This window comes from Streptomyces sp. SID10853, assembly GCF_010548145.1.
In the GTDB taxonomy this organism is placed as follows: Bacteria; Actinomycetota; Actinomycetes; order Streptomycetales; family Streptomycetaceae; genus Streptomyces.
On the sequence record NZ_JAAGLN010000008.1, the window covers coordinates 1 to 57,671 of the forward strand.

Genomic DNA, 57,671 nt, shown 5'->3' on the forward strand with positions numbered 1-57,671 from the left:
CCGGCCGGTGCATCAGGATTTCGCCGCCCCGGGCGCGGACCGCGTCGGCCACGGCGGGCGGCAGGCTGCCGATGCCGCCGTCGAGCCCCATGAAGACCGGGCCGGACGCGGGGGTGGCACGCTCCTGGAGCGAGCGCACGGCGGCACCGAGCGTGGGGTTGCTGCGGGCGGCCTCGTAGAGGGCGGGGACCGCGGCGCGCATCGAGGTGCGGTAGACGTCTCCCGCGTAGACCCCGCCGAGCAGCGGCTCGACGAGCCGGTCGACGACCTCGCGGCCCATCCGGCCGGCCACGTACTCGCCCAGTGCGATGTCCTCGCCGATCTCGGCGGGCGGCAGTTCGGCGTCCAGGCCGATCCGGCGCAGCCCCTCGTCGGAGAGCACGCCGCCGAGCCCGTCGGGGCCCGCCGGTACGCCCATGACATGGCCGGTGGGCATGGGGGTCAGCGTGCCCCTGTTCCAGAGGGCGGCGCCGCTGGTGGCGGGCGGCTGGAGCGCGTCCGCCAGACCGGCCTCGCGTGCGAGGGCCACGGCTTCGGGGCGCCGGGCGAGCATCGACTCGGCGCCGAGGTCGACCCGTACGCCCTCGATCTCGCCCGTGTGCAGCTTTCCGCCGACCCGGCCGGCGCCCTCCAGGACCGTCACCCGGGCCCCGGTGCCGGCCAGCCGGTGTGCTGCCGCGAGACCCGAGATCCCGCCTCCGATGACGACGACATGGGCCGCACGCGTGTCCGCATTCATGCCCCCACTCTCTCAAACCCGTTCCGGGGGCCGGACGTGACGGTTCGGAATCAGTGGCGTGGGGCGGTGTTCCGCCTCCCGCGCACGTACCGTCCAGGAGGAGTCCGGAGCGGGAAGTCCCGCCCCGGAGCGGCGACAGTCCCGGAGGGAAGCGCAATGGCAGCGGAGCGACTGGTGGTCATCGGCGGGGACGCGGCGGGCATGTCCGCCGCGTCCAGGGCCCGCAGGCTCAAGGGCCCGGATGAGCTGGAGATCACCGCCTTCGAGCGCGGCCGCTTCACCTCGTTCTCCGCGTGCGGCATCCCCTACTGGGTGGGCGGCGAGGTCGGTGAGCGCGACGACCTCGTGGCACGCACCCCCGAGGACCACCGTGCGCGCTCGATCGATCTGCGGATGCGGACCGAGGTGACGGAGATCGACGTCGGCGGGCAGCGGGTGCACGCCCGCGACCTGGAGTCGGGCGCGGCCGGCTGGACCCCGTACGACAAGCTCGTCATCGCGACGGGGGCGCGCCCGGTGCGCCCTCCGCTGCCCGGTATCGAAGCGCCGGGCGTGCACGGCGTACAGACACTGGGCGACGGCCAGGCCCTGATCGACGCGCTGCGCGCGGCGTCCGGCAGCCGGGCCGTCATCGTCGGGGCCGGGTACATCGGCGTCGAGATGGCGGAGGCGCTCCTGCACCGCGGGTACGAGGTGACGGTCCTGACCCGCGCCGCCCAGCCGATGTCCACACTCGACCCGGACATGGGCAGGCTGGTCCACGACGCGATGGACGGCATGGGCATCACCACGGTGACCGGCGCCGAGGTCACCGCGATCCGTACCGACGAGCGGGGCCGGGCCCGCGCGGTCGCCACCGGGGACACCGAATACCCGGCGGACATCGTGGTCCTGGGGATCGGTGTGGAGCCGCAGACCGACCTGGCGGCCGCCGCCGGGCTGCCGCTGGGCGAGTACGGCGGGCTGCTGACGGATCCGTCGATGCGGGTGCGCGGCCACGAGAACATCTGGGCGGGCGGCGACTGCGTCGAGGTGCTCGACCTGGTCTCCGGCCGCACCCGGCACATCGCGCTCGGCACGCACGCGAACAAGCACGGCCAGATCATCGGCGCCAACGCGGGCGGTGACTACGGCACCTTTCCCGGTGTCGTGGGCACCGCGGTGAGCAAGGTGTGCGATCTGGAGATCGCCAGGACCGGGCTGCGCGAGAAGGACGCGGACGCGGCCGGGCTGCGGTACGTCACGGCGACCATCGAGTCGACGAACAGCGCGGGCTACTACCCGGGCGCGGCCCTGATGACGGTGAAGATGCTCGCCGAGCTGCGGACCGGGCGGCTGCTCGGCACCCAGATCGTGGGGCGGCAGGGCGCGGCGAAGCGGGTGGACATCGCGGCCGTCGCGCTGACCGCGGGGATGACGGTGGAGCAGATGGTCGCGCTCGACCTGGGGTACGCGCCGCCGTTCTCACCGGTGTGGGACCCGGTGCTGGTCGCGGCGCGGAAGGCGGTCACCGAGGTGCGCGGGGCGGGCGCGTAGGGCCCGGCGGTCACGCTCGGGCGCAGGCCCTTGGCCCGGCGATCACGTTCCCGGTGCGGTGGACGGTACGTGCCGCCCGCCGCACCGGGAGCGTACGGAGCTTCAGCGGGCCGTACGGGTGTGGACGTGCTCCACCAGCCGGGTCAGCGCGTCGGGGTCGGTCGTCGGCAGGACGCCGTGACCGAGGTTGAAGACATGCCCTTCGAGCCCCTCGGCCGCGGCCAGCACCTCGTCCGCCTTGGCCGCGACGGCCTGCGGGGTGGAGAAGAGGACAGCCGGGTCGAGGTTGCCCTGGAGCGCCTTGCCGGGGCCGACCCGGCGGGCGGCCTCGTCCAGCGGCACCCGCCAGTCGACGCCGACGACATCCGCGCCGGCCTCGCCCATCAGCCCGAGCAGCTCGCCGGTGCCGACACCGAAGTGGATGCGCGGCACACCGTACGGAGCCACCGCGTCGAAGACCTTCGCCGAAGCGGGCAGCACCGAGCGCCGGTAGTCGGCCGGGGCGAGCGCCCCCACCCAGGAGTCGAAGAGCTGGACGGCGCTCGCGCCCGCCTCGATCTGGATACGGAGGAAGGCGGAGGTGATGTCGGCGAGCCGGTCGAGCAGGTCGGCCCAGAGCTCCGGGTCGCCGTACATCATCGCCTTGGTGTTCTCGTGGTTGCGGGACGGGCCGCCCTCCACGAGGTAGCTGGCGAGCGTGAAGGGCGCACCGGCGAAGCCGATGAGCGGTGTCCCGCCCAGCTCGGCCGTGAGCATGCCCATCGCCTCGGTGACGTACCAGACGTCGGCGGGCTCCAGGTCGCGCAGCTGCGCGAGGTCGGCGCGGGTGCGGACCGGCCGGGCGATCACCGGGCCCACCCCGGGCTTGATGTCGAGGTCGATCCCGATGGCCTTGAGCGGTACGACGATGTCGCTGAAGTAGACCGCGGCGTCCACCTTGTGGCGGCGGACCGGCTGGAGGGTGATCTCGGTGACCATGTCGGGCCGCGCGCACGAGTCGAGCATGGCCGTCCCCTCCCGCACCTTCAGGTACTCGGGGAGTGAGCGCCCGGCCTGCCGCATGAACCAGACAGGGGTGTAGGGCACCGGCTCACGCCTGCACGCCTTGAGGAAGACCGAGTCGGCCGGGGGGTTCTGGGCGCCCATGGGGCGGTCGTTGGCACTCACGCCGAGAAGTTTCGCATGAGCGGGGGAAGCGGTTGCCCCCGGCAGGGTGTCCTTCCCCCCGCAACTGCCTCGTTCCGCCTAGTCTTCCCGGCATGGCTGCGGCTCAAGGACGATTTTCAGATGGCGCTGACGAAATGAACAGCACGGAGACGGACACCGTCCCGCCCGCCTTCAGGCAGGCGGTCGACGCCCTGCAGTCGGCGCGCCTGCGTCCGGAGATGGAGATCGACCCGACCAAGCCGCCGCGCAAGCTCGCGCCGTACGCGTACGCGCTGGAGGCCGCGGTCGTCGAGAACGACAACGACCTGGCCGACGGCAGGCTCGTCCTGCTGCACGACCCGGCCGGGCACGACGCCTGGCAGGGCTCCTTCCGGCTGGTGACCCTCGTCCGGGCGGAGCTGGAACCCGAGATGGCCGCCGACCCGCTGCTGCCCGAGGTCTGCTGGTCGTGGCTGACCGGGGCGCTGCAGGGGCGAGGACTGTCGTACGGGGAGGCCAGCGGCACCGTCACCCGCGCCGGGTCGCACTATTTCGGCGGTCTCGCGGAGCGCAAGCCGGCCACCCAGATCGAGATCCGGGCGTCCTGGACCCCGCGCGAGGGCCTGGGCGGGGTGCCGGACGCCGGGGCGCATCTGGCCGCCTGGTGCGATCTGCTGTGCCAGATCGCCGGACTGCCGCCGGTCGGGCCCCCGGACGCCGGAGTGGTCTCGCTGCCGCAGCGGCGCGGACCGCGCACGCACTGACCCGCACCCGCACGTCCTGACACCCACCCACACACGCCCGCACCCTGGCGTACGCGCTGACACGCACTGATACATGCACCGGCACACACGGGCACAGGCGGACGGGTGGTCGCGCGGTGGCGCACGGACCGTCGCTCCGGCAACCACTCCCCCGCGTACGCCCGCGCACTACCCGAGGCCCCGGTCCGCGCGCCGCGTGACGCGCCGATCGACGCAACCCCCGCACGAACAGCGACTTCGCGGACGCGGGCATCTTTCGAATGATCGGTCAGGCATCCGATTTGCCCGAATTGTTACTCACTAATTCGTGATCATTCTCTAAAGGCAAGCGGGTTTGCTGCCGAAGAAGTCTGTGACCCTTCAAGCACGGTTCGCCCCCGGCTCTTCCCCCGGCCGGCACTCGTTCCGCACCTTCCCAGGAGGCCTGGTGTCCGTTCTCCTTGAGCAGCCCGCAAGCCTGGTCGCCTACCGCCCGAACAAGCCGACGGCCATGGTCGTCGTGGCCGACCCACGCGTCCGCTCCACCGTCACCCGCCATCTGTGGGCCCTTGGAGTACGTGACGTCATCGAGGCATCGTCCATCGCGGAGGCCCGTCCCCGCGTCGGCAAACCACGTGACATCTGCGTGGCCGACGTCCACCTGCCCGACGGTTCCGGGCTGACCCTGCTGTCCGAGACCCGGGCCGCAGGCTGGCCCAACGGTCTGGCACTGTCCGCCGCCGACGACATCGGCGCCGTGCGCAACGCCCTCGCGGGCGGCGTCAAGGGCTATGTCGTCACCGGCACCCGCAACAACATCGGCCATCCCACCCGGCCCGGTGCCGCCCCCATCGGCGCCGCCCGGATGCAGCGCCGCCCCCCGGGTACCCCGAGCCACCCGGGCGGCTACCGCGAGCTCTCCGGCCGTGAGGTCGAGGTGCTGCGCCTGGTCGCCGAAGGCCAGTCCAACAAGGCCATCGGCGTCTCCATGGGGCTCTCGGCCCTCACCGTCAAGAGCCACCTCGCCCGCATCGCGCGCAAGCTCGGCACGGGCGACAGGGCCGGGATGGTCGCGGTGGCACTCCGTACCGGAATCATCCACTGACCCGGTCCGCCCGGCAGGGCGGCCCGTGACACGGCACTGACTGGTTTCAGCCCCCTCGGCACCCGTCGACGCAGCGTTACGTCGGCGGGTGCTGTGTGTTCACCGATACCCTTGACGGGTGACCGACGCTCAAGAGACCGCAGCAGAGACAGCACTGCGAACCACCGGGGGCGCTCCCCCGGCCGACGTCGAACAGGCGCCGATCCCCTTGCTGGAGCCCCGCGAGGGCATTCCGCCGGTGGTTGCCACCGATGAGGCACTGGCCGATGTCGTCGCGGCGTTCGCCGCGGGGACCGGGCCTGTCGCCGTCGACGCCGAGCGCGCGTCCGGCTACCGGTACGGCCAGCGCGCCTATCTGGTGCAGCTGCGCCGCGAGGGCGCGGGCAGCGCGCTCGTCGACCCGGTCGGCTGCCCCGACCTCTCCGCCCTCGGCGCGGCCATCGCCGACGCCGAGTGGGTGCTGCACGCCGCCACGCAGGACCTCCCCTGCCTGCGGGAAATAGGCATGATTCCCAGCCGGATCTTCGACACCGAGCTGGCCGGGCGCCTGGCGGGCTTCCCGCGGGTCGGCCTCGGCGCGATGGTCGAGAGCGTGCTCGGCTTCACACTGGAGAAGGGCCACTCGGCGGTCGACTGGTCGACCCGGCCGCTGCCCGAGCCCTGGCTGCGCTATGCCGCGCTCGACGTGGAGCTGCTGGTGGACCTCCGGGACGCCCTGGAGGAGGAGCTGGACCGGCAGGGGAAGCTGGGCTGGGCGATGGAGGAGTTCGACGCCATCGCGTCGGCGCCGCCCGCCCCGCCGCGCAAGGACCCCTGGCGCCGCACGTCGGGGATGCACAAGGTCCGCAGGCGCCGTCAGATGGCGGTCGTACGGGAGCTGTGGACCACCCGGGACGCGGTGGCGCAGCGGCGCGACGTCTCCCCCGGGAAGGTCCTCGGCGACGGTGCCATCGTCGAGGCGGCCCTCGGCCTCCCGGTGAATCTCCAGGAGCTCACCGCGCTGCCCGGTTTCGGCCACCGTATGGGCAAGCGCCAGCTGGAACAGTGGCAGGCCGCCGTCGACCGGGCCAAGGCGCTCCCGGACGCCGCGCTTCCGCAGCCGGGCCGGCAGGTGGCGGGACCGCCGCCGCCGCGCGCCTGGGCCGACAAGGACCCGGCGGCCGCGGCCCGGCTCTCCGCGGCGCGGGCGGCCGTGTCGGCCCTCGCCGATGAACTGAACATGCCGCAGGAGAATCTGATGACCCCGGACACGGTGCGCCGGGTGTGCTGGGAGCCGCCGCGCGAGCGGACGGTGGAGAAGGTCTCGGCGGTCCTCGCCGGGCTCGGCGCGCGGAACTGGCAGATCGAGCAGGTCGCCCCACTGCTGACCGCCGCGGTCCAGGACCCGCCCGCCCAGAGCTGACGCCCCGGGTCTGCGGCGAGGCCGCCGCGGACCCGGACATCACCACCCCCTGCGTCCGGTACGTCCGGCAGCCGGTGGACCACGCGCACGCCGAAGGGCCGGACATCGGCGGACACGACCCGTGCCCGCGGGGCTTCGACTGCCCAACTCCGGACAAGTAGAGCGGACTGCCCGATCTCTCCGGCTCGGAGAAGACCGGGTAACCGCTATTTCTGGCCGAATTCCAGAACACCCAGGTCCTGGACCTGGCCGTCGGCGACGCCGGGGGCTCCTTCACTGCTCCGTCCGGCGTGTGACCTTCGACGCTCCCGCCCCAAGGACTGGGCAGCATGGTTACCCGTGGGTAGCATGGCCTTGTGCAGCGCGCCCCGGCGTGCCCGCAGCAGCAGTGCCATCCCGCACCCTGGAGGAGAGCCATCGTGCCTCGTACCATCCGGGACGTCGTCTTCGTCGACGGCGTCCGCACCCCGTTCGGCAAAGCGGGCCCGAAGGGCATCTACCACGAGACCCGCGCCGACGATCTCGTCGTGAAGGCGATCCGGGAGCTGCTGCGCCGCAACCCGGATCTCGACCCCGCGAAGATCGACGAGGTGGCCATCGCGGCCACCACGCAGATCGGCGACCAGGGGCTGACCCTCGGGCGCACCGCGGGCATCCTGGCCGGGCTGCCGCAGTCCGTGCCCGGCTTCTCCGTCGACCGCATGTGCGCGGGCGCCATGACCGCCGTGACCGCGACCGCAGGATCGATCGCCTTCGGCGCGTACGACATCGTCCTCGCGGGCGGCGTCGAGCACATGGGACGCCACCCGATGGGCGAGGGCGTCGACCCGAACCCGCGGTTCGTCTCCGAGAAGCTGGTCGACGAGTCCGCCCTCTTCATGGGCATGACCGCGGAGAACCTGCACGACCGCTACCCGACCATCACCAAGCAGCGCACCGACGAGTACGCGGTGCGCTCGCAGGAGAAGGCCGCCAAGGCGTACGCCAACGGCAAGATCCAGCAGGACCTGGTGCCCGTGTCGGTGCGCCGTACCAACCCCGAGGCCGGCGAGACCGGCTGGGGCCTGGCCACCGCCGACGAGCCGATGCGTCCGGGCACCAGCCTGGAGTCGCTCGCCGGTCTCAAGACGCCGTTCCGTGCGCACGGCCGGGTCACCGCCGGCAACGCCGCGGGGCTCAACGACGGCGCCACCGCCTCGCTGCTCGCGTCCGAGGAGACCGCGCGCGAGCTCGGGCTGCCGGTCAGGATGCGTCTGGTGTCGTACGCGTACGCGGGTGTCGAGCCCGAGGTCATGGGGTACGGCCCGATCCCGTCGACCGAGAAGGCCCTCGCCAAGGCCGGCCTCTCCATCGACGACATCGGCCTCTTCGAGATCAATGAGGCGTTCGCCGTCCAGGTGCTCGCCTTCCTGGAGCACTACGGCATCGCCGACGACGACGCGCGGGTCAACCAGTACGGCGGCGCCATCGCCTTCGGTCACCCCCTCGCCTCGTCCGGTGTGCGGCTGATGACGCAGCTGGCGCGGCAGTTCGAGGAGCAGCCCGAGGTCCGCTACGGCCTGACCACCATGTGTGTCGGCTTCGGTATGGGCGCATCGGTCATCTGGGAGAACCCCCACTTCGACACCACCGCCGGAGGCACCAAGTGAGCACCACCACCTCCGATCTCCTGAAGGGCGCGGCCGAGCTGTTCCCCGGCGAGGTCGTCACCCAGGCACACGTACGCCACCTCGAACTGCCGGGCGGCGCGGGCAGGTTCGCGCTCATCACGCTCGACAACGGCCTGGACCACACCAAGCCGACCACCTTCGGCCCGCAGTCGCTGGCGAACCTCGACGCCGCCATCGACCAGGTCGAGAAAGAGGCCGCCGACGGTGCGATCGTCGGTATCGGCATCACGGGCAAGCCGTTCATCTTCGCGGTCGGCGCCGACCTCAAGGGTGTCGAGCTGCTGAAGAACCACTCGGACGCGCTCGCCATCGGCAAGGGCGGCCACGACGTCTTCAAGCGGCTGTCCACGCTGGCCGTCCCCACCTTCGCGTACTACAACGGCGCGGCGATGGGCGGTGGCGTCGAGGTCGGTCTGCACTGCGCCTACCGCACGGTGACCAAGTCGCTGCCCGCCTTCTCGCTCCCCGAGGTCTTCCTCGGTCTGGTACCCGGCTGGGGCGGCTGTGCGCTGCTGCCCAATCTGATCGGCGCGGACCGCGCGGTCTCGGTCATCATCGAGAACTCGCTGAACCAGAACCGGCAGTTGAAGGGCAAGCAGGTCCACGAGCTGGGGATCGCCGACGCGATCTTCGAGGGCGCCGACTTCCTGGAGCAGTCGCTGATCTGGACCTCCGCGGTCCTGCGCGGCGAGATCGAGGTCGTACGCCCGGAGATCGACCGCGGCGACGCCTGGGACCAGGCCGTCGAGCGCGGCAGGGCCATCGCCGACTCCAAGGTGCACGGCGCGGCCCCGGCCGCCTACCGCGCCCTTGACATCATCGCCGCCGCCAAGGACGGCGACCTGGACCGGGGCTTCGCCTCGGAGGACCAGGCCCTCGCCGACCTGATCATGGGCGGCGAACTGCGCAGCGGCATCTACGCGTTCAACCTGGTCCAGAAGCGCGCCAAGCGCCCGGCCGGCGCCCCGGACAAGAACCTGGCTCGCCCGGTCACCAAGGTCGGCGTCGTCGGCGCCGGCCTGATGGCCTCGCAGCTGGCGCTGCTCTTCCTGCGCCGCCTCGAAGTGCCGGTGGTGCTCACCGACATCGACCAGGAGCGTGTCGACAAGGGTGTGGGCTATGTGCACGCCGAGATCGACAAGCTGCTGCTGAAGTCCCGTATCAACCAGGACAAGGCCAACCGCCTCAAGGCCCTGGTGAGCGGTGTGCTCGACAAGGCCGAGGGCTTCGCGGACGCCGACTTCATCATCGAGGCGGTCTTCGAGGAGATCGGCGTCAAGCAGCAGGTGTTCGCGGAGGTCGAGGCGGTCGCCCCGGCGCACGCGATCCTCGCCACCAACACCTCCTCGCTCTCGGTCTCCGAGATGGCGTCGAAGCTGAAGCACCCCGAGCGGGTCGTCGGCTTCCACTTCTTCAACCCGGTCGCGATCCTGCCGCTCCTGGAGATCGTCCGCGGCGAGCAGACCGACGACGCCTCGCTGGCCACCGCGTTCGGTGTGGCGCGGAAGCTGAAGAAGACCGCGGTCCTGGTGAAGGACGCCCCGGCGTTCGTCGTCAACCGCATCCTCACCCGCTTCATGGGCGAGATCCAGAACGTCATCGACGAGGGCACCCCGGTCGAGGTCGCCGAGAGGGCCGTCGAGCCGCTCGGCCTTCCGATGTCGCCGCTGGTGCTGCTCGAACTGGTCGGCCCCGCCATCGGTCTGCACGTCTCGGAGACCCTGCACCGCGCCTTCCCCGAGCGCTTCACCGTCTCGGAGAACCTGGCCGCCGTCGTCAAGGCGGGCAAGCGCGGCTTCTACGTCTACGAGTCGGGCAAGCCCGAGCTGGACCCGGAGGTCGCCGCACTCCTCAAGCAGGGCACGTCGGTGCTCTCCGAGGAGCAGACCCGCGACCGTGTCCTGGACGCGGTGGCGCAGGAGATCGGTCTGATGCTGGAGGAGGGTGTCGTGGCCGAGGCCCAGGACATCGACCTCTGCCTGATCACCGGCGCCGGCTGGCCCTTCCACCTGGGCGGCATCACGCCGTACCTGGACCGTGAGGGCGTGTCGACGCGGGTGAACGGCAAGCCGTTCCTCGCCCGCGGTGTCGCGAGCATCCCTGCCTGACCCGGGCCGCTCCGGACCACCGGAGCCCCTCGCGCGTGTGCCCGTCCCGGTGATCCCGGGGCGGGCACTCGCCGTTGAGGAGGGGGAATGGTGGTGGGACACGATGGTCTTTCCCCGGGTTCGTGGGAGTGGGGAGCCGACGGCCTGCCGGAGGGCGGCCAGGCCGGTGGGTATCTCGCCGCGGGGCGGCCCGTAGCACGGCATGGTGGTCGGTCGGTCAGAGTTCGCTCCCGACCAGTGAGGTCCGACGTGCTCACACCAGGCGGCCGCCCGTCACTCGGGTGGCGGCCTGCTTGAGCCTGCTGAGCAACGGGACGATCTCGACATGGGCCACTCCGGGGAGGCTGCCCAACTGCTCAGTGACATAGCTGAAGAGTTCGGTGCTGTCGCGGCAGGTCACCGCGGCCACGATGTTCGCGGCGCCCGTGACCGCGGCGACCCAACTGGTCTGTCGATCAGCGGAGAGCGTTTCGCAGACCGCGACGATCCGGTCCGGTGAGACATGGAGGAGCAGCGTGGCCGAGGTGTGGTAGCCGAACGCTTCCAGCATCACGTCCACGTCCACTGTGACCGCGCCACTGTCCAGTAGCGCCTGGAGACGGCCTCTGACGCGCGAGAGCGGCCAGTCGAGGGTGCGGGCCAGTGCTGACGCGGTGGCTCTGCCGTCCTTGCTCAGTTCCTCCAACAGCGGGCGGTCTCCGGGGAGGACCGGACTGTACGTCGCCTTCCGTCGGCGTGGATCGCAGCCCTGAAGAAGATCTCGTTTCGCGTCCTCCCCCAGCGGTTCCTCGAAGCCCGACCATTCGGCAGGGCCGCCGGAGTACGAGTGCAGCACCAGGTGGGTGGTGAACGAGAGCACTTCTGATGTATGCGAGATCCGGGGCAGCACTCCCGTGCCTCCCGCAGTATCGGCGGGCAGGCTCGTGGTGCACATCAGCTCCGCGCCGCCGGAGTGCAGAGCGACCCAAAAGACATCGTTGCGTGCGGCCAGCGCATTGCCGAGGCGTGCGGCGGCAGCGGGGCGGCACTGCAACCGCAGCAGCCAGAGCGGATGTCTGGCGGAGGCGGCCGCCTCGCTGACCAGGACGCGGAGCACACCTGCCTCGCGCATGGTGCGGTAGCGGCGGGTCACGGTCTGCTCCGATACCCCCACCACCTCGGCGATTCGTCTCATCGGGGCTCGCCCGTCGAGCATGAGGCATTGGAGGATCTGCTGATCTACAACATCCATCACAGAAGTTTCGTTCATCTGGGCGGATCACATGGGAGTTATTGGCAAGTTCCAGTCGCCTTCCTGGAGCTTTCTCCGTTGCGTGGCGAACACTCGGTGCATGAGCGTTTTGAACCACCAGATCGTCCGGTCCCGCGACGCAGGGGCCTCCGCCCGTTTTCTGGCCGACATGATGGGCTTCGGGCTTCCGGTGCAGCTGGGCCACTTCGTGATGGTGCGCGTGAGCCCTGACGTCACCTTCGATTTCATGAGCACCGACCGCGACATCACGGCGCAGCACTACGCCTTCCTGGTCAGCGAGGCGGAGTTCGATGTGATCTTCGCCCGGGTTCAGGAGCGGGGCCTGGAGTACTGGGCTGACCCCCGGCATCAGGACGCGGGGCACATCAACCGCCTCGACGACGGCCGCGGCGTCTACTTCAACGACCCCAGCGGTCATGAGCTGGAGATCGTCACACGCCCCTACGGCAGTGGCGGGCTCGATGCCGAGCACGTCAACCCGCTGTTGGTCGAGGAGATCACGGTGAACGGGAAGTTGCCGGATCTGTCAGCACCGAGCCGTTGACCGACCCTCCCCTCGTCCAGGTCCCGATCGCCGGCACCCGGCCGAACCGTGCGGGCAGGCCCACGGCTCGGTGGGTCGTCGAACAGGCCGCCGGGAGCGGCGTCCTCGGCATCGAGGCCGTCGGCCTGCCGAGACCGACCTGGGTCACAGACCGCGCGGCAGCCTGCATCGCGGCCTGAACCGAGCGCCGGATCACCCCGCCAGTCTCCGAAAGAGAGCCATCATGCCGAAATTCCACGAGTTGGACGCCCGCGTTGCCCTCGCTGACCAGCTCAACGAGGAGGGCGGACCGGTCATCCTCGTCAACGTCCTGTCCGTCGCCCCCGAAGATGTCGACCAGCTGCTGCTGGCCTGGTCCACCGACGCGGCCGCTCTGAAGAACCAACCGGGCTTCATCTTCACCCAGTTGTACCGCGGTATCGCAGGCAGCAGCACGTTCCTCAATCACGCCGTCTGGGAGTCGACGGACCACTACCGTGCGGCCCGGCTCGACGACAGCGTGCGCGCGGCCGCTCGCGAGCTCTACCCGGCCAGCCTCGTCGCCACCCCGCACCTGTTCCGAGCGCAGGCCGTGCCGGGGATTTGCGTCGCCTGACGCATTGGCGCGCACCGCACGGCAAGGGCAGTAAACGCCGCACAACAGCCCCTGCAGTCCTCAGCCCGCGTCTGCGTCGGGCACGCCAACGCCGGCCCACGGCAGTGGGCCCCGATGCGCCGGTGCACCGGACGCCGCGACGCCTTCGCCCGGACCGGCGAGCGATCAGCGGACTGATCTCCGACCGGGCCGTGGAACGGCCCACCCGCGAGCACAGCACCGGACCGATGGTGCGGGGTCAGCGCAGCGGCAGGCTTTCGAGGGTGAAGACCGGGCTGGTCAGCGGATCGCCGTAAAGGAAGGTGTCCATCTGGGAGTTGGTCACCAGCAGCTGGTCCTGGCGCACGGCGACGCCGGTGGTGGTGTCGGCCCCGGGGAAGGTGCGGGCGGAGAGGACGTCGGCCCGGGTGGCGTCGCCGGACAGCCGCACGACGTCGACCTCGTTGTTCACGGAACGGGCGACGTACAAGGTGTTCCCTTGCCGTGTTATCCCGTCGGCGCCGGCCAGGGCTGGTGCGGCGATCTTGTGGATCTCGCCGGTGGCGAGGGTGAGCCGGTAGAGCGCGCCGCTGTACCAGTAGCCGATGATCAACGACTTGCCGTCGGGGGTGGTGACGATGCCGTTGCCGTTGGACTGGCCGGCCACGTAGTCCGGCAGGCGGTAGGCCACCTCCAGGGCCCGATGGGCGCCGGTGGCGGGGGCGTTCACCTCGGCGGCCGGGATCCGGTAGACGACGGCGCGGAAGGAGTCGGTGATGTAGACGTCCCCGTCGGGGGTGACAGTCGCGTCGTTGACGAGGGTCGGCTCGCCCGTGTCGGCGACGGTGTAGGAGGAGACGAGTTTCCCGGTGTTCGTGTAGACGAAGAAACGCCCGGTGAAGGCACCGGCGACCAGCAGGCGGTTGCCGGTCGTCTTGATCCCGGTGGCCTGGGTACGGCCGTCCTGGCCGCCCGGCAGAAAGGGGTTGAGCGTCTTCGCCCCGGGGCGCCCACGATAGACGGTGCCGTCGGCGATGCTGGCGGTGTAGACGTAGTGGCGGTCGGCCGCGACGCTCTCCGGGAAGGCCCGGCTGCCGTTGACCGTGATCGTGCGGCCGTCGCCCTCACGGTTATGGGCGGGCGGGGTATGGGCGGGAGCGGCGACGGCGGGAAGCGTGGGAGCCGCCAGGGTGGCGGACGTCGCGATGAGGGCGAGGAGCGCGCGCCGCCAAGCGGAGTGCGCGGTGGTGCGGGTGGACATCGTGCAGGACCTTTCCCTGGGGAACCGGAGGGACGTGGACAAGTGGGGAAAGGGGACGTGCGCCGGCTCGGCGGGCAGGCCGGCGCCGGCGACAACCATCGACATGGAGGCCCCCCTTCCTGCCGCGGACCTCCCGCGGCACGAACCCCAGGATGACCTGGTCACTCTCCTTTGGTAAGGGACCACTTCCAGGTAAGGTGACCACCCGGACGAAAGCATCGAGGTGAGCACAGTGGCGACCGCTGAGGATGTGATCGAGCCCATACCGTCATGGGACCCGTACGCGCGCGGCTGCCCCTCGCGTGACGTGCTCGACCAGATCGGCAGCAAGTGGGCGGTTCTCGTACTGGGCGAACTCGGCAAGCACGGAGCGTGCCGGTCCACCCAACTGCGGCACCGGCTGGCGGGAGTGAGCGAGAAGATGCTCACCCGGACGCTGCGCACCCTCGAACGCGACGGACTGGTCCTGCGGACGGTGTACCCGGAGGTCCCGGCCCGCGTGGAGTACGAGTTGACCCCGCTCGGCCAGACGCTGCGCGATCCCCTGAGGGCGCTCACGGAGTGGTCGGTACGGCACATCGAGGAAGTCCTCGCCGCCCGTGAGGAGTACGACGGCCGCACCACGAGACGCTAGTACTGCAACGGTCTGTGTCGTTCCGAACGGAAACGGTGCGGACGGTGCCGCTGGCACATGGGCTGACGTCGTCACCGACCGGATACGGGTGCTGGGCCCAGCGGCCTCGTGGGATACGTACGAGTGTCTGCCAAGGGGCAGTTGCCCGACCGGCAGAGCCGGGACCCCGGAGGAAAGCAGCCGTCGCCGAGCTGAAGCAGTAGAGGGAGGGAAGTTACCCGGTGACCACCGGGTGGCTGTCACCGCCTGCGGCCCAGAACGTGTCGTGCCGATGGGGCTGCCGTTCCTCGCAGGTCTCCTTCGGTGGCCGAGCGAGCACCACCCTGGCCTTGTGCCGGAGGCCGTAGACCTCCACCACCGCTTGCCCGTCAACGGGTGCGGCCTGTAGAGGATCCGGACCGGTTCCCGCTGGTTCAGCAGCGGCCCGGAGCGCGGCGCAAGCGGCGGCGGCGGTACGGCGCTGCTCGGTGCCGCGGCCCCGGCGGGCGCGGCCGCAACGAGCAGCGCCGCGGCGGATCCCCCTTGGCGCACACCAGCACGACAGACACACACAGGACGCACACATTTGCCTATATGCTCTGGTGCCAATCGAAACCGGCGGCAACGACGTCCCCCCTTTTTCGCGCCGTCGCACCCGACCGATCGCCAGTCCCCCCATGCCAGACGCGGTCGTCACTCCGCCACAACCGCCGATTCCCGGGATCAGAGGACAACCACGGCATGACTGAGGCCACCACCACCCCGCCCCACTCACGCAAGGCCCCCCGGCAGCGCCGTCGTGGGCTCCGCATCGCTCTGCTCGTACTCCTGGTGCTGGTCCTCGCCGCGGGCGGGACCGCATGGTGGCTGTACAGCAGCCTGAACGGCAACATCAAGGGCGTCGACATCAACAAGTCGCTCGGCAAGGACCGTCCGGAGAAGCTGCCCACCACCGGGCAGAACCTGCTGGTCCTGGGGTCCGACTCACGGGCCGGGGAGAACGGGAGGATCGCGGGCGGCAACGTCAGCGGGGCCCGCTCCGACACCGCGCTGGTGATCCATGTGCCCGAGGGGCGCAGCAGGGCGACCGCGGTCAGTATCCCGCGGGACACCCTGGTGACCCGGCCCGAGTGCGCCAAGCCGGACGGCTCGTCGATGCCCGCCGCGCACCGGGTGATGTTCAACTCGGTCTACTCGCAGGTCGGTCCGGCCTGTGTGGTGAAGACCGTGGAGCAGATGTCCCATGTACGGATCGACCACTACATGGAGATCGACTTCGCCGGTTTCAAGGGACTCGTGGACGCGATGGGCGGGGTGACCGTCGACGTCCCGCAGGACATCCACGACGGAGCGGGCGGCCTCAGCCTCAAGGCGGGTCCGCAGAAGCTGAACGGCACCCAGTCCCTGGAGTTCGTACGGACCAGGCACGGCATAGGGGACGGCAGCGACCTGGGCAGGATCGGGCTCCAGCAGCAGTTCCTGCTCGACCTGTTGAGCGAGGTGCAGAAGCAGGACATGCTGAGCAGCCCCTCCAAGACGTACAAGATCGCCAACTCCGCGACCAAGTCCCTGACCACCGACTCGGATCTGGCCTCGCTCACCTCGCTCGCCGAGTTCGCCCGCAGCATGAAGGGCGTCAACCCGGACACCATGGAGACGATCATGCTCCCGGTGGCGTACGACAAGACCGACCCCAACCGCGTGGTGGCGGCCGAGCCGCAGGCCACCCAGTTGTGGAAGGCGATCCGCACGGACACCGAGGTCCCCGATGCGGCGAAGAAGTCCCCGGCACACGGCGGTTGACCGTCGCGGCCCGGCCTCCGGGGCTGCTGCCGCCCAGAACCGGGGCGGCCGCTCAGAACCCGGGGCGGCTGTTCAGAGCCCAGGGCGGCTCAGAGCCCGGGGCCGCTCAGAGCCCGGGACGGCCGCTCACGCCCAGCCCGGGGCGGCCGCTCACGCCCGGGTCCACGCCGCGAGCGCGAGACCCGGTTCCGCCTTCTGGCGTGCCACCCGCAGCGTGCCGTCAACAGCGATGGCGCCGAGCACCACCCGGCCCTCGGCGTCCACGGCGAGCGCCGGCGCGCCCAGGGACGGCTCGCCGGTCTCCGTCCACCACAGACCGTCCGCCTCGCCCTCGGTGGGGCACGCGGCGATGGCGGGGCGGCCGTTGCTCGCGCGGTAGGCGAGGACCGTGCAGTCGAAACCCTCTATGGGGGTACGCAGCACCGCCACCGGCCCCCCGTCGGGCGCCCCGCCGAGCTCCAGGGCCGGGCCTCCCGTGCGGTGCGCGGTCACCCCGGCGCCGTCCGAGGCGCAGCCGTAGTACGTGGCGCGGCCGTCCGCGGTGCACAGGCCGGTGACGGATCCGGCGGCGGCCGTGGCGGCGAAGGGCTCCGCTTCGGCGAAGTCGCCGCCGGGCTCCTCCTGGCACCAGCGTGACAGCTGCTTCCCGGCCGGGGCGAGCAGCTCGACCCGGCTGCCGACGGCGACCGCGGCGGGCATCGCTTCCGGGACGTGACTGCCCTTCAGGTCCTTCCACCCCTCCCACTTGCCGGACTTGCCCTGTCTGCGGAGGCTGACTCCCCCGCCCGCGTTGCGTACGAAGACATGGACGCGCCCGTCGTCGGCGACCACGGCCGCCGGGGCCCCGATCGCGCGGGCGCGGTTCTCGTCCTTGTGCGGGTTGCCGAGGGAGTGCCAGGGGCCGAACGGCCGGCCCGTCTGGTACTGCGTCGCGTGCATCAGCTCGACGCCACGGGCGGTGGTACGCCTGGTGACCAGATGGACGTAGCGGTCCTGGCCCTGGGCGAGGGTGGCGTGGGTGAGGCCGGGGGCCTCGATGAACTGCGGATCCGTCCAGTCGGGCCCGCCGGGCCGCTGTTCGGTCCAGCGGAGCAGACCGCCCTCCGCCGGGGCGTAGGCACTGAGGCTGCCGTCGTTGCCCCGCAGCAGCCAGCAGCTCGTGGCCGGACCTGCGGCCTGTGCGGAATGCGACGACATGGCTGGCTGCCAGCCTTCCCTCAGCCGGTCGAACGGTACCGCTGAGAATAACATTCCGGCTGGTGAGAGCGGTGGGTGCCCGAGCCGGCCGCAGCCCGGGCACCGGGCACGGCTACTTCGGCTCCGGCTCGGCCATCCGGCTGTGCTTGCGCCCGTACCAGACATACACCACACCGCCGATGACCATCCAGATCCCGAACCTGATCCAGGTCTCGGCCGGCAGGTTGAGCATCAGCCACAGCGAGGCGAGCGCCGAGACGACGGGCACCAGCGGGACCAGCGGGGTCCGGAAGGCGCGCGGCAGGTCGGGGCGCTTCTTGCGCAGGATGATGACGCCGACGGCGACCAGGATGAAGGCGAACAGCGTCCCGATGTTGACCAGTTCGGCGAGTTCGCTGATCGAGGTGAAGCCCGCCACCAGGGCCACGATCAGGCCGAGCAGGATCGTGGAGCGGTAGGGCGTACCGAACTTGGGGTGCACCCGTGAGAAGACCTGGGGCAGCAGCCCGTCACGGCTCATGGCGAAGAAGACCCGGCTCTGGCCGAGCAGCAGGATCATACAGACGGAGGTGAGGCCGACGGCCGCGCCGAAGCTGATCACGCCCGCCCAGAAGGGGTGGCCCACCGACTTGAAGGCGTCGGCGAGCGGGGCGTCCGTGGAGAGCTGGGTGTACTTCTGCATACCGGTGACGACGATGGAGACCGCCACGTACAGCACGGTGCAGACCGCCAGCGAGCCGAGGATGCCGCGCGGCACGTCGCGCTGCGGGTTGCGGGTCTCCTCCGCCGCTGTGGCGACGATGTCGAAGCCGATGAAGGCGAAGAACACGACGGCGGCCGCGGTGAAGATGCCCATCACACCGAAGGCGCCGGGCGCGAAGCCGAAGAGCTGTACGAGCGGGTCCTTGAGGCTGCCGCCGGCCGAGCCGGGCACGGAGTGCGGGATGAAGGGGTGGTAGTTCGACCCGGTGATGTAGAACGCGCCCACGATGATCACCAGCAGGACGACGGTGACCTTCACGGCCACGATGACGGTCGTCACGCGCGAGGACAGCTTCATGCCGAGGACCAGGATCCCGGTCAGCACCAGGACCAGCAGGGCGGCCAGCAGGTCGAAGCCGAACTTTCCGTTCTGCGTCCCGGAGAGTGCCTGCGGCATGCCGATTCCGGCCGTGTCCATCAGCGAACGCACATATCCGGACCAGCCGACCGCCACCACCGCGCAGCCCAGGGCGAGTTCGAGGACCAGGTCCCAGCCGATGATCCAGGCCGGCACTTCACCGAGCGATGCGTACGAGAAGGTGTAGGCGGAGCCGGCGACGGGCACTGTCGAAGCGAACTCGGCATAGCAGAGCGCCGCGAGGGCGCAGACGACACCCGCGACCACGAAGGCCAGGGCCACGGACGGGCCGGCGGTCTGTTTGGCGATCAGACCGGTCAGGACGAAGATCCCGGTACCGATGACGACCCCGATACCGAAGACCGTCAGATCCAGTGCGGACAGGGATTTCCTGAGTGCGTGCTCCGGTTCCTCCGTGTCCCGGATCGACTGCTCCACGGATTTCGTCCGGAAGAGACTGGTGCTCACGGGTGTACCTCCACGCTTGTAGTCCTCGCCATGATTGGAGCGCGTGGGTTCGATGTACCCCCAGGTGAGGACCTTTCACACGAATGAGCCGGCGGGACCACCCGTACAGGTAGGCTCGCCGGCTCGTCCGGTGCCGCGCGGCCGGGCGCGGAGGTGGTCCGGGTCAGTCGCGGGCGGGCTCCGCCGAAGCGGCCGACGGGCTCTCGTACCGGCCGTCGATCTTCGCGACGAGGCCGGTGACCTGGCGTGCGATGTCCGGCGCCGTCAGCCCGATCTCGGCCATGACCTCCTTGCGCGACGCGTGGTCGAGGAAGCGCGGCGGGATACCGAAGTCCCGCAGCGGTACGTCGACCCCGGCGTCGCGGAGCGCCTGGGCGACCGCCGAACCGACCCCTCCGGCACGGCTGTTGTCCTCGACGGTGACGACCACCCGGTGCTGCTCGGCGAGCGGGGCGAGCGCCTCGTCGACGGGCTTGACCCAGCGCGGGTCGACCACGGTGGTGGAGATGCCCTGCTTGTTGAGCAGTCCGGCGATCTCCAGGCACATCGGGGCGAGCGCGCCGACGGAGACGAGCAGGACGTCGGGCGCCGTGGTGCCCGCCTCGCGCAGCACGTCCATCCCGCCGACCCTGCCCACGGCGGGGACGGCCGGGCCGACGACGCCCTTGGAGTAACGCACCACGGTCGGCGCGTCCTCGACCTGGACGGCCTCGCGCAGCTGGGCGCGCACCTGCTCGGCGTCGCGCGGAGCGGCGATGCGCAGCGTCGGAACGCACTGGAGGATGGACATGTCCCACATGCCGTTGTGGGAGGCGCCGTCCGTGCCGGTGACACCGGCACGGTCCAGGACGAAGGTGACACCGCACTTGTGCAGGGCGACGTCCATCAGTACCTGGTCGAACGCCCGGTTGAGGAAGGTCGCGTAGACCGCGAAGACGGGGTGCAGTCCCCCGGTCGCCAGGCCCGCCGCCGAGACCGCGGCGTGCTGCTCGGCGATGCCCACGTCGTAGATGCGGTCCGGGAACGCCTTCTCGAACTTCTCCAGGCCGAGCGGCTGGAGCATGGCCGCGGTGATGGCGACGATATCGGAGCGCTCGTGGCCGAGCTTGACCATCTCCTCGCCGAAGACCGACGTCCAGTCCATGCCCGCGGCCGCGATGGGCAGGCCGGTGTCGGGGTGGATGGGGCCGATCCCGTGGAAGTGGTCGGCCTCGTCCTGCTCGGCGGGCTTGTATCCGCGGCCCTTCTCGGTGATGCAGTGCACGATGACCGGTCCGCCGAAGCCCTTGGCGCGCTCCAGCGCGGACTCCAGGGCCTCGATGTCGTGGCCGTCGATCGGGCCCACGTACTTCAGGCCGAGGTCCTCGAACATGCCCTGGGGTGCGATGAAGTCCTTGAGGCCCTTCTTCGCGCCGTGCAGCGTCTCGTACAGCGGCTTGCCGACGACCGGGGTGCGGCCCAGGAGGTCCTTGCCACGGGCCAGGAAGCGCTCGTAGCCGTCGGTCGTGCGGAGGGTGGCCAGGTGATTGGCCATCCCGCCGATGGTGGGCGCGTAGGAGCGCTCGTTGTCGTTGACGACGATCACCAGCGGGCGGTCCTTGGCGGCGGCGATGTTGTTCAGCGCCTCCCAGGCCATACCGCCGGTCAGTGCGCCGTCGCCGATCACCGCGACGACGTGGTCGTCCTTCTCGCGGATCTCGTTGGCCTTGGCGAGGCCGTCGGCCCAGCCGAGGACGGTCGAAGCGTGCGAGTTCTCGATGACGTCGTGGTCGGACTCGGCGCGCGAGGGGTAGCCGGACAGGCCGCCCTTGCCCTTGAGCTTCGAGAAGTCCTGGCGGCCGGTGAGCAGCTTGTGCACATAGCTCTGGTGACCGGTGTCGAAGAGCACCCGGTCCTTCGGCGAGTCGAAAACGCGGTGCAGGGCGATGGTCAGCTCGACGACACCCAGATTCGGGCCGAGATGGCCACCGGTCTTGGACACGGCGTCGACGAGGAAGGTCCGGATCTCCCCGGCCAGCTGTTCCAGCTGCTCCGGGCCCAGCCTGTCCAGATCGCGCGGTCCCCTGATGCGGGTCAGCAGCGGCACCCGTGCCTCCTTGCGTTCGAACTGTGATCGAGCTTTGCCGGGTCTGTCGAGTCTAATGTTCCATCCGGGGCAGTCGTCATCGGGCGGTGCGTCGTACGTCACCCGTTCGGCGTACCGGGACGCACGGGAGCCCGGCGCGGGAGTTCCCCCGGCCGGGCGTCCGATGTGCGGTGTCGTGCCGCGTGTGGTCAGGCGCGGCCCGCGGACTTCTGGGTCTTGCGGGTCACGGCGTCGATGACGACCGTGGCGAGCAGCACACCACCGGTGATCATGTACTGGATCGGCGAGGCGATGCCCTGCAGCGACAGGCCGTACTGGATCGACACGATCACGAGTACGCCGAGCAGCGCGTTCCAGGTGCGGCCGCGCCCGCCGAAGAGGCTGGTGCCGCCGATGACGGCCGCCGCGATGGCGTTCATCAGCAGGTCACCGCTGCCGGCGCCCTGGTTGGCCGTGGCGATCTTGGAGGCGAGGAAGAGACCGCCGACCGCTGCGAACGTACCGGCGATGGCGAAGACCGAGATCCGGATCAGCGTGACGTTGATACCGGCCCGGCGGGACGCCTCGACGCTGCCGCCGAGCGCGAAGACCTTACGGCCGTACGTGGTGCGGCGGAGCAGGAAGTCCGTGCCGACCAGCACCACCAGGAAGATCATGACGGCGAGCGGCAGACCCTTGTACTGGTTGTAGATGAAGGCGACGGCGAAGCCCACGACCGCCAGCACCGCGGTACGCAGCAGGATCTCGCTGAGCGGCCTGGAGGGCACACCCGCGGCCTCACGGCGCCGGGCGTCGACGAACGAGGTGAGGAAGAAGACCACCACGCCGAGCAGGGCGAAGCCGTAGGCCACCGCCACGTCGGAGAAGTAGTAGCCGGTCATGTTGGCGATGGGGCCGTCGCCGGGCAGGTTGATCGTTCCGTTGTCGCCGAGCACCTGGAGCATGAAGCCGTTCCAGAACAGCAGACCTGCCAGGGTCACGGCGAACGCCGGAACACCGATCCGGGCGAAGAAGAAGCCGTGGATCGCGCCGGCGACCGTGCCGGTGAGGATGGAGAGGACCAGGGCCAGCCACTGGTTCATCCCGTGTGTGACGTTCAGCACGGCGAAGGCCGCGCCGGCGACGCCGCTGACCGAGCCGACCGAGAGGTCGATCTCACCGAGCAGCAGGACGAAGACGATACCGACCGCGATCATGCCCGTACCGACCATGGTGACGGAGATGTCGGTCAGGTTGCCCGCGGTGAGGAAGCGGGAGTTCACGCTCTGGAAGATCGCGGCGATGACGATCAGGCCGACGACCACCGGGATGGAGCCGAGCTCACCGGCGCGTATCTTGCGCTTGAACTCCGACAGATAGCCGGCGAAACCCTGCTCGCGTACGACCAGCCGGGGGTCGACAGCGGTGACCGCTTCGGCGGCCGCGGCCGGGGCGTCGACCGCGCCGGGCGCGGCGTCCTTGGCAGGGGACTTGTCGATGCTCACTTCTGAACCTCCACACCGCGCGACGCACGACGGGTCACAGCGTTGTCCGTGGCGCCGGTGATGGCGGCGATGATCTCTTCCTGCGAGGTGGTCTTCACGTCGAAGACACCGTTGTTGCGCCCGAGCCTGAGCACCGCGACCTTGTCGGCCACGGCCTTCACGTCGGCCATGTTGTGGCTGATGAGCAGGACGGCGTGGCCGCGCTCGCGGAGCCGCTCGACGAGGTCGAGCACCTGCGCGGTCTGCTCGACACCGAGGGCCGCCGTCGGCTCGTCGAGGATGACGAGCTGGGGCTCACCGAGCATGGAGCGCGCGATGGCCACGGTCTGGCGCTGGCCGCCGGAGAGCGAGGCGATCGGGATGCGCACGCTGGGGATGCGGATCGAGAGCGTGGTCAGCAGCTCGCGGGAGCGGCGCTCCATCTCGACCTCGTCGAGGACACCGCGCTTGCGCAGCTCACGGCCGAGGTAGAGGTTGCCGACGACGTCGATGTTGTCGCAGAGCGAGAGGTCCTGGTAGACGGTCGCGATGCCCAGGTTCTGCGCGTCGTGCGGCTTGTTGATCTGTACTGCCTTGCCTTGCCACTCGATGACGCCGTCATCGATGGGGTGCACGCCTGCGATCGTCTTGACCAGCGTGGACTTTCCGGCTCCGTTGTCGCCGACGAGGGCGAGCACTTCACCGCCGTGAGCCTCAAGCTCCACATCGGTGAGCGCCTGGACGGCACCGAATCGCTTGGAGACCCCACGCAACGCCAGCACGGGCGTAGCGGACACTTGAACCATCTCCTTCGCCGCCTGACCGGCGGGGATACCGCGCTGCCATGAGGACGCGGTGGTCTGGGGGGGTACCATCCGGCGCCCCGCCCCGGCAGCGGGACGGTTGGGGGGCGGGGCGCCGGACGGGCTTCAGTGATGCGTAATTCCCTTGCGGGGCAGGGGGATTACTTCAGTCCGATCTTGTTGCACGCGGCCTTGTAGGCCGGGGTGCAGATGTCGCCGACCGTGTAGATGCCGTCCTTGATGACGGTGTCCTTGATGTTGGCCTTGGTCAGGGAGTAGACCGGGAAGATCACCGAGGGGATGTTCTTCTGGCTGGTGCTGTCGACCTTGGTCTTGACGATCGAGTCGAGCTTCTGGCCCTTGGCGAGCGCCACAGCCATCTCGGCCGCGACCGGGCCCTCCCGGAGGTAGGGCTTGTAGACGCTCATGTACTGCGTACCGGCCACGATGCGCTGCACACCGGCGAGCTCGGCGTCCTGTCCGGTGACCGGCGGGATCGGGCTGACACCGGCGGACTTGAGGGCGGTGATGACGCCGCCGGCCATGCCGTCGTTGGCGGAGAGAACGCCGATGACGTTCTTCTTGCCGATGGCGGTGATCGCGCCCTCCATGTTGGAGTTGGCGTTCTCCGGCTTCCACTCCTTGGTGTCGTACTCCTTGCCGATGTTCACCTTGCCGTCGAGGACGGAGTGCGCGCCCTTCTTGTAGTCGGCGGCGTTCGGGTCGGTGGAGGAGCCGTTCATCATGACGATCTTGCCGGACTTGGCCTTGGTGCCGAGCGCCTTCAGCAGCGCGGTGCCCTGCGTCTTTCCGACGGTCTGGTTGTCGAAGGAGACGTACGAGTCGATCGGGCCCTCGGCGAGGCGGTCGAAGGCGACGACCGGGATGCCGGCCTCCTTGGCCTTCTTGACCGAGGAGGCTATGGACTTGGCGTCGACGGCGTCCACGATGATGGCGTCCACCTGGTTGGTGACCATGGTGTCCATCTGCTGGCTCTGGGTGTCGGCCTGCTGCTTGGCGTTGACGTAGGTGACCTTGCCCTTGCCGTTCGTCAGCTCCTTGACCTTCTTCTCGATCAGGGGCTTGTCGAACTTCTCGTACCGGGCGGTCTGGTTCTCCGGCAGGAGCAGACCGATGTTGAGGGCATCGCCCTTCTTGGCGGAGTTCGAGGACGCCTTGTCCTTCCCGCCCGACTCCTTGGCGCTGCCACAGGCGGCGAGAGAGACAGCCATCGCGGTGACGGCCACGGCCACGGCGGCACGACGCATCTGCGTGTTCACTTCAGAAACCTCCCTGACGAGGCCGCGACTTTGCGGCCGAGGTGCCTGGAGTCAACTCGGCTGCCAGGCCAGCGTCAAGGAGTAAATCCTTAACGAGATGGCAACGGTGTCATTCGTTATCTAAGTGAAGGCAGGAGCGCCGGTGGGCAGTGCCGCGTCCAAAAGACTTGAATCGCCCATTTCACTGAGGACGAGCGCCAGCGCGCCCAGCACCTCGGCCCGGCCGCCGAGCGCCCCGGGGAGCACCGACAGCTGCCGTGCCGCACTGGGGATCGCGTACCGGCCGACCGACTCCCGGATCGGGCCGAGCACCAGCTCACCGGCCTCGGCGAGGTCCCCGCCGAGCACCACACGGGTGGGGTTCAGGAGGTTGCAGAGGTTGGCCACACCGCTGCCGATGTGCCGGCCGACGTCCGCGATCACCCGGCGGCAGCCCGGATCGCCGCCGCGGGCGAGCTGGACGACCCGCTCGATGGTCAGACCGGTGCCGTGGCTGGACTCCAGGAGGGGCAGGACGTACCGGGCGGCCGTGAAGGTCTCCAGGCACCCCCGGTTGCCGCAGCGGCAGACAGGGCCCGACTCGTCGAGCGTGATGTGCCCGATCTCGCCCGCGGTGCCGCCGGGGCCCCGGTAGATCTGCCCGTCGATCACCAGACCGGCGCCCACCCCGCTGGCGACCTTGATGTACGCGAGGTCCCTGACCCCCCGCCCGCTCCCCCAGACCAGCTCGCCGAGCGCGCCCAGGTTGGCGTCGTTGTCGACGTACACGGGCACTCCGAGCCTGGAGGCCAGCTCGTCGCTCGGGTTGATGCCCGACCACCCCGGCAGGATCGATGTGGAGCCGAGGGTGCCCGACTCGACGTCGATGGGCCCCGGCACCCCGAGCCCCACCCCGACGACCTTGTCGGCGCCGATACCGGTGGCCTCGATCAGCCGGTTGACCAGCTCCTCGGCCCGGCCGAAGCCCTCCGCGGACGAGGCGTCCACGTCGAGCGGCTCGGACTCCTCGGCGAGCACCTGGTGGGCGAGGTTCCCCACCGCGACGCGCAGATGCGTGTGCCCGAAATCGACCCCGATCACGATGCCCGCGGAACCGCTCAGCGAGACGCTGCGGGCCCGCCGGCCGCCTGCGGAGGTCGGGGTGACCTCGACCGTGCCGCCCTCTTTCAGTTCGCGAACGATATTGGAGACCGTGGCTGCCGAGAGCCCCGTGCTGCGGGCGATCTCCGCCTGGGTGAGCGAGCCCGCCATACGCACCGCGCGCACGACCCGCTCGAGGTTGGCCCGGTGCAGAGACGTCTGCGATCCCGGAGTCTCCATCGACTCATCCACTCCTGCCACTGGCGGACGGCACGACGGCCGTCCCCGCGCGGGGCGCGTGTGTTGAGCCCCGCCCTATCTCCAACATGTGAACTCTCAGCTGACCCTTTGGCCCTCTCTCCCGTCAAGACCTTGAGCGTGGGCAGACACGGATGAGCGGGCGGCCGCCGGGGTGAAACGGACGAACCGCCCGACAGCGGATGCCGTCGGGCGGTTCGGATACTGAACGGAGGTCCTGAACAGAGGTCCTGAACGGAGGCGCTGAACAGAGGTGTGCAGAGCGGAAGGGGAAGCTCTACTTCAGCGCTCCCGCGGTCAGACCGGCGACGACCTGTCGCTGGAAGATGATGTACGCCGCGAGGACCGGCAGCATCGCCATCACCAGACCGGCGAACAGGCCGGAGTAGTCGCCCTTGTATCCCTGGCTGGTGGCCAGTTCGACCAGGCCCTGGGCCAGCACCCGCTGCTTCGGGTCGGTGTTCAGCACGGTGGGCAGCAGGTACTGGTTCCACTGGCCGAGGAAGTTGAAGATGCCCACGCTGATCAGGCCCGGCTTCGCCATCGGCAGCATCACCTGGAAGAAGGTCCTGGTGTGCGAGGCCCCGTCGAGCGTGGCCGCCTCGGCCACTTCTCCCGGCAGCGTCCGGAAGAAGGAGGTGAGGAAGAAGACGGTGAACGGCAGTGAGTAGGCGATGTAGACCAGGACCAGGCCCTGGGTCGTGTTCAGCAGACTCATGTTGTTCATGACGAAGAACAACGGCACCAGCGCCAGGATGATCGGGAAGCTCATCCCTCCGACGAACAGGAAGTAGATGAACCGGTTCCCCGGGAAGTCGAAGCGCGCCAGCACATAGGCCGCCATGGAGCCGAGCAGCAGCGTGCCGACGAGCGAACAGCCGACGACCACGATGGTGTGCCCGAAGTACTGCCCCATGTGCGCCTGGCCCCAGGCGCGGGACCAGTTCTCGAAGTGCATCCGGTCCGGCAGCTTCCACGGCTCGGCGAGGATGTCGTGGTCGTTCTTGAAGGAGGACATCACCGCCCACAGCAGCGGTACGACGACCAGCACCGCCCAGATGATGAGCACGCCGTGCGAGAAGACGTTGAGGGTGCCGCCGCTCTTCTTCTCCGGGGGCGCCACGGGCGCGGCCGGCGGCGGCGCGGGCTCGCTCTCCTTGGTGAGGTCGGCCGGAGGGGTGTCAGTGGTCTTCATCAGAACTCCAGCCGCTCGCGCCGGCCCAGTCGCATCACGATGGCGGCGAACACCATGGTGAGCACGAGAAGGGCGACGCCGATCGTTGTCGCGTATCCGGCCGCTCCGTCGCGGAACGCCGTCTGGTAGACGAACAGCGGCAGCACGGTGGTGGACTGGGCGGGGCCGCCGGGGCCCACACTCATGATGTTCACGGCGGCGAACGCCTCGGCCCCGAGGGACAGGATGCCCATGTACACCCAGCCCGACTGCACGGTGTCCCAGAGCAGCGGAAGGGTGATCCGGAAGAATGTCGTGACCCGGCTCGCGCCGTCCAGCAGCGCCGCCTCGTAGAAGTCCTTCGGAATGGACGCCATACCGGCGGAGAAGAGCACCACGAAGAAGCCGACCTGCGACCAGACCAGGACCGCGAAGATGCACCAGAGGGCCAGCTTCGGGTCGCCGAGCCAGTTCGGCTGGATGCTGTCGAGATGGACCGCGCTCAGGGCGCCGTTGAGGATGCCCCCGTCGGGGTTGTAGATGAACCTGAAGAGCAGGGCGACGATCGCGATCGACAGCACCTGCGGGAAGAAGTACGCGATCTTGTAGAACCCCGAACCGCGTACGCCCGCGATGGCCGCGCCCTTACGGCGGCGGCCACCGACATTCAGCATGAAGGCGAAGAACAGCGCGAGGCCGAGCGTCACCAGCGGCAGCAACAGCACGAAAAGGACGCTGTGTTCCAGCGACTTCCAGAAAGTGGAGTCGTGGAGCATCCGGCTGTAGTTGTCGAAGCCGACCATTTTGAAGTCCGGGCTCAAGCCGGTCCAGTCGGTGAACGAGTAATAGATCGACTGAATGAACGGCCATATGACGAAGACTGCGTACAACGCCAGTGGGAGTATCAAGAACCCCACAATGAACCGGTACTTACCTTGTTGCATGGTTACCGACCCCGATCTTCCGGCGGGTGCCGCCGCTGGTGACGCGTGCTCACTGGTGCTTGTAGTGCTTGATCGACGAGTCCTTGGCCGCCGCGTCCGCGTACTGCTGACACTTCTTGACGGCCTCGGCCGGGGTCATACGGCCGGCCATCATCTCGCCGAGGACGGACACGCCGATCTGCTCCTTCTGGAGCTTCACGTACCAGTCCTGGAGCCTCGGGTTGACCACGTTGTCGCCCGCGGCCTTCAGCACGTCCAGGCCCGACTGGAGGGCCGTCGAGAGCTGCAGGCCCTCGGTGCCGCCGTTGAAGGCGGACAGCGACTTCACCTTGGTGGTGAACGTCTTGGAGGACTCCTCGCTGAGCATGATGCGCAGCTGCTCCATGCCCGCCTCGGGGTTCTTCGCATTCCGCGGCACGATGAAGGGCTCACCGCCGGAGGCCCAGATGGTGCCGTACGGCATCTTGTCCGACGAGTCCAGGCTGGACGGCGCGCCGACCTTCATCTGGAAGTCCTTGGGCGTGGTCTTCGCCGCCTCGTTCTCCACCCAGGAGCCGTTGGGGATGAAGAGCGCCTTGCCCTCGGTCCAGGCCGTCTGGGACTGGATGTGGTCGATGCCGGGCGTGCCCTTGAGGATGTAGCCCTTCTTGAAGAGCTCGTAGTAGGCGTCGAAGCCGGCCTTGACCGCGGGGTGCTTCCAGGCGTTCGGCGCCAGGTCGTCGATGTCGTCGAGGACCTTGCGGCCGCCGATCTTGCCGATGAAGGGGAAGAGCGAGAAGGGGATGTAGTAAGGGTACTTGCCCGCGTACGTCCAGCCCGCGATGCCCTTCTTCTTCGCCTTCGCGCAGACGGCGAGCATGTCGTCCCAGGTCTTCGGGTACTCGACGCCGAGCTTGTCCAGGTTGGTCTGCGAGTACCAGACCCCGTAGACGGTGTACGCGTAGTTCATGATCCAGCACGGCTGACCGTCGTACTGGCCCATCTCCACGATGCCCGGCCGCAGGGTGTCCCTGACCTTCTTGTTCGGGTCGTCGATGGATGGCGCGTCCAGCAGCGGCGTGAGGTCGGTGAGCTGCTTCTTGCCGACGAGGACGCCCATGTCCATCTGCTCGGCGCCCGAGTTGTCGATCAGGTCAGGCGGGGTGCCGCCGTTGAAGCGCGGCTGCAGCTCGGACTGGATCTTCTGCGTGGACGAGAAGCTCACCTTGGACTTCGGGTGCGCCTTCTTGTACAGCGTGTTGGCGGCCTTGGCGTAGTCGGTGCCGAAACCACCGTCGAAGATGACCATGTCGAGCGGGGCGGTCTCGTTCATACCCAGCGGGTTGGCGGCCGTCTTCTTGCCCTTTTTGACCTGCTTATCGCCGCCGTCGCTGCTCGCGCAGGCGGAGAGGAAGCTCATCGTCGGAACGGTGATCAGGCCGAGAGCGGCAGACCGCTTGATCAGATCACGACGGCCGAGGCCCTCATTGGTGCGGGCGGAGGTGGATCCCATGCTCAAGTCCTCGCCTTCTACAGGACTCAGGCGGTGTACCGGTCGCCCGTCGATAATTCGCCTCAGGCGAAGGGCCCCGCCACCGCGGTCAGTTGACGCTGGGGTTGCACTGGCTGCAGGAGGGAAAGCTGGGAATGCGGCCGGGGTGCCATGAAGCCCCCGCCCCCGATCCCCGCCCCCCTGGTCCGCCGCCAAAGACACGGCTAGGCGGACGTCGACAGGTATAGTCCACTTTCCTTCGACTGGGCAAGATCGAATGCAGGTTTGAACGTCAGTCTTTCCCGAGTTGAGACCTCACAGACATCTGGTGCACTCCGCCCACCGAGTGACACCCTCATGTGGGAGCGCGACCAATTCTTCCGCCCGCGCGCCGTCAACACCCTTGACTCAGATGTCACTTACCTTCCTACTGGACCTTGCGCAGCAGTCTGACAACGTTGTCCAAAGCGCTTAGGTGAGAGGAAAGACCCTCATGCAGACCAGACCTCGGCACAGGGCCGGCCCGGCCGCCGCCCTGGTGGCGACCGCTTTTGTGCTCGTCGTGACGGGGCAGGGCGCCGCCGTCGCCCAACCCGCCCAACCCAAGGGAGCGGACAAGGGGTTCAGCTCCTCGTTCGAAGCGGACCAGCCGCAGCCGGACTGGCGCAATACCGTTGAAGTAGGCCCTGACGGCCATAAACGCTCCTCCGGTATCGATGGCACCATCAATGCGGGAATACCCGGCAATGTCACGGACCATGTGGTCACCCTGCGCGCCAGTGACGAGAACGCCGGAAGCGGCGAGGGCAAAGGCAGCCTCGTCGACATCAACCCGGACACCAAGTGGCTGGCGTTCCACCCCACCGCATGGGTGGAGTTCGATCTTGACGAGGCGGTCAAGCTCAAGACGTACGCCATGACGTCCGCCAACGATCACGACGAGCGCGACCCGAAGGACTGGACCCTCCAGGGCTCCACCGACGGCAAGGACTGGAAGACCCTCGACACCCAGCAGGGCCAGAAGTTCGACAAGCGGCTGCAGACGAAGTCGTACGACATCGCGGGCGCCGCCACCGCGTACGCGCACTACCGCCTCGACATCACCGCCAACAACGGGGGCACCGACGCGGTTCAGCTCGCCGACGTCCAGTTCTCCAACGGCGACACCAGCACTCCCCCGCCGTCGGACATGATCACCCGGGAGGACAGCGGACCCACCTCGTCGCCGACCGCCAAGACGGGCGCCGGGTTCACCGGCACCAGGTCACTGCGGTACGAGGGCACCCAGAAGGGCACGGGCCGCGCCTACTCGTACAACAAGGTCTTCGACGTCAATACCCGGATCAGCCGGAACACCGAGCTGTCGTACAAGGTCTTCCCGGAGATGGGGAAGACCGATCTGAACTATCCGTCCACCAATGTGGCGGTCGATCTGGCCTTCACGGACGGCACCTATCTGAGTGATCTGAAGGCCACCGACTCCAACGGCGGGCTGCTGACCCCGCAGGGGCAGGGGGCGGCCAAGCGGCTGTACGTCAACCAGTGGAACGCGGTCTCGGCGGACATCGGGTCGGTCGCGGCCGGCAAGACCGTCGACCGGATCCTGGTGGCGTACGACTCCCCCAAGGGCCCGGCGACGTTCCGCGGCTGGATCGACGACATCGCGCTGGCGGCCAAGAAGGCCGAGAAGCCGTCCGCGCATCTGTCGGACTACGCCCTCACCACGCGGGGCACCAATTCGAGCGGCTCCTTCTCGCGCGGCAACAACTTCCCGGCGACCGCGGTCCCCAACGGCTTCAACTTCTGGACACCGGTCACCGACGCGGGCTCCACCAGCTGGCTCTACAACTACGCGAACGGCAACAACGCCGACAATCTGCCCACCCTCCAGGCGTTCAGCGCCAGCCATGAGCCGAGCCCCTGGATGGGCGACCGGCAGACCTTCCAGGTGATGCCGTCGGTGGCCTCCGGAACCCCGGACGCCTCCCGCACCAAGCGCGCCCTCCCCTTCAAGCACGAGAACGAGGTCGCGAAGCCCGACTACTACGGGGTCACCTTCGAGAACGGCCTCAAGGCCGAGATGACGCCGACCGACCACGCGGCGATGATGCGGTTCACCTACCCCGGTGACAACGCCAGCATGATCTTCGACAACATCTCCAACGCCGGCGGCCTCACGCTGGACCCGAAGACCGGCACCTTCAGCGGCTACTCGGACGTCAAGAGCGGCGGCTCCACCGGCGCCACCCGGATGTTCGTGTACGGCGTCGCCGACACCCCGGTCACCGCGAGCTCGAAGCTCACCGGCGGGGGCGGCGACAACGTCACCGGCTATATGCGCTTCAAGCCGGGCAGGAACCACACGGTCACCCTGCGCCTGGCCACCTCGCTCATCGGCGTCGACCAGGCGAAGGCCAACCTCGCCCAGGAACTCCCCGCGTCGTCCACCTTCGCGGGGACCGAGGCGAAGGCCCGCGCCCAGTGGGACAAGATCCTCGGCAAGATCGAGGTGCAGGGCGCCACGCACGACCAGCTGACCTCGCTCTACTCCTCGATGTACCGGCTGTATCTCTACCCCAACTCGGGCTCGGAGAAGGTCGGTTCGAAGACGCAGTACGCGAGCCCCTTCTCGGCCGAGGCCGGCGACAACACCCCGACACACACGGGCGCCAAGGTCGTGGACGGTTCGGTGTACGTCAACAACGGCTTCTGGGACACCTACCGGACGACCTGGCCTGCGTACTCCTTCCTCACACCGAAGAAGGCCGGGAAGCTGGTCGACGGCTTCGTCCAGCAGTACAAGGACGGCGGCTGGATCTCCCGCTGGTCGTCCCCCGGCTACTCGGACCTGATGACCGGCACCAGCTCGGACGTGGCGTTCGCGGACGCCTATGTCAAGGGCGTGAAGTTCGACGCGAAGGCGGCGTACGAGGCGGCCCTGAAGAACGCCACGGTCGTCCCGCCCAGCTCGGGCGTGGGCCGCAAGGGCATGGACACCTCGCCGTTCACCGGTTACGCCTCCACCGCGACCGACGAGGGTATGTCGTGGTCGATGGAGGGCTACGTCAACGACTACGGCATCGCACAGATGGGCAAGGCGCTCTACAAGAAGACGCATGAGGCCCGTTACAAGGAGGAGTCGGAGTACTTCCTCAACCGGGCGCAGAACTACGTGAAGCTCTTCGACCCCGAGGTCGGCTTCTTCCAGGGCAGGACCCCGGACGGCGACTGGCGGCTCCCGGCCGACAAGTACGACCCGAGGGTCTGGGGGTACGACTACACCGAGACCGACGGCTGGGGGTACGCGTTCACCGCTCCGCAGGACTCGCGCGGTCTGGCCAATCTCTACGGTGGCCAGGCGGGTCTGGCGAAGAAGCTGGACACCTACTTCTCGACACCCGAGACGGCGGGCCCCGAGTACACGGGGTCGTACGGCGGAGTCATCCACGAGATGACCGAGGCGCGTGACGTACGGATGGGCCAGTACGGCCACAGCAACCAGGTGGCGCACCACGTCACCTATATGTACGACGCGGCGGGCCAGCCCTGGAAGGCGCAGGAGAAGATCCGCGAGGTGCTCGGCCGGCTCTACACCGGCAGTGACATCGGGCAGGGCTACCACGGCGACGAGGACAACGGCGAGCAGTCGGCCTGGTACATCTTCTCCTCGCTCGGCTTCTACCCGCTGGTGATGGGCAGCGGTGAATTCGCCGTCGGCTCCCCGCAGTTCACCAAGGCCACCGTGCACCTGGACAACGGCAGGGACCTGGTCGTCAAGGCTCCGCAGAACAGCAGCAAGAACATCTATGTGCAGGGGCTCAAGGTGAACGGCAAGGCGTGGAACTCCACCGCGCTGCCGAACGACGTACTGCAGCACGGCGGCACCCTCGACTTCGCCATGGGTCCCCGGCCGTCGAAGTGGGGCACCGGCAAGAAGGCGGCGCCCGTCTCCATCGCCAAGGACGACAAGGTGCCGTCGCCGCGCGAGGACGCCACCAGCGGTTCCGGTGCGCTCTTCGACAACACGTCGAAGACGGACGCCTCGTTCACCTCGGCCGACCTGCCGGTGAAGTCGGCGACGCGGGCCGTCCAGTACACGCTCACCTCGTCGGACAAGGCCAAGGCCCCGACCGGGTGGAAGCTGGAGGGCTCGGCAGACGGTACGAAGTGGACCACGCTGGACAAGCGCTCCGGTGAGTCGTTCGGCTACGACAAGCAGACGCGGGTCTTCTCGGTGGACCACCCGGGCACCTACAAGAAGTACCGCCTGGTGAGCACGGGCACGGCGACTCTGGCGGAGGTGGAGCTGCTCTCCTGACCGGTCGGAGTTGACCCCGGAGCGGAGTTCGGACCGAAGTCCGGACTGGACTCCGGAGTGAAGTCCGGAGTGAACTGAGGGGCGGGGCCGGGAAGTTCCGGGCCCGCCCCTCGGTCCGTCCCGAGCCGCGTCCCCTTTCGGCCACACCGGAGGGACGGCGCTTGACCTGGAGTGCGCTCCAACATCTACGGTCGGCTCCATGGATTCCACGCTTCCCGTCCGCCGTCTCGGCGCACTGACCGTCTCCGCCCAGGGCCTCGGCTGCATGGGCATGAGTCATGGCTACGGCGCATCGGACGACGACCAGTCGATCGCGACCATCCACCGCGCCATCGAACTGGGCGTCACCCTGCTCGACACATCGGATTTCTACGGCTCGGGCCACAACGAGGAGCTGGTCGGCCGCGCGCTGGCCGGGCGCCGCGAACAGGCCGTGGTGGCCACGAAGTTCGGCTTCGCCAGCCGGCTGGGTGAGCCCACCCGTATCCGTGGCGACGCCGCGTATGTGCGGCAGTCCTGCGAGGCGTCGCTGCGCAGGCTCGGCACCGACCACATCGATCTCTACTACCAGCACCGGGTCGACCCGGACGTCCCGATCGAGGAGACGGTCGGCGCGATGGCGGAGCTGGTGACGGCGGGGAAGGTCCGCCATCTGGGGCTCTCCGAGGCGAGCGCCAGGACCCTGCGGCGGGCCCATGCGGTGCATCCGATCGCCGCGCTGCAGAGCGAGTGGTCGCTGTGGACCAGGGACCTGGAGCAGGAGATCGCGCCGGTCTGCCGTGAGCTCGGGATCGGCCTGGTGCCGTTCTCGCCGCTCGGCCGCGGTTTCCTGACCGGCCGGTACACCTCGCTCGACGGTCTGCCGGACACCGATCTGCGCCGCACCCAGCCCCGCTTCACCGACGGCAATCTGGAGCGGAACCTGGCCATCGTGGACCGGCTCAACGAGCTGGCCGCGGCGCGTGGGGTGACGGCCGGGCAGCTCGCGCTGGCCTGGGTGCAGCACCGGGGATCCGATGTCGTCCCGATTCCGGGGACCCGCAGGCAGAAGTACCTGGAGGAGAACGTCGCGGCGGCGGCCCTGGAGCTGTCGGCCGCCGATCTGACGGCGATCGACGAGGCGGCCCCCGCGGGGTCGGTCGCGGGCACCCGTTACGACCAGGGCAGCCTGGGCTTCGTCAACCGCTGACCAGGCGCCGGTTCCTGATTTCGGCCACGTAGACAACAAAACAGAGGAAGACAGCGGTCCGGGGGCTCGAACCCTGGAAACATCCACGGCGATAGCGTATTAGTACTGTCGGCAAACAAATTACACCCGGGTGGCGGTGAACGGCCGTCCCCGGGCCCTCGTGGACAAGAGGCCGAGCATGCCGGACCGCATCACCCTCACCCCCAGCCCCGCGGACAGGTTCACCTTCGGTCTGTGGACCGTCGGCTGGAAGGGCAACGACCCCTTCGGCGACCCGACCCGACCCGCCCTTGACCCCGTCGAATCCGTGGAGCGCCTGGCGGAACTGGGCGCGTACGGGGTGACCTTCCATGACGACGACCTGATCCCGTTCGGCTCGTCCGACAGCGAGCGCTCGGCCCGCGTCGCGCGCTTCAAGGACGCGCTGGACCGCACCGGTCTCACGGTCCCGATGGCCACGACCAACCTGTTCACCCACCCGGTCTTCAAGGACGGCGGCTTCACCTCCAACGACCGCGATGTGCGGCGCTTCGCACTGCGGAAGGTCATCCGCAACATCGATCTCGCGGTGGAGCTGGGTGCGCGGACCTATGTGGCCTGGGGCGGCCGTGAGGGCGCCGAGTCGGGCGCGGCCAAGGACGTCCCGGTGGCGCTCGACCGGATGAAGGAGGCGTTCGACCTGCTCGGCGACTACGTCGTGGAGCAGGGGTACGACCTGCGCTTCGCCATCGAGCCCAAGCCGAACGAGCCGCGCGGCGACATCCTGCTGCCCACCGTCGGCCATGCCCTCGCGTTCATCGAGCGGCTGGAGCGCCCGGAGCTGTACGGGGTGAACCCGGAGGTCGGCCACGAGCAGATGGCCGGGCTGAACGCCACCCACTCCATCGCTCAGGCGATCTGGGCGGGCAAGCTCTTCCACATCGACCTCAACGGCCAGTCCGGCATCAAGTACGACCAGGACCTGCGCTTCGGCGCGGGCGACCTGCGCCAGGCGTTCTGGCTGGTCGACCTGCTGGAGAGCTCCGGATACACCGGGCCGCGCCACTTCGACTTCAAGCCGGTCCGTACCGACGGCTTCGACGGCGTCTGGGAGTCGGCGAAGAACTGCATGCGCAACTACCTGATCCTCAAGGAGCGTGCGCTGGCCTTCCGCGCGGACCCCGCCGTCCAGGAGGCGCTGGCCGCATCGCGTCTGGACCAGCTGGCCGTGCCCACCGCCGCCGACGGGCTCAAGGCCCTGCTGGCCGACCGCACCGCGTACGAGGAGTTCGACACCGGGAAGGCCGCTGAGCGCTCCATGGCGTTCGAGGCGCTCGACCAGCTGGCCATGGAGCACCTGCTCGGCGTCCGCTGACGTCCGCTGCCCCACCCCGGCACGGGGAATGGAGAAGGGCCGCACCCCAGCCGTGATCTCCGGCTGGGGTGCGGCCCTTCGCGGCCTCGCGGCCCGTCCGCCTACTTGCGGATCAGGTTGCGCAGGACGTACTGCATGATGCCGCCGTTGCGGTAGTAGTCCGCCTCACCGGGGGTGTCGATGCGGACGACCGCGTCGAACTCCACACCGGTGTCGGTGGTGACCTTGACCGTGCGGGGCGTGGTGCCGTTGTTCAGCTCGGTCACGCCGGTGAAGGAGAAGGTCTCCTGGCCGGTCAGGCCGAGCGACTCGGCGGTCTTGCCCTCCGGGAACTGCAGCGGCAGGACGCCCATGCCGATGAGGTTCGAGCGGTGGATGCGCTCGTACGACTCGGCGATGACGGTCTTCACGCCGAGCAGCGCGGTGCCCTTGGCCGCCCAGTCGCGGGACGACCCGGAGCCGTACTCCTTGCCGGCCAGGACGGTCAGCGGGATGCCGGCGGCCTGGTAGTTCTGCGAGGCGTCGTAGATGAACGACACCGGCCCGTCCGCCTGGGTGAAGTCGCGGGTGTAGCCGCCCTCGGTGCCCGGCGCGATCTGGTTGCGCAGCCGGATGTTGGCGAAGGTGCCGCGGATCATGACCTCGTGGTTACCGCGGCGCGAGCCGTAGGAGTTGAAGTCGCGGCGCTCGACGCCGTGCTCCGTGAGGTACTTGCCGGCCGGGGTGTCGGCCTTGATCGCGCTGGCCGGGGAGATGTGGTCGGTGGTGACCGAGTCGCCCAGCTTCGCGAGGACCCGGGCTCCGGTGATGTCCTCGACCGGAGTGGTCTCCATCGTCATGCCCTCGAAGTACGGGGGCTTACGGACGTAGGTGGACTCGGGGTCCCACTCGAAGGTGTTGCCGGTCGGGATCGACAGGGCCTGCCACTGGGCGTCGCCCGCGAAGACGTCGAGGTAGGACTTGTTGAACATGTCCTCGCCGATGGTGTTCGCCACGACGTCGTTGACCTCGGCCTCGGTGGGCCAGATGTCCGCGAGGAAGACCGGCTTGCCGTCCTGGTCGGTGCCCAGCGAGTCCTTGGTGATGTCCACCTTCATGGAGCCCGCGATGGCGTACGCGACGACCAGCGGCGGGGACGCCAGGTAGTTCATCTTGACGTCGGGGTTGATGCGGCCCTCGAAGTTGCGGTTGCCCGAGAGCACCGACGTCACGGCCAGGTCGTGCTCGTTGACCGCCTTGGAGACCTCATCCGGCAGCGGGCCGGAGTTGCCGATGCAGGTGGTGCAGCCGTAGCCGACGAGGTTGAAGCCGACCTTGTCGAGGTACGGGGTGAGCCCGGCCTTGTCGAAGTAGTCGGTGACGACCTTGGAGCCGGGCGCGAGGGTGGTCTTGACCCAGGGCTTGCGGGTCAGGCCCTTCTCCACGGCCTTCTTCGCGACGAGCGCGGCGGCGACCATGACGTACGGGTTCGAGGTGTTCGTGCAGGAGGTGATCGCGGCGACGGTGACGGCGCCGTGGTCGATCTCGTACGTCGAACCGTCGGGGGCCGTGACCGTGGTCGGACGGCTCGGCACACCGTTGTGGGTGGCCGGCGCGTCGGAGGCCGGGAAGGACTCCTTGCCCGCCTCCTCGTCGGTCGAGACGTAGTTGCGGACGTCCTGGGCGAACTGCGCCTTGGCGTTGGCGAGGACGATGCGGTCCTGCGGGCGCTTCGGGCCGGCGATGGAGGGGACGACCGTGGCCAGGTCGAGTTCGAGCTTCTCGGAGAAGTCGGGCTCGGCGGCCGGGTCGAGCCAGAGGCCCTGCTCCTTGGAGTACGCCTCGACGAGCGCGACCTGCTTCTCGTCACGGCCGGTCAGCCGCAGGTAGTTCAGCGTCTCGGCGTCGATCGGGAAGATCGCGGCCGTGGAGCCGAACTCCGGCGACATGTTGCCGATGGTGGCGCGGTTGGCGAGCGAGGTGGCGGCGACGCCCTCACCGTAGAACTCGACGAACTTGCCGACGACGCCGTGCTTGCGCAGCATCTCGGTGATCGTGAGGACCAGGTCGGTGGCGGTGGTGCCGGGGTTCAGCTCACCGGTCAGCTTGAAGCCGACGACGCGCGGGATGAGCATCGAGACCGGCTGGCCGAGCATCGCGGCCTCGGCCTCGATACCGCCGACGCCCCAGCCCAGCACGCCCAGGCCGTTGACCATGGTGGTGTGCGAGTCGGTGCCGACGAGGGTGTCGGGGTACGCCTGGCCGTTGCGGACCATGACGGTGCGGGCCAGGTGCTCGATGTTCACCTGGTGGACGATGCCGGTGCCCGGGGGGACGACCTTGAACTCGTCGAAGGCGGTCTGGCCCCAGCGCAGGAACTGGTAGCGCTCCTTGTTGCGGCCGTACTCCAGCTCGACGTTCTGCGCGAAGGAGTCCGACGTACCGAACTTGTCGGCGATGACGGAGTGGTCGATGACCAGCTCGGCGGGGGCGAGCGGGTTGATCTGCGCCGCGTCACCGCCGAGCTCCTTGACGGCCTCGCGCATGGTGGCGAGGTCGACGACACACGGCACACCGGTGAAGTCCTGCATGATCACGCGAGCCGGCGTGAACTGGATCTCCTGGCTCGGCTGGGCCTGCGAGTCCCAGCCGCCGAGCGCCCGGATGTGGTCGGCGGTGATGTTCGCGCCGTCCTCGGTACGCAGCAGGTTCTCCAGCAGGACCTTCAGGCTGTAAGGGAGGCGCGCGGAGCCCTCGACCTTGTCCAGCTTGAAGATCTCGTACGACTCGTCGCCCACGCGCAGCGTGCTGCGGGCGTCGAAGCTGTTCGCCGACACGACAGTCTCCTTCATCAAAGTGCGCGTTCTAGCGCGCCGCGCCTCGTTTGCGGCCGGCGCCGCTGGGTGCCGCCTTCGGCTGCTCGGCCATCCGCTACAGTGAGGATTAGTTAGGTAACCCTTACCGAGTGACGACCGCTGTGCGCCTCGGCAGATATCTCGATGTCGAGATAACTCTAGTACACGTCCGCGCGGAGGTCATGCGGGGACCGCTTGTCCGCTGTCATCCGGTCGAGGCGCACGACAGTGAGTGCAGTCGTTTCCGGTTTCCTGCCGTCGAAACAGAGACCGTCGAGCGGAGCGCCGCGCTCCGGCCGACGGTCCAGTGCTCACCGCGACGCAGGCGACGTCTCGGCCTGCGGCGCAGGCGAGCGGCCGCACCGGCGGGCGACAGCGCCACACAGTCGCCCCGGACCGGCCCTCAGCCCCCGTCCGGCCTGGGATCGCGGTCGCGCTCGCGCCGTCCGAGGGCCAGTTTGACGGGGACCAGGACCAGCCAGGTCCACATGGCGGCCCGGGGTGAGACGAACGCGACCGGCACGGTCGCACCGAAGACCAGGACGGTCGAGCCCAGGTCCAGGACGATGTTCCGGCCGACACCGGCGGAGATCGGACGGGCCGTCCAGGGGCGGCGCCAGATAGTGAGGAACAGCGCGAGTTCCAGCAGGTCGATGACAGCGACGGTCACCGCGTAACAGGCCACGGCCAGCGGTTGCGAGGCGTAGTCCGACAGCAGGGTGGTGGGGAAGGGGACCAGCGCGATGGCCCCCAGCCCGGTCAGGGCGAACCGCAGAGTCAGCCCGTCCACGCGGTGCGCCAGGTTCAGGATCCGCCGGTGATCGCGCCAGAAGCCCGCGAGGATGGTGAAGCTCAGCGCATAGGCACCGAGGGCCGGCAGCAGCCGGTGCACCGCATCGCGGAAGGCGGCCGCGTCCAGGCCCTCCTTCACCCGGATGTCGAGCACCAGGAGCGTCATGGCGATGGCGAAGATCCCGTCGGAGAGCGCGACGAGCCGCTCCGGGCTCTTGCGGTCCGCTCCCAGGTTCGTCATCCGGCTCAGCGTGACCGCGCGGGGCGCGGGACCCGCCCATTACGCCGACAGCGGGCAAGCCGGACAACGTCCGCCGTCAGCCGGGCCGTCGCCCCGCCGACACGCCGCCCTCACTCCAATGGCCTACCCGGAAGAGTCGGCATCTCATATGTGAGATAGCGTCGGACGCATGGCAGATGACTACCTCGTACGCATCGGCAAGCTCATCCGTGACGCCCGTCAGCACCGGGGCTGGACACAGACTCAGCTGGCCGATGCGCTCGCCACAAGCCAGAGCGCCGTGAACCGTATCGAGCGCGGAAACCAGAACATCAGCCTTGAGATGATCGCCCGGATCGGCGAGGCTCTCGACAGCGAGATCGTCTCGCTCGGCTATGCCGGACCGATGCATCTGCGGGTGGTCGGCGGCCGCCGGCTCTCGGGCGCGATCGACGTCAAGACGAGCAAGAACGCCTGTGTGGCGCTGCTCTGCGGCTCGTTGCTCAACAAGGGGCGGACGGTGCTGCGCAGAGTCGCACGCATCGAGGAGGTGTACCGGCTCCTGGAGGTGCTCAACTCCATCGGTGTGCGCACCCGTTGGATCAACGACGGCAAGGACCTGGAGATCGCCCCGGGCGCCGACGTGGACATGGCCGCCATCGACGCGTCGGCCGCGCGCCGCACCCGCTCGATCATCATGTTCCTCGGCCCGCTGCTGCACCGCCTGGACAACTTCAAGCTGCCGTACGCGGGCGGCTGCGACCTGGGCACCCGCACCATCGAGCCCCATATGATCGCGCTGCGCCGCTTCGGGCTGGAGATCACCGCGACGGAGGGCCTCTACCACGCACAGGTGGAGCGGGGCGCCGCCCCCGACCGCCCGATCGTGCTGACCGAGCGGGGCGACACGGTCACCGAGAACGCTCTGCTCGCGGCGGCCCGCAGCGACGGCGTGACCGTCATCCGTAACGCCTCCTCCAACTACATGGTCCAGGACCTGTGTTTCTTCCTGGAGGCGCTGGGCGTACGGGTCGACGGCGTGGGGACGACGACGCTGACCGTGCACGGGGTGCCGGACATCGACATGGACGTCGACTACTCCCCGTCCGAGGACCCGGTCGAGGCGATGAGCCTGCTGGCCGCGGCCGTGGTGACGGAGTCGGAGCTGACGATCCGCCGGGTCCCCGTCGAGTTCATGGAGATCGAGCTGGCGGTCCTGGAGGAGATGGGCCTCGACCACGACCGCAGCGCCGAGTACGCGGCCGACAACGGCCGGACCCGGCTGGTGGACCTGACCGTGCGGCCCTCCAAGCTCGAAGCCCCGATCGACAAGATCCACCCGATGCCCTTCCCCGGGCTCAACATCGACAACGTGCCGTTCTTCGCGGCCATCGCGGCGGTCGCGCAGGGCCAGACCCTGATCCACGACTGGGTCTACGACAACCGCGCGATCTATCTGACGGACCTCAACCGGCTGGGCGGCAGGCTGCAACTCCTCGACCCGCACCGGGTGTTGGTGGAGGGGCCGACCAGGTGGCGCGCGGCCGAGATGATGTGCCCGCCCGCGCTTCGGCCGGCGGTGGTGGTGCTGCTGGCGATGATGGCGGCCGAGGGCACGTCGGTGCTGCGCAATGTGTATGTGATCAACCGCGGCTACGAGGAACTGGCCGAGCGGCTCAACTCGGTGGGCGCGCAGATCGAGATCTTCCGGGACATTTGATACGCGGCTGCTGCTGCGCCCCGCCTGACCTGCTGTTCAGCGAGTCAGACGGGGCGCGGTGGCATCTCCGGGACTTCTCAGAGCCGGCTGGGCCGGGTCCGGCGCCCCGGCTCAGCCCTGTGCCAGATCCGCCACGGGCTGCCACTTCTCCCACCCCGCGAGACGCTGCTCGTAGTCGGCCTTGGCGATGCCCAGCGGCGCCGAACCGAAGAAGCAGCGCAGCGGCGGCTCGTCGGCATCGACGATCTCCAGCACTGCCGCGGCGGACGCGGTCGGATCACCCGGCGTACCGACGCGCTTGCGGCGCTGCTCCTGCACCTCCTTGTGGAAGTCGGCGTACGCGGGCAACGGCTCGGATGTGCTGGACGACGAGCCCGCCCAGTCGGTGGCGAACCCACCGGGCTCGATGAGCGTGACCTTGACGCCGAACGGTGCCACTTCCTGGGCCAGCGCCTGGCTCATGCCTTCGAGCGCCCACTTCGACGCGTGGTAGATCCCGACCAGCGGGAAGGCGCTGATGCCTCCGATGGAAGAGACCTGGAGAATGTGGCCGCTGCCCTGCTCGCGCAGGATCGGCAGCGCCGCCTGCGTGATCCACAGGGCACCGAACAGGTTGGTCTCCAGTTGTGCGCGCGCCTCGGCCTCGGTGAGTTCCTCGATCATGCCGAAGTGCCCGTAACCGGCGTTGTTGACCACCACGTCGAGTCGCCCGAACCGCTCGTGTGCCTGCTGCACGGCGGCGAAGTCGGCGTCACGGTCCGTCACGTCGAGACGCAGGGGCAGCAGACGTTCCCCGTACTTCTCGCGAAGGTCCCCCAGCGTGGAGAGATCGCGCGCGGTCGCGGCCACGGAGTCGCCGCGTTCGAGGGCTGCGATGGCCCACTCACGGCCGAAGCCACGTGAGGCACCGGTGATGAACCAGGTCTTCTGCGTCATGGTGTGCTCCTCAGGGAAACTCGTCATCCGTACGATCAGCACGTCGCGGTGTTTCTCCCACCAGCCAACACCTTCGAGTGGACTCGAAGGCAACCTCAGTCCTCCGCCCCGCCTCCGTTTCCTCCCTGCCTCCGTTTCCTCGGAAGGGAGGCAGATACCGAGAGCGAGACCTCGCCGCCCTCCTGTTTTCCGGCCGCTGAGCAGACCGGATTGCGGAGCCTCCGGACCCAGTACCTCACCACCTCAGTGGATCAGGATGTTCGCGGTCACGATGAAGAGCCCGATCAGCATGTCCATCCCGCCGGTCCTGGACGCCTTGCCCCAGCTGCGGCCCGCCACGCGTGCGGCCCAGAACCCCCAGCCGAACAGCGCCACCGTGTTGATGAGCAGGGCGACCGCGATCGCTCCGTCCTCCCCCCACCAGCCTTCGTGCGCACCCAGCAGGGCCGCCACGGTGGGGAGCACCGCGGCGATGAGCGGCCACTCGGTGAGCACCGACCGTACGGTGCTGGTGGTCACCGGCACCCCGTCGGCCGTCCGGTGGGCGATGGCGTGGGCGTAACCGTGCGCCGCCGCCGAAGCGAGCGAGGTGAGCAGGATCCAGAGCGCGTCGTACGCGGGATTCGGGCTGCCGTGGTCGTTGTCCAGGGCGGCCGCCAGCGCGCTGGCGAGAATCGTTCCGTAGATGCCGCCGAACAGCAGCCGTTGCAGTGGCTCGGCGCGCCGAGCCGGGGGCACGGGGACAGTCGGGCTCGCGGGCAAGGCGCTTCCTCCCAGGACGAAAGAGTCATTCCGTACAGGGATACAACCGCACAAAGCCGTGATTCGCCCGCATCCGGGGCAGTGCGGCCCGCCCCTGCCGGGACACCGCCCGCACGGGGCTGGAGGCGGGGCAGGAGGGGGATACGGCCGGGTTACAGGGAGAACAGCCGCGCCGCGTTGTCGTGGCAGACGGCGCGCAACCAGGGAGCGCCGAGACCGGTGGCCTCCAGGGCGTCGAGCGCGTCCGCGTAGGTGTACGGGATGTTGGGGAAATCCGTCCCCAGCAGGATGCGCTCGCCCAGGTCGCCCAGCCGGGGCAGCGCGGTCCGGGGGAAGGGGGCGGCAGCCTCGCTGAACGGTGTGAACGCCATCGTGGTGTCCAGCATGACGCGCCCGAAGCGCTCGGCCAGCCCGAGGAACTCCTCGTACTCCGGCATCCCCAGGTGCGCGACGACCAGGCGGAGCCGCGGGTACCGGGTGAGCAGGGCCTCGATCGGCCCCGGCCCCGTGAACGCTCCGGGCGCCGGGCCCGACCCGCAGTGCGTCACCACCGGTGTGCCGGTCTCGGCGAGCAGCCCCCAGACGTCGTCCAGCAGCGGGTCGTTCGGGTCGAACGCCCCCACCTGCAGATGGCACTTGAACACCCGTGCACCCTGGCGCAGCGCGCGCCGCACGTCCTCGGGCGCGGTCGGCTCCGCGAAGAACGTCGCCGAGTGCAGGCAGTCGTCGGTCCGTGCGGCGAAGTCCGCGGCCCAGTCGTTGAGCCAGCGCGCCATGCCCGGCTTGTGCGGATAGAGCAAGGAGGTGAAGGCCCGGACGCCGAAGTCCCGCAGCACCTCGATGCGGCGCTGCTCCTCGTCCCGGTAGGCGATCGGCCAGGGGCGGCCGACGAGCGGACCGGCGGCGTCGAAGTACGCCCATACCTTGGCCAGCACCCGGTCGGGCATGAAGTGGGTGTGGACGTCGATGAGGCTGTCCAGTCCCAGCGCCTCACGGAACGCCGCGACCCGGGCCCGTTCCTCGTCCCGGCCGGAGCGGTCGTACACCGGGCGGGCGGACTCAGTGGGACTGGGCATGACAGCCACCCTATCGGCGCGGGCCGGCGGAGAGACGGGCGGACCGGCGGACCGGCGGACAGGGAGGCGGACCTGGGCAGGCGGAGCGGTGGACAGGCGGACGCGGATTCTGTGAGGTATCCAGAGATATGAGCCCGCTGCGGATACTGCGCCCGCTCCACGAGGACCTGCCGCGCCCCAGGGCGCTCATCGTGGTGCCGCTCGCCCTGATCGCCGCCGTGACGGTGCTCGACATCACCGCACCGCCCGACATTCACCTCGGCCCCTTCCTCGTGGCGGCCCCGGCGCTCACCGCGTCGTTCGCCGGCCCCCGTACGACGGCGATCGTCGGCGCGGTCGCCGTCCTGGCCCAGTCACTGGTGGGCTTCGTGCGCACCAGCATCAACGATCTCAATCACACCTACCAGATCGCCGCACTGTTCCTGATCTCCGTGATCGTGACCTTCTTCGCCCATGTGCGGGTGCGGCACGCACGGGAGATGAGTCACCTCCGCTGGGTGGCGCAGGCGGTGCAGCGTGTGGTGATGCCCGCGCTGCCCGAGCGGACCGGGACGCTGCGTATCGCATCGCGCTATCTGGCCGCGGAGGCGGAGGCGCAGCTCGGCGGCGATCTGTACGCGCTCGCCCGCACGTCCGGCGGCACCCGCGTGATCATCGGGGACGTACGCGGCAAGGGGCTCGAAGCGATGGGGGAGGCCGCCCAAGTCCTGGGCGCCTTCCGGTCGCTGACCCGCCAGGAGCCGAGCCTTCCGCATGCTGTGGCACAGCTGGAGGCCGGGGTCGCCGCGGGCCGCGACGGGCTGCCGGCGGACGGGGACACCGACCGCGGTACGGAGAGTTTCGTGACCGCAGCGGTGCTGGACATCCCGGACACCGGCCCGGAATTCAGCCTGGTCAGCTGTGGTCATCCGGCGCCGCTGCTGCTGCGCTCCGGCCAGGTGCGCACGCTCGGCGTCGACGAGCCCGCGCCGCCGCTGGGGCTGGGGTCACTGCTGGCAGGTGCCGCCGGTACAGGCGGTGCGGCTCCGACGCCCTTCACCGCCCAGACATTCCCTTTCGGCGTCGGTGACATCCTGCTCCTGTTCACGGACGGCGTCATCGAGTCCCGGGACTCCGCGGGCCGCTTCTACCCGCTGTCCGAACGGATCGCGACGTTCCGTGCCGCAGGGCCCGACGCACTGCTGGGGGACCTCTGCGCCGACCTGCTGCGGCACGCGGACGGCAGCCTGGGCGACGACGCGGCGATGGTCGCCATCGAGCGGCTGCCGGCGCCCTGAAAGCCCCACGGCGCCGCCGGACATTCATCCCGAAGAATTAATAATCATGATCAATCGGGCACGTCCGGCAAATAGTCAACGCCCACAAGACCCCATATGAGCACCTTGCTGAATTTCCGTCAGATGCCAGAAAGATAACGGTTCCCCAGGAACGGCACCCCATCTCGTGGTGCTAAGATCATCACGCTTGCCAGGCGGTACCAAACCCGCTATGGCGCTTAATCGCGCAGCGCGTCGGGCCAGAATTCCGCCACCCCGGGGGGAACTTTGCCATCAGCCGGGCCTTTCAAGGCAGTCGGGCAGGAGAACGCGCGCGACCGATCCCGTATGTCTGCGGCCACGAGTGCACTCGACCGCGCCCCCGAGACATTCAGAACCCGGCGGCCCCGCCACCCGAAGAGAGCCTTATGACTCAGTACCTCCAGGATCCAGCGCTCTGGGCTTTGATAGCTGGCACTCCTGTCGCCGCTACCGCGATCGCTCGCGGAAGAAAGTCGATTTCAAAGCTCCGCACGGAAAAGCAGGAACTCAAAAGCCACTACGCCACTCTGGAAGAACACTACGCGGAATCCGTGGAAGAGGCGAAGGAGCGGGCCGAAGAAGCCACCAAATCCGCTCTGAAATCCGCCATGCGGACCCTGCAGGGTCTTGCGAGTGAGCAGCAGCTCGCCATTTCCAAACTCCAGGGAAAATACGGCGAGCTGCAAATTCTCCAGGACCTCCTGGACATCGACCACATGAATTCCCAGTTCGCACGGCGCGCCCAGTCCATTGCCGTGCTCTGCGACGGCTGGCTCGGCCGTCAGCGTACGGACGCGTCGCTCTACGACGTGGTCCGCAGCGCGAAGGGCCGTATCCGCCACTTCACCCGTGTGGAGATCCGGACCCAGAGCCATTTCGCCATCGTGAGCCGCGCCGTCGAACCGGTCGCGCTGACACTCGCGGAACTGCTCGACAACGCCACCAGTTACTCGGCGCCGGAAACCATGATCGAGATCAACATCCGGCCGGTGCCCAAGGGCGTCTGCATCATCGTCGACGACGCCGGTGTCGGTATGAACGAGGAGGAGAAGAGCCGCGCGGCCAAGCTCCTCTCCAGCGAGCGCTCCCCCGGCGTCGCCGGCCTCGGCAACCCTCCGCAGTTCGGATTCACCGTGATCGGCGTGCTCGCCGCACGCTACGGATTCAGTGTCTCCGTGGACACCACATCGCCCTACGGCGGTGTGCGCGCGGTCGTGCTCCTGCCCGACGACCTCCTCACGTCCATGCCGGAGCCCGCCCCCCAGCCCCAGGCGAAGGAGATTCCCACCGTGGCCGCGTCATCCCCGATGCCGCCCGAAGAGGATTCGGCGGCAACACAGGCCCCTGCGACCACCTTCGGCGGTCTGCCCAAACGCAGCAGAAGGGGGCCGATCTCCATCGTGCCGGAAGCCGACGCGGGGGCCGCCCCTGCCAGGTCGACCGAGCAGATCGCCTCAGTGATGGGTGCGTTCCAGCGCGGGACCCAGTCAGGACGCCGTTCCACCAGTGCAAGCAGCGAAGGGCCTGAGACTCAGTGAACTACGACCTGTCATGGATGCTTGACAGCGCCCTCGAAGTCCCCGAAGCGCGGCACGCGATCCTCGTCTCGGCCGACGGCCTGCTCATGGCCCGCTCGAAGGATGTCGGCAAGGACCACGGCGACACCATCGCCGCCGCGATGAGCGGGATGCAGTCCCTGAGCCGCACGGTGGCCGACTTCTGCGGCGGACCGCCCAGCGACCGGCCCCAGTGGCGCCAGACACTGGTCGAGTTCGAGCACGGCTGGGTGTTCCTCATCTCCGCCGGAGAGGGCGCCTACCTCGCCGTCTCGGCCTCCCCCGAGGTCGACATGGCGGAGATCACCTTCCGTATGCAGCAGCTCGTGGGCCAGCTCGGCAAGGCGCTCACCAGTCCCCCGCGCGAGATTGCCGACGCCGGCGCATGACCACTACAGAGGACCCGGACCAGGAGCCGGAAGCCCCGCAATTAGTGCGTCCGTACGTCATCACCAACGGCCGCAGTCTGGTGGACGACCACGAGTTCTCGCTGATCACGCTGGTCACCGTGGCCGAGAACTGCCCCGCGATCGGCCATCTCGACCCGGAGAAGCGCCGGTTGGTCGAGCTCTGCTCGGGGGGCTACCTCGCGGTCGCCGAGATCGCAGGACACACCCAGCTGCCCGTCGGCATTGTCCGCGTCCTGCTCGCCGATCTCACCGATGCGGGATACCTCTATACGCGCAAACCCATTCCGCGGGCCGAGCGTGTCGAACGACGCATACTCGAGGAGGTGCTGAATGGCCTTCAGGCCCGTTTCGGATAGCGGCGTCTATCTGAGCGAATCAGTACAGACCGCGGCGAAGATCCTGGTGGTCGGGCATTTCGCAGTCGGGAAGACCACTTTCATCGGCACCATGTCGGAGATTCCTCCGCTGCGGACCGAGGAAGTCATGACACGGGCCGGCGAGGACATAGACGACCTCAAAGGGACGCGCGGCAAGACCACGACAACCGTAGCGATGGACTTCGGCCGTCTCACGCTCAGTGAGAATCTGGTGCTCTATCTCTTCGGAACACCCGGCCAGCAGCGCTTCGTCCAGGTGTGGGAAGACATGTCGCGCGGGGCGCTCGGAGCCCTCGTACTGGTCGATCCCGAGCGTCTCGAGGAGTCGTTCCCCGTGATGGACCTGGTCGAGCAGTACGGCATTCCGTACACCATCGCGGTCAACCGGTTCGACATCGGGACGCACCACGAGGACACGGAGATCAGGGAAGCCCTCGACCTGCTCCCCGAGACGCCTCTGGTGAGCTGCGACGCGCGCGATCAGCGCTCGTCGGCGAATGCTCTGATCGTCCTCGTGCGCTACCTCCAATCCCGCCTCAGCTAGGAGTTCCACCCCATGCAATCCCCCTCCGAGCCTTCCCCGCCACCCGGCTGCCCGGCGCACGGCGCCGGCCCGCGCACCCCCCTGTACACCCAGGAATTCGCCAAGGACCCGAAGGCCCACTACGCCTACCTGCGGACGTTCGGGCCCGTCGCACCCGTCGAGCTGGCCCCGGGCGTGGACGCCGCGCTCGTCACCGACTACGCCGCGGCGCTCCACGTACTGCAGAGCCCCGACACCTTCGTCCGTGACTCGCGCCGCTGGCGCGCGCTGAACGAAGGACAGGTGCCGCTGGACAGCCCCGTGCTGCCGATGATGGCGTACCGTCCGGGTCCGCTGTTCGAGGACGGGGCCCGGCATCTGAGGCTCCGTCAGGCAGTGACGGACAGTCTGGCGAAGCTCGACACGCACCAGTTGACCCGGTGGGTGGAGCGCACCGCCACCTATCTGATCAGCCAGTTCAGCAGTCGGGGCAAGGTCGACCTGATCGGCGACTACGCGCGCCTCGTACCGCTGCTGGTCTTCAACGACCTCTTCGGCTGCCCGGGCGATCTGGGCGACCGGGTCGCCTTCGGCATTTCCGGCATCTTCGACGGGACCGACGCACAGAGTGCGAACGATGTCCTGGTGGAGGCGCTGCTGGAGCTGGTCACGCTGAAGCGGGCCCAGCCCGGCGACGACATCCTCACCCATCTGCTGCAGCACCCTGCCGGGCTGAGCGACGAGGAGATGATCCCGCAGCTCATCCAGCTCATCGGCGGCGGGTTCGAGCCGATGTCGAATCTGATCGGAAACGCCCTGCAGATCCTGCTCTCCCAGGGGAGCCAGGCCGACGGTCCGCAGGGCGGCGTCATCCTCGTGGAAGACGCCATCAACGACGTTCTGTGGAACAGCTGCCCGATAGCCAACTACGCCACGCATTTCCCCCTGTACGACGTCGAACTGTCGGGCATCAGGCTCAACGCCGGCGACCCGGTGCTCATCTCCTTCGCCGCCGCCAACTCCGACCCGAACCTCTCCGCGGGCCGGGGCACGGTGAGCAGGCGCGCCCACCTGGCCTGGGGTGCGGGCCCGCACGCCTGCCCGGCGAAGGACCCGGCGATGATCATCGCCGTTCAGGCCATTGAGAAACTGCTCAACGAACTGCCGGACATCGAGATGTCGGTGGACCCCGACGCACTCGTGTACCGGCCAGGCCCCTTCCACCGCGCACTCGGCTCGCTGCCGGCCCGGTTCACCCCGGTCCGCAGCACACGGCCGCGAACCGGCCTGAACCCAGGCGCAGTCCAGACCCCGCAGGGCGGCCGGGCGGAGGCAGCGCCTGCCGCCGCGCAGAAGGGCAAGTTCTGGAGCGGCTTCCTGGCCTGGTGGAAGGGGTGATCAGGCCACTAACGCCCCACCGGCTCCCGAATGCCTGATGTGCGCAGGTGCCATGTGGACCAGGTGTCTTCCTCGTCTCCGATCCGTCCGCCACTGGCGATCGGCACGGCGGCGAGGAATTCATCCGGCAGGTCGAAGGCATCCACCAGCGTCAGCATGTGAGGCGCGAGCGCGGCGATCACGTCGGTCGTCGCACCGTGGAACGCGCGTACGTGGTCCGCGGTCAGCAGGCCCTCCGCGAGCAACTCCCCGGTGTGGGCGCTCAGCTGACGGAGCAGGAACAGCCGGCACAGATCCTCCAGCAGGGTCCGCGCCACCGGATCCGCCGTCCGGGCCGCGGCATCGATGAACGCGTCGGCGGCCAGGCGGCAGGCGTGCACCGAGACCATGTCGAGAGCGGGCGTGGACGCCGCGTTCCAGCGTCCGAGCGGATCGCCCGCCGGGCCGCGGCGCAGAGCGGTCCTCGCCCGGTCCTGCGCGGCGGACTCGGCCTCCACGAGGAGAGCGCGCAGAAAGGAGAGATCGGTCAGCGACCGCTCCTCAAGCGGCACAGCGGACCGATGGCCCCGCTCCACCTCATGGCCGAAGATCATTTCGGCCCCCGCCTTCACCCAGATGACGAGATTGTCGCCTTCCGCCGTGATGCCGCCCTCTATGTTCAACGGCAGATCCGAAATCCCGTTGACCGGGAAGAGCCCCTGCGCCCCGCACCGCTCCCGGGACTCGATCGCGATCTCCCTGGCCTGCCAGCTGATCCAGCCCTTCGCAACAGCGACCAGACGCTCGGTCTCCGCCCGGTTCTCCGCCGTGTGCCCGACCCATCGGGAGACGACCTCCCGGTGCAGGAACGTCATGGCGTACGCCGTCGCTGTCGCGTCCAGCAGCCTGCCGTGATGGCTGCGGTGCGCCACCAACGGCACCCGCTCCCCGAGCTTCGGCCCGCTGATGTGCCGGGTATGAGCGTGCCGTACCGCGATGGTCAGTGCGGCGCGCGACATCCCGAGGGTGCCCGCGCTCATGCACAGCTTGCCGATGGTGACGCGCCCGATCGAGTGCAGGAACCGCTTCCGCGCACTGCCCAGGCTGCTGTGCAGTGTTCCGTCCCGGTCGAGCCGGCCGTGCTCCGCCTCCAGCAACGCCTCGCGAGGTAAACGCACTTGGTCGAACGAGGTGAGGCAGTGGTCCACCGGGGTGCCGGTACGGTCCGGAAGCTCCCGGACATGGACCCCGGGCACCCGGCCGGCCTCGTCGCTCAGCGGCGTCAGGAAGAGGAAGCACCCCTGGTCCACTCCGTCGACCAGCAGCCGGGCCGCGACGACCGCGCTCTTCGGACCGCCGGCCAGGCTGGTGTTCGGCATGAACTTCTGGGCGCCGGGCGTGGGGGTGTGCAGGATGAACCCGCCGGTCTCCCGGTCGAGTTCGGCGGTCGTCCCCAGCGCCGGAGCGTCATTGCCGTGGTCCAGCTCCGTACAGAGGAAGGTCCCTATGCGGCGCATCGACGTGAACTCGGAGACGTCGCGCCCGGCGGTGCCGGCACTCTGGTCGAGCAGGCTTCCCAGGAACAGGTTGTAGTGGATGCTGGCCAGCGTGCAGAGGCCGCCGTCCACCACCCCGGTCCACTCGTGCAGCGCGCAGAGCCGCCGGATGTCGAAGGCCAGGGCCGCGGCATCACCGGCCGCTTCGTTGACCATACGCAGCCGGGAGTACGAGAGCTGGACACGCTCTGCGGGGGTGAGCCCGGGACGGTGCCGGAATGCCTCCGTGGCGATGAGATCCCGCCAGGGTCCATGCACCCGTGCCTGCTCCTCGCCGTCGAAGAGGAGACGGGCCAACCCACGGCTCCGGGCGGGCACCTCTACCGCTCCCCCCTCCTTCGGCAAATAGCTCCGTTCCGACGCGACTTCAAGGAGATCCTTGTCGTAGACAGGCTGCATGGTCACGAGGCACTCCGCAAGAACGCTTTACACCAGTGAATAGAAAGCTGAAACAAGTGAATACCGGCCGACGCGCCTTCTCCAGAGCTGGCGTGATCTTTTTTTGAGCGGAAGATCACTGCGGAAATGGCTTGATGAAGAGGGCGGTCTCTATTACCCTCGGCGCTCACCCGACTCCAGTGCGTAAGATGACAGATCGGGCAAAAATAGAAATTTAACTGGATATCGCCGGAGCGGCAGGCGATGTTTATCCATCGGGTCACGCGGGGTATTCTCTTCGGTGGCGGTGCGAAACGGCACCTCATTCACCACGTAAAGCAACGCGTCCGCCGGGGCGGCAGTTTCCATCGCCGTCCTTATTCAGAGTCTCAAAAGAAAGATTCCCTGTAAAGGAAATAGCCGGATAACTTACCTGCGGTACGGCGAATCGTTGCATGGAATGCCGCGGCCGGCCCCAGCCGGCCGGGCGTGGATTCAGCCGGTGGCGGCGATGAACTCCCGCAGTACCGCGACCAGTTGTTCCGGCCGGTCCTCGGCGATCAGTGTGCCGCTGTCCTCGATCTCCACGAGCCGCCCCTGCGGCAGTAGTTCGGCCAGACGCCGTCCGTGCGCCCTGGGCATCATCCGGTCCTCCGGCGCCCACACGACGAGCGCGGGCCTGTCGAACGTCCGCAGTCCTTCGGCGGCCTCCAGCAGCTCCGTCCTGCGTACGCCGAGCCCGTAGCGGCGGAAGTCCTCACGGATCGCCCTGTCGGTGAGCAGCGGGCGCAGCCAGCCGTCGACGATCCCGTCGGGGACCGGCCGCTTGGTGAGCGCACCGAAGCCGACCGGCAGCCGGCGCAGCGGTCTGATCGCGAGCGTACGGACCAGCAGGGGGATGCCGCCCGGCACCCGGCAGGCCAGCGTGATCAGCTTGCCCGGGATTCCCGGCGGGTAGTTGTCGAACGCCTCACAGGCCGTCAGGACCAGCCGGGCGAGCCGCTCCGGGTGCCGGACGGCGACGGACTGGGCGCGGCCGCAGTCGTTCTCGACCAGGGTGACGTCACTCAGCTCCAGCCGGTCGAGGAACTCGGCGATGAGCTCCACCACCGAATCCGGCGTCAGCGGTACGTCCCGGCGCATGGGGGTGCGGTGCGCGCCGTACGGCAGGGTGGGCGCGAGCACGCGGTGGCCGGGGCGCAGCCCCTCGATCACCTTGCGCCAGACGGTGGCGTCGTGCACGAGCCCATGGAGGAGGACGACGACGGGGCCTGAGCCGCCGGTGTCCACGTAGTCGACGGTGCCTGCGGTGAGTGTGATCTCGGGCATGTCAGGACAGTACGGCCACTCCATCGATTTCGACCATCGCCTGCTCGTCCCAGAGCCGCGTGGCGCCGATCACCGCCATCGCCGGGTAGTCGCGGCCTGCCAGCCTGCGCCAGATACGGCCCAGTTCGGCGGCGTGGGCACGGTAGTCGGCGACATCGGTGGCGTACACCGTGACCCGTGCGAGGTCGGCCGGGCCGCCGCCCGCGGCGCGCAGCGCGGTGAGCAGATTCGTGAGGGCCACCTCGAACTGGGCCGGGAGGGTGGCCCCGGCGACCCGGCCCGCACCGTCCAGGGCGGTCTGCCCGGCCAGGAAGACCAGCCGGTTCCCGGTGGCGGTGACGGCGTGCGAGAACCCGGCGGGCGGGGAGAGCTGCGGCGGGTTGACCCGGTCGAGGCTCATACGGACAGCTCCTTGGCGTCGGCTCGGTCAGGACTCATCCATCACTCATCCGTGCGGTTCATCGGCCGCGTACAGCTCCTTGGCGATGATGGTCCGCTGGACCTCGGTCGCGCCCTCGTAGATCCGCGGGGCGCGGACCTCGCGGTAGAGGTGTTCGAGGAGGTGGCCGCGCTGGAGGGCGCGGGCGCCGTGCAGCTGGACTGCGGCGTCCACGACGTACTGGGCGGTCTCGGTGGCGAAGAGTTTGGCCATGGCGGAGCGTTTCGCGATGCCGGGGTCGCCCGCGTCGCAGGCGGCAGCGGCCGCGTGGACCAGCAGACGTGCGGCCTCGGTACGGGTGGCCATCTCGGCGACCTGGTGGGCCACGGTCTGCAGGTCCTTCAGCGGCCCGCCGAACGCGGTGCGCCGTGCGGTGTGCCCGATGGTCGCGTCCAGGGCGGCCTGTGCCATCCCGACCGCGAAGGCGCCGACGCTGGGACGGAAGAGGTTCAGGGTGTTCATCGCGACCCGGAAGCCGCGGTCGGGCTCACCCAGGACGTCCTGCGGGCCGACCGGCACCGCGTCGAAGTGCAGTGTGCCGATGGGGTGCGGCGAGAGCATGTCGAGCCGGGCGCCGGTCAGGCCCTGCCGGCTGGCCGGCACCAGGAACGCGGTGATCCCACGGGCCCCCGCCCCCTCGGTCGTACGGGCGAAGACGGTGTAGAAGTCGGCGTCGGGGGCGTTGGAGATCCAGCACTTCTCGCCGGTGAGCCGCCATCCCCCGCCGTCCGGTGCGGCTCTGAGCTCCAGGGCGGCGGCGTCCGACCCCGCGCCGGGCTCGCTCAGCGCGAACGCGGCGACGGTCCGGCCCGCGATCACCCCGGGAAGGAGGCGTTCGCGCTGGCGCGCGGTGCCGGCCTGGACGAGGGGGAAGCTGCCGAGGCCCTGGAGGGCCAGCGCGGTCTCCGCCTCCGTGCAGCCGTACGCCAGGGACTCCCGCAGCAGACAGAGGTCAACCGCACCGGCCCTGAACAGCCGCTCCAGCAGGCCGGATGCGCCGAGTGCGGCGACCAGGGGCCGGTTGACCCGGCCGGGCTCACCGGCCGCGGCGAGCGGGCCGAACTCCTCGGCGGCCAGGGTGCGCAGCTCGGCGCACCACTTCCGCTGGTCCGGGTCCAGCGCGAATGCGGTCATCCCCGATCCCCTCTATCGTGAACCGTTGACTGTCGTCACGCAAACGATACGCTCCATGTGCGATGCCGCCTAAGGGGGCGATCCTGTGATGGAGCTGAAAACCTCAGCGCACGTCGACACTTTTCCCCGTGAGCAGTTGCCGCCCGCCGACCAGTGGCCCCGGCTCCTCCTCGACGACCTGCCGGGACCGGCGTATCCGGACCGGCTCAACTGCGGCGTGGAACTGCTGAACGGGACCATCGAGCGCTTCGGCGCCGACCGCCCCGCCTTCCGCACCGGCTCCGGTGAGCTGTGGACGTACGGCGAACTACGGGCCCAGGTCGGCCGTATCGCCCACGTCCTCACATCGGACCTCGGGGTCGTGCCGGGCAACCGGGTGCTGCTGCGCGGCCCCACCACACCCCATCTGGCCGCCTGCTGGCTCGCGGTGATGAAGGCCGGCGGTGTCGCGGTGACCGTACTGGCCACCCAGCGCCCGCACGAACTGGCCGAGGTGTGCTCGCTCGCCCGGATCAGCCACGCGCTGTGCGACATCCGCTCCGCCGAGGACCTGGTTAAGGCGGAGGTGCCGGGGCTGCGGATCACGACGTACGGCGGCGGGGGGCCGCAGGACCTGCAGCGGCTGGCCGCGGCCAGACCGGCGCTGTATCCGGCCGTCGCGACCTCGGCCGACGATGTGGCGCTGATCGCCTTCACATCGGGCACCACCGGGCGCCCCAAGGGCTGTATGCACTTCCACCGCGATGTGCTGGCCGTCGCGGACACCTTCGCGCGGCACGTGCTGAAGCCCAGGCCCGACGATGTCTTCGCCGGCAGTCCGCCGCTCGGGTTCACCTTCGGCCTGGGTGGTCTGGTGATCTTCCCGCTGCGCGCCGGAGCGTCGGCGCTGCTGCTCGAACGGTCCGGGCCGCGCCAGCTGCTGCCCGCGCTCGCCCGGCACCGGGTGTCGGTGCTGTTCACGGCGCCGACCGCGTACCGCACCATGCTGGACGAGCTGGACCGGTACGACATCTCGGCCCTGCGCCGCTGTGTATCGGCCGGTGAGAACCTGCCGGCGGCCACCTGGCATGCCTGGCACGAGCGGACCGGGCTGCGCCTCATCAACGGCATCGGTGCCACGGAGCTGCTGCACATCTTCGTGTCGGCGGCGGACGGGGCGGCGCGCCCCGGGACGACGGGGGTCGCGGTGCCCGGCTGGCAGGCCAGGGTGGTGGACCGCGCCGGCCACCCGGTGCCCGACGGCGAGCCCGGCCTGCTCGCGGTGCGCGGCCCGGTGGGCTGCCGCTATCTGGCCGACGAGCGCCAGTCGGAGTACGTACGGGACGGCTGGAACATCACCGGCGACACCTATCTGCGCGACGGGGACGGCTACTTCACCTATGTGGCACGCGCCGACGACATGATCATCTCCTCCGGCTACAACATCGCGGGCCCCGAGGTCGAGGACGCCCTGCTGCGCCATCCCGACGTCCTGGAGGCGGCGGTGGTCGGCCGCCCGGACGCAGAGCGGGGGCAGGTGGTGGTGGCCCATGTGGTGCTGCGCGAGGGAGCGGTACGGGAGGCGGAGCCGCTGCGGGAGTTCGTGAAGTCGGAGCTGTCGCCGCACAAGTGCCCCCGGGAGGTGGTGTTCGCGGAGTCCCTGCCCCGGACCGGCACGGGCAAGCTCCAGCGGTTCCGGCTGGAGTGAGGGGGATGACGCGAGTTTCGCGGCGATGGGGTGCTGCGCCGTCCCCCGTACTGCTCTTCACCGACATCGCGAACCCGACCAGCAACGGCGTGTACCGGCGCATCGGATACCGGCCCCTGGCCGAGCGGGTCGTCGTCACCCGGGCGGCCTGACCATCCGTCACATCAGTGTGAGCCGGGGTTTCGGGGCGTCCGTGCGGCCCGTCATCGGGGGGCGGCTGCCCGCGCGGTACGGGAGGGGCCAGGGTGCGGCCGGGCCCGTGTAGCCCTGTTCCGCTGCCGCGTGCAGGGTCCAGTGCGGGTCGTACAGGTGCGGGCGGGCCAGCGCGCAGAGGTCCGTACGGCCCGCCAGCAGCAGGGAGTTGACGTCGTCCCAGGACGAGATCGCGCCCACCGCGATCACCGGCACGCCCAGTTCGTTGCGGATGCGGTCGGCGAACGGGGTCTGGTACGAGCGGCCGTACGCGGGTTTCTCGCCGGGCACGACCTGCCCGGTCGAGACGTCGATCGCGTCGGCCCCGTGGGCGGCGAAGGCGCGGGCGATCGCGACCGCCTCATCCGGTGTCG

General features: G+C 69.2%; 46 protein-coding genes and 1 pseudogene (1 of these 47 running past the window's edge). 23 read left to right on the plus strand and 24 right to left on the minus strand.

Features of this window, described 5'->3' with window-relative positions:
* A partial coding sequence (gene hemG, locus G3I19_RS03620) for a protoporphyrinogen oxidase (protein WP_164259395.1) occupies positions 1-739 on the minus strand: 739 nt, incomplete at its 3' end.
* Positions 740-895: 156 nt separating this feature from the next.
* Here hemG and G3I19_RS03625 point away from each other — a divergent pair.
* Positions 896-2,275 (plus strand): FAD-dependent oxidoreductase, encoded by a 1,380-nt coding sequence (locus tag G3I19_RS03625; RefSeq protein ID WP_164259396.1) that lies wholly within the window; start codon positions 896-898, stop codon positions 2,273-2,275.
* A gap of 102 nt (positions 2,276-2,377) precedes the next feature.
* On the opposite strand, the gene hemE is transcribed toward G3I19_RS03625, so the two are convergent.
* Positions 2,378-3,442: a uroporphyrinogen decarboxylase gene (gene hemE / locus G3I19_RS03630; RefSeq protein WP_164259397.1), complete on the minus strand. Its 1,065-nt coding sequence runs from the start codon at positions 3,440-3,442 to the stop codon at positions 2,378-2,380.
* A gap of 92 nt (positions 3,443-3,534) precedes the next feature.
* On the opposite strand from hemE, the gene G3I19_RS03635 reads away from it, so the two are divergent.
* From G3I19_RS03635 to G3I19_RS03655, 5 genes are all read left to right on the plus strand, one after another.
* Positions 3,535-4,185, plus strand: a complete 651-nt coding sequence (locus G3I19_RS03635; protein ID WP_164259398.1) for a DUF3000 domain-containing protein — start codon at positions 3,535-3,537, stop codon at positions 4,183-4,185.
* Between the two features lie 427 nt (positions 4,186-4,612).
* Positions 4,613-5,269 carry a response regulator transcription factor gene (locus G3I19_RS03640; RefSeq protein ID WP_164259399.1) on the plus strand — a complete coding sequence of 219 codons (657 nt, stop codon included), beginning with the start codon at positions 4,613-4,615 and terminating at the stop codon, positions 5,267-5,269.
* 118 nt (positions 5,270-5,387) lie between these two features.
* Positions 5,388-6,671: a ribonuclease D gene (locus G3I19_RS03645; RefSeq protein ID WP_164259400.1), complete on the plus strand. Its 1,284-nt coding sequence runs from the start codon at positions 5,388-5,390 to the stop codon at positions 6,669-6,671.
* 419 nt (positions 6,672-7,090) lie between these two features.
* Positions 7,091-8,320, plus strand: coding sequence for an acetyl-CoA C-acyltransferase (locus G3I19_RS03650; protein ID WP_164259401.1), 1,230 nt, complete (start codon positions 7,091-7,093; stop codon positions 8,318-8,320).
* Positions 8,317-10,449 carry a 3-hydroxyacyl-CoA dehydrogenase NAD-binding domain-containing protein gene (locus G3I19_RS03655; protein WP_164259403.1) on the plus strand — a complete coding sequence of 711 codons (2,133 nt, stop codon included), beginning with the start codon at positions 8,317-8,319 and terminating at the stop codon, positions 10,447-10,449. Before G3I19_RS03650 ends, G3I19_RS03655 begins: the two co-directional genes overlap by 4 nt.
* 253 nt (positions 10,450-10,702) lie before the next feature.
* On the opposite strand, the gene G3I19_RS03660 is transcribed toward G3I19_RS03655, so the two are convergent.
* Positions 10,703-11,680: an Lrp/AsnC family transcriptional regulator gene (locus G3I19_RS03660; protein WP_164259406.1), complete on the minus strand. Its 978-nt coding sequence runs from the start codon at positions 11,678-11,680 to the stop codon at positions 10,703-10,705.
* A gap of 100 nt (positions 11,681-11,780) precedes the next feature.
* Here G3I19_RS03660 and G3I19_RS03665 point away from each other — a divergent pair.
* From G3I19_RS03665 to G3I19_RS03675, 3 genes and pseudogenes are all read left to right on the plus strand, one after another.
* Positions 11,781-12,158: pseudogene (locus tag G3I19_RS03665) on the plus strand (VOC family protein); the annotation flags it as partial.
* 83 nt (positions 12,159-12,241) lie between these two features.
* Positions 12,242-12,424, plus strand: a complete 183-nt coding sequence (locus tag G3I19_RS03670) for a hypothetical protein (RefSeq protein ID WP_164259409.1) — start codon at positions 12,242-12,244, stop codon at positions 12,422-12,424.
* Between the two features lie 44 nt (positions 12,425-12,468).
* Entirely contained in the window at positions 12,469-12,840 is a 372-nt protein-coding gene (locus tag G3I19_RS03675; protein ID WP_164259410.1) for an antibiotic biosynthesis monooxygenase family protein, read from the plus strand.
* Positions 12,841-13,078: 238 nt separating this feature from the next.
* Here G3I19_RS03675 and G3I19_RS03680 read toward each other — a convergent pair whose 3' ends face one another.
* Complete coding sequence (locus G3I19_RS03680; protein WP_164259412.1) at positions 13,079-14,080, minus strand: hypothetical protein; 1,002 nt, start codon at positions 14,078-14,080, stop codon at positions 13,079-13,081.
* 232 nt (positions 14,081-14,312) lie between these two features.
* Here G3I19_RS03680 and G3I19_RS03685 point away from each other — a divergent pair, with 232 nt between their 5' ends.
* Positions 14,313-14,714 (plus strand): helix-turn-helix domain-containing protein, encoded by a 402-nt coding sequence (locus G3I19_RS03685; protein ID WP_164259414.1) that lies wholly within the window; start codon positions 14,313-14,315, stop codon positions 14,712-14,714.
* 720 nt (positions 14,715-15,434) lie between these two features.
* A complete protein-coding gene (locus G3I19_RS03690; RefSeq protein ID WP_164259415.1) occupies positions 15,435-16,496 on the plus strand; it encodes an LCP family protein in 1,062 nt (353 codons plus the stop codon).
* A gap of 150 nt (positions 16,497-16,646) precedes the next feature.
* Here the strand turns inward: G3I19_RS03690 and G3I19_RS03695 are convergent, their stop codons facing one another.
* The 10 genes from G3I19_RS03695 to ngcE all read right to left on the minus strand — a co-directional run bounded on the left by G3I19_RS03695 (position 16,647) and on the right by ngcE (position 29,861).
* Positions 16,647-17,693, minus strand: coding sequence for a hypothetical protein (locus G3I19_RS03695; protein ID WP_164259417.1), 1,047 nt, complete (start codon positions 17,691-17,693; stop codon positions 16,647-16,649).
* A gap of 112 nt (positions 17,694-17,805) precedes the next feature.
* Positions 17,806-19,281 carry an amino acid permease gene (locus G3I19_RS03700; RefSeq protein WP_164259419.1) on the minus strand — a complete coding sequence of 492 codons (1,476 nt, stop codon included), beginning with the start codon at positions 19,279-19,281 and terminating at the stop codon, positions 17,806-17,808.
* Positions 19,282-19,444: 163 nt separating this feature from the next.
* Entirely contained in the window at positions 19,445-21,367 is a 1,923-nt protein-coding gene (dxs, locus tag G3I19_RS03705) for a 1-deoxy-D-xylulose-5-phosphate synthase (protein WP_164259421.1), read from the minus strand.
* Positions 21,368-21,555: 188 nt separating this feature from the next.
* Complete coding sequence (locus G3I19_RS03710; RefSeq protein WP_164259423.1) at positions 21,556-22,851, minus strand: sugar ABC transporter permease; 1,296 nt, start codon at positions 22,849-22,851, stop codon at positions 21,556-21,558.
* Positions 22,848-23,636, minus strand: coding sequence for an ATP-binding cassette domain-containing protein (locus G3I19_RS03715; protein ID WP_164259425.1), 789 nt, complete (start codon positions 23,634-23,636; stop codon positions 22,848-22,850). Before G3I19_RS03715 ends, G3I19_RS03710 begins: the two co-directional genes overlap by 4 nt.
* Positions 23,637-23,794: 158 nt before the next feature.
* Complete coding sequence (locus G3I19_RS03720) at positions 23,795-24,901, minus strand: sugar ABC transporter substrate-binding protein (RefSeq protein ID WP_164259481.1); 1,107 nt, start codon at positions 24,899-24,901, stop codon at positions 23,795-23,797.
* Between the two features lie 132 nt (positions 24,902-25,033).
* Positions 25,034-26,233, minus strand: coding sequence for an ROK family transcriptional regulator (locus tag G3I19_RS03725; RefSeq protein WP_164259427.1), 1,200 nt, complete (start codon positions 26,231-26,233; stop codon positions 25,034-25,036).
* 295 nt (positions 26,234-26,528) lie between these two features.
* Positions 26,529-27,446 carry a carbohydrate ABC transporter permease gene (locus tag G3I19_RS03730; RefSeq protein WP_164259428.1) on the minus strand — a complete coding sequence of 306 codons (918 nt, stop codon included), beginning with the start codon at positions 27,444-27,446 and terminating at the stop codon, positions 26,529-26,531.
* The gene (locus G3I19_RS03735; protein WP_164259430.1) at positions 27,446-28,369 is read right to left on the minus strand and encodes a sugar ABC transporter permease; all 924 of its coding nucleotides are present in this window, start codon (positions 28,367-28,369) and stop codon (positions 27,446-27,448) included. Before G3I19_RS03735 ends, G3I19_RS03730 begins: the two co-directional genes overlap by 1 nt.
* A 49-nt stretch (positions 28,370-28,418) precedes the next feature.
* Complete coding sequence (gene ngcE, locus G3I19_RS03740; RefSeq protein WP_164259432.1) at positions 28,419-29,861, minus strand: N-acetylglucosamine/diacetylchitobiose ABC transporter substrate-binding protein; 1,443 nt, start codon at positions 29,859-29,861, stop codon at positions 28,419-28,421.
* Positions 29,862-30,333: 472 nt separating this feature from the next.
* On the opposite strand from ngcE, the gene G3I19_RS03745 reads away from it, so the two are divergent.
* The 3 genes from G3I19_RS03745 (at position 30,334) to xylA (ending at position 36,701) form a co-directional block, all read left to right on the plus strand.
* On the plus strand, positions 30,334-34,158 hold the full coding sequence (locus tag G3I19_RS03745) for a GH92 family glycosyl hydrolase (RefSeq protein WP_164259434.1): 3,825 nt from the start codon (positions 30,334-30,336) through the stop codon (positions 34,156-34,158).
* A gap of 199 nt (positions 34,159-34,357) precedes the next feature.
* The gene (locus G3I19_RS03750; protein ID WP_164259436.1) at positions 34,358-35,347 is read left to right on the plus strand and encodes an aldo/keto reductase; all 990 of its coding nucleotides are present in this window, start codon (positions 34,358-34,360) and stop codon (positions 35,345-35,347) included.
* Between the two features lie 190 nt (positions 35,348-35,537).
* Positions 35,538-36,701: a xylose isomerase gene (gene xylA / locus G3I19_RS03755; RefSeq protein WP_164259483.1), complete on the plus strand. Its 1,164-nt coding sequence runs from the start codon at positions 35,538-35,540 to the stop codon at positions 36,699-36,701.
* 101 nt (positions 36,702-36,802) lie between these two features.
* Here the strand turns inward: xylA and acnA are convergent, their stop codons facing one another.
* Both acnA and G3I19_RS03765 read right to left on the minus strand, forming a co-directional pair.
* Positions 36,803-39,517, minus strand: a complete 2,715-nt coding sequence (gene acnA / locus G3I19_RS03760; RefSeq protein ID WP_164259438.1) for an aconitate hydratase AcnA — start codon at positions 39,515-39,517, stop codon at positions 36,803-36,805.
* A gap of 421 nt (positions 39,518-39,938) precedes the next feature.
* On the minus strand, positions 39,939-40,568 hold the full coding sequence (locus G3I19_RS03765) for a TMEM175 family protein (protein ID WP_164259440.1): 630 nt from the start codon (positions 40,566-40,568) through the stop codon (positions 39,939-39,941).
* Between the two features lie 169 nt (positions 40,569-40,737).
* On the opposite strand from G3I19_RS03765, the gene G3I19_RS03770 reads away from it, so the two are divergent.
* Positions 40,738-42,267 (plus strand): UDP-N-acetylglucosamine 1-carboxyvinyltransferase, encoded by a 1,530-nt coding sequence (locus G3I19_RS03770; protein WP_164259442.1) that lies wholly within the window; start codon positions 40,738-40,740, stop codon positions 42,265-42,267.
* A 111-nt stretch (positions 42,268-42,378) separates the two neighbouring features.
* Here the strand turns inward: G3I19_RS03770 and G3I19_RS03775 are convergent, their stop codons facing one another.
* The 3 genes from G3I19_RS03775 to G3I19_RS03785 all read right to left on the minus strand — a co-directional run bounded on the left by G3I19_RS03775 (position 42,379) and on the right by G3I19_RS03785 (position 45,041).
* Positions 42,379-43,203: an SDR family oxidoreductase gene (locus G3I19_RS03775; protein WP_164259445.1), complete on the minus strand. Its 825-nt coding sequence runs from the start codon at positions 43,201-43,203 to the stop codon at positions 42,379-42,381.
* 243 nt (positions 43,204-43,446) lie between these two features.
* Positions 43,447-43,941 (minus strand): hypothetical protein, encoded by a 495-nt coding sequence (locus tag G3I19_RS03780; protein WP_343234975.1) that lies wholly within the window; start codon positions 43,939-43,941, stop codon positions 43,447-43,449.
* A 176-nt stretch (positions 43,942-44,117) separates the two neighbouring features.
* Positions 44,118-45,041: an amidohydrolase family protein gene (locus tag G3I19_RS03785; RefSeq protein WP_164259449.1), complete on the minus strand. Its 924-nt coding sequence runs from the start codon at positions 45,039-45,041 to the stop codon at positions 44,118-44,120.
* A 128-nt stretch (positions 45,042-45,169) separates the two neighbouring features.
* Here G3I19_RS03785 and G3I19_RS03790 point away from each other — a divergent pair, with 128 nt between their 5' ends.
* The 6 genes from G3I19_RS03790 to G3I19_RS03815 all read left to right on the plus strand — a co-directional run bounded on the left by G3I19_RS03790 (position 45,170) and on the right by G3I19_RS03815 (position 50,603).
* Positions 45,170-46,318, plus strand: a complete 1,149-nt coding sequence (locus G3I19_RS03790; RefSeq protein WP_164259451.1) for a PP2C family protein-serine/threonine phosphatase — start codon at positions 45,170-45,172, stop codon at positions 46,316-46,318.
* Positions 46,319-46,725: 407 nt separating this feature from the next.
* Positions 46,726-47,877 carry a sensor histidine kinase gene (locus tag G3I19_RS03795; RefSeq protein ID WP_164259452.1) on the plus strand — a complete coding sequence of 384 codons (1,152 nt, stop codon included), beginning with the start codon at positions 46,726-46,728 and terminating at the stop codon, positions 47,875-47,877.
* Positions 47,874-48,284, plus strand: coding sequence for a roadblock/LC7 domain-containing protein (locus tag G3I19_RS03800; RefSeq protein WP_164259454.1), 411 nt, complete (start codon positions 47,874-47,876; stop codon positions 48,282-48,284). Before G3I19_RS03795 ends, G3I19_RS03800 begins: the two co-directional genes overlap by 4 nt.
* Positions 48,281-48,661, plus strand: a complete 381-nt coding sequence (locus tag G3I19_RS03805) for a DUF742 domain-containing protein (protein WP_164259456.1) — start codon at positions 48,281-48,283, stop codon at positions 48,659-48,661. Before G3I19_RS03800 ends, G3I19_RS03805 begins: the two co-directional genes overlap by 4 nt.
* Complete coding sequence (locus G3I19_RS03810; protein ID WP_164259458.1) at positions 48,636-49,226, plus strand: ATP/GTP-binding protein; 591 nt, start codon at positions 48,636-48,638, stop codon at positions 49,224-49,226. Before G3I19_RS03805 ends, G3I19_RS03810 begins: the two co-directional genes overlap by 26 nt.
* A gap of 12 nt (positions 49,227-49,238) precedes the next feature.
* The gene (locus tag G3I19_RS03815; RefSeq protein WP_164259460.1) at positions 49,239-50,603 is read left to right on the plus strand and encodes a cytochrome P450; all 1,365 of its coding nucleotides are present in this window, start codon (positions 49,239-49,241) and stop codon (positions 50,601-50,603) included.
* Positions 50,604-50,611: 8 nt separating this feature from the next.
* Here G3I19_RS03815 and G3I19_RS03820 read toward each other — a convergent pair whose 3' ends face one another.
* The 4 genes from G3I19_RS03820 to G3I19_RS03835 form a co-directional block, all read right to left on the minus strand.
* On the minus strand, positions 50,612-52,537 hold the full coding sequence (locus tag G3I19_RS03820) for an acyl-CoA dehydrogenase (protein ID WP_164259485.1): 1,926 nt from the start codon (positions 52,535-52,537) through the stop codon (positions 50,612-50,614).
* Between the two features lie 474 nt (positions 52,538-53,011).
* Positions 53,012-53,845: an alpha/beta hydrolase gene (locus G3I19_RS03825; RefSeq protein WP_164259462.1), complete on the minus strand. Its 834-nt coding sequence runs from the start codon at positions 53,843-53,845 to the stop codon at positions 53,012-53,014.
* 1 nt (position 53,846) lies between these two features.
* Positions 53,847-54,245, minus strand: a complete 399-nt coding sequence (locus tag G3I19_RS03830) for a RidA family protein (RefSeq protein WP_164259464.1) — start codon at positions 54,243-54,245, stop codon at positions 53,847-53,849.
* Positions 54,246-54,290: 45 nt separating this feature from the next.
* Entirely contained in the window at positions 54,291-55,418 is a 1,128-nt protein-coding gene (locus G3I19_RS03835) for an acyl-CoA dehydrogenase family protein (protein ID WP_164259466.1), read from the minus strand.
* An 88-nt stretch (positions 55,419-55,506) separates the two neighbouring features.
* On the opposite strand from G3I19_RS03835, the gene G3I19_RS03840 reads away from it, so the two are divergent.
* Entirely contained in the window at positions 55,507-57,105 is a 1,599-nt protein-coding gene (locus G3I19_RS03840) for an AMP-binding protein (RefSeq protein WP_164259468.1), read from the plus strand.
* Between the two features lie 5 nt (positions 57,106-57,110).
* Positions 57,111-57,257, plus strand: a complete 147-nt coding sequence (locus tag G3I19_RS03845) for a hypothetical protein (protein ID WP_164259469.1) — start codon at positions 57,111-57,113, stop codon at positions 57,255-57,257.
* Between the two features lie 7 nt (positions 57,258-57,264).
* Here G3I19_RS03845 and G3I19_RS03850 read toward each other — a convergent pair whose 3' ends face one another.
* On the minus strand, positions 57,265-57,671 hold the final stretch of the coding sequence (locus G3I19_RS03850; RefSeq protein WP_164259470.1) for a bifunctional salicylyl-CoA 5-hydroxylase/oxidoreductase. The gene runs 1,915 nt beyond the window's last position; 407 of the gene's 2,322 nt are visible here — the last part of the coding sequence; its start codon lies off the right edge, out of view; it ends in the stop codon at positions 57,265-57,267.

What these genes read in the sequence shown, in the direction of transcription:
- G3I19_RS03625 (WP_164259396.1), top strand. Translation starts at nt 896, where the DNA reads ATGGCAGCGGAGCGACTGGTGGTCATCGGCGGGGACGCGGCGGGCATG.
- G3I19_RS03635 (WP_164259398.1), top strand. Translation starts at nt 3,535, where the DNA reads ATGGCTGCGGCTCAAGGACGATTTTCAGATGGCGCTGACGAAATGAAC.
- G3I19_RS03660 (WP_164259406.1), bottom strand. Translation starts at nt 11,680, where the DNA reads ATGGATGTTGTAGATCAGCAGATCCTCCAATGCCTCATGCTCGACGGG.
- G3I19_RS03675 (WP_164259410.1), top strand. Translation starts at nt 12,469, where the DNA reads ATGCCGAAATTCCACGAGTTGGACGCCCGCGTTGCCCTCGCTGACCAG.
- G3I19_RS03680 (WP_164259412.1), bottom strand. Translation starts at nt 14,080, where the DNA reads ATGTCCACCCGCACCACCGCGCACTCCGCTTGGCGGCGCGCGCTCCTC.
- G3I19_RS03690 (WP_164259415.1), top strand. Translation starts at nt 15,435, where the DNA reads ATGACTGAGGCCACCACCACCCCGCCCCACTCACGCAAGGCCCCCCGG.
- G3I19_RS03695 (WP_164259417.1), bottom strand. Translation starts at nt 17,693, where the DNA reads ATGTCGTCGCATTCCGCACAGGCCGCAGGTCCGGCCACGAGCTGCTGG.
- G3I19_RS03715 (WP_164259425.1), bottom strand. Translation starts at nt 23,636, where the DNA reads ATGGTTCAAGTGTCCGCTACGCCCGTGCTGGCGTTGCGTGGGGTCTCC.
- G3I19_RS03720 (WP_164259481.1), bottom strand. Translation starts at nt 24,901, where the DNA reads ATGCGTCGTGCCGCCGTGGCCGTGGCCGTCACCGCGATGGCTGTCTCT.
- G3I19_RS03725 (WP_164259427.1), bottom strand. Translation starts at nt 26,233, where the DNA reads ATGGAGACTCCGGGATCGCAGACGTCTCTGCACCGGGCCAACCTCGAG.
- G3I19_RS03730 (WP_164259428.1), bottom strand. Translation starts at nt 27,446, where the DNA reads ATGAAGACCACTGACACCCCTCCGGCCGACCTCACCAAGGAGAGCGAG.
- G3I19_RS03735 (WP_164259430.1), bottom strand. Translation starts at nt 28,369, where the DNA reads ATGCAACAAGGTAAGTACCGGTTCATTGTGGGGTTCTTGATACTCCCA.
- ngcE (WP_164259432.1), bottom strand. Translation starts at nt 29,861, where the DNA reads ATGGGATCCACCTCCGCCCGCACCAATGAGGGCCTCGGCCGTCGTGAT.
- G3I19_RS03745 (WP_164259434.1), top strand. Translation starts at nt 30,334, where the DNA reads ATGCAGACCAGACCTCGGCACAGGGCCGGCCCGGCCGCCGCCCTGGTG.
- G3I19_RS03750 (WP_164259436.1), top strand. Translation starts at nt 34,358, where the DNA reads ATGGATTCCACGCTTCCCGTCCGCCGTCTCGGCGCACTGACCGTCTCC.
- G3I19_RS03765 (WP_164259440.1), bottom strand. Translation starts at nt 40,568, where the DNA reads ATGACGAACCTGGGAGCGGACCGCAAGAGCCCGGAGCGGCTCGTCGCG.
- G3I19_RS03770 (WP_164259442.1), top strand. Translation starts at nt 40,738, where the DNA reads ATGGCAGATGACTACCTCGTACGCATCGGCAAGCTCATCCGTGACGCC.
- G3I19_RS03775 (WP_164259445.1), bottom strand. Translation starts at nt 43,203, where the DNA reads ATGACGCAGAAGACCTGGTTCATCACCGGTGCCTCACGTGGCTTCGGC.
- G3I19_RS03785 (WP_164259449.1), bottom strand. Translation starts at nt 45,041, where the DNA reads ATGCCCAGTCCCACTGAGTCCGCCCGCCCGGTGTACGACCGCTCCGGC.
- G3I19_RS03790 (WP_164259451.1), top strand. Translation starts at nt 45,170, where the DNA reads ATGAGCCCGCTGCGGATACTGCGCCCGCTCCACGAGGACCTGCCGCGC.
- G3I19_RS03795 (WP_164259452.1), top strand. Translation starts at nt 46,726, where the DNA reads ATGACTCAGTACCTCCAGGATCCAGCGCTCTGGGCTTTGATAGCTGGC.
- G3I19_RS03805 (WP_164259456.1), top strand. Translation starts at nt 48,281, where the DNA reads ATGACCACTACAGAGGACCCGGACCAGGAGCCGGAAGCCCCGCAATTA.
- G3I19_RS03810 (WP_164259458.1), top strand. Translation starts at nt 48,636, where the DNA reads ATGGCCTTCAGGCCCGTTTCGGATAGCGGCGTCTATCTGAGCGAATCA.
- G3I19_RS03815 (WP_164259460.1), top strand. Translation starts at nt 49,239, where the DNA reads ATGCAATCCCCCTCCGAGCCTTCCCCGCCACCCGGCTGCCCGGCGCAC.
- G3I19_RS03820 (WP_164259485.1), bottom strand. Translation starts at nt 52,537, where the DNA reads ATGCAGCCTGTCTACGACAAGGATCTCCTTGAAGTCGCGTCGGAACGG.
- G3I19_RS03825 (WP_164259462.1), bottom strand. Translation starts at nt 53,845, where the DNA reads ATGCCCGAGATCACACTCACCGCAGGCACCGTCGACTACGTGGACACC.
- G3I19_RS03830 (WP_164259464.1), bottom strand. Translation starts at nt 54,245, where the DNA reads ATGAGCCTCGACCGGGTCAACCCGCCGCAGCTCTCCCCGCCCGCCGGG.
- G3I19_RS03835 (WP_164259466.1), bottom strand. Translation starts at nt 55,418, where the DNA reads ATGACCGCATTCGCGCTGGACCCGGACCAGCGGAAGTGGTGCGCCGAG.
- G3I19_RS03840 (WP_164259468.1), top strand. Translation starts at nt 55,507, where the DNA reads ATGGAGCTGAAAACCTCAGCGCACGTCGACACTTTTCCCCGTGAGCAG.
- G3I19_RS03845 (WP_164259469.1), top strand. Translation starts at nt 57,111, where the DNA reads ATGACGCGAGTTTCGCGGCGATGGGGTGCTGCGCCGTCCCCCGTACTG.